We start from the raw sequence: 53,858 nt of genomic DNA, 5'->3' as shown, positions 1-53,858 counted from the left end.
CCATAATTGGTCGCGATCAGCTTGCCGCCTATGTTTTGCCGGCCACGGCATCGACCCCTCTCCCCTGTCTCCAGTTCGCAGCAATGCGGGCAAAGCAAACAGCGGACCCTGTTTTCCCCCCTTTGTTCATAAAACATCGCTTCACGTTCTGTAATCATAGCCATGGTTCCAAACCTCGCAAGTGATTTTCCAGGGAGCGGCTGTTCCTGTCAACGCATTTTTTGGCGTTGCGCCCCAGACTGGCACGCCTTTCGGGATGATCGTACAGGGACACGATATCCTTGGCCAGCTCTTCCGCGCTGGAGATCTGGATCGCCGAATGAGACTGCAGATTAAGCACAGACGCGGAGCAGGAACTGTGATGCGGGCCCATGATCACGGGTTTGGCATAGAATGCCGGCTCCAGCGGATTGTGGCCGCCAAAATCATAAAAAGAGCCACCCACGATGGCGATGTCGCAGATGGCGTAAAACTCGTTCAGATGGCCGATCGTGTCCACCAACAGGACTTCCGCGCCCGCTCCAACCGGCAATTGGGAAAACAGCGCGTGCCCGGGAAACAGGGCCTGGACCTCAGCCGCCCTTTTGGGATGGCGGATGGCGATGATGAACTTCAGGTTCGCGATACCCAACTTTAGAGCTGGCAGGATGGACTGAAGCAGCTTCTCCTCCCCAGGCCGCGAACTGCCCAGGCAGATGAGGAAATCCTGCTGCCGGTAGCCGTACTTCTCGCGCGTCGCATAAACATCGTATTCCGGAAGCTGGATGGCGAATTTCAGGTTTCCGGCGTTGTGGACCGGGATGGAAAAAAGCTGCCGGAATCTCTCCGCGTCGGCTTCGGATTGGGTGAAAACCGCCTTCACCGGAGCCTGCAGGTAACGCCACAGCCATTTCAGCCTTAGATATCGCCTCAGCGTATGGGCGGACATCCGCGCGTTCACGAAAACCACGTCCCGGCCCTGCGCTCTGGCCTGGTCCAGCAGATTTGGCCAGATCTCGGTTTCCACGATGATGATCAAGCCGGGATCGATCGCCTGCAGCTGTTTTTTGCGCAGCCAGGGCAGGTCCAGAACCGCCAGATGCGCCGGCACGCCAAGGTTTCTGGCCTGCGCCAGTCCGCTGACCGTGGTGGTGGTGACCACGATCTTCTTCTCCGGATGCCTCTCCTGCAGCGCTTTCAGCAAGGGTTTTACAGCGTTCACTTCGCCCACGGAAGCGGCATGGATCAGAATCCCCTTTTCGCTGCTTGTGGAATTGTAGTTCAATGCCGCCTGGTATTGTTTCAACCCGAGAAATAGATACAGCAAGGGATAGAGGGGGATGATCAGAATCTCCAGGATCCGGCTGAACAGGCGAAAGATGATCAACGGCATGAAACGCTTCCTATTAAAAAAAATGGATGCCTTTGCAGGCATCCGAGTATATGGCGGGAGCGACGAGACTCGAACTCGCGGCCTTCTGCGTGACAGGCAGACGTTCTAACCAAACTGAACTACGCCCCCGCGCTGTTCAATTAATGTTTTGTAGGGGCACGATTTTGGCAGCCCCCTTATCTGTCAAGCGAAAATTTGGACCGGACCTTACAGCTTGAGCAAATGTAGCCAGAGCTTTCCAAAGCAGGGGTCCCCGCTCGCGGGGCTTCCGCTTCCCTTCAGGCGGAGGATCGGAATCCTCCGGCTACAGGGTTTCCCCTTTTTCTCTTTTTCCCTTTTCCCCTTTCAGGCGGAGGATCGGAATCCTCCGGCTACATTGCCACCAATGCCCAAGCTCCAAAAGCCAAGAACCGATCAGTTGATAGCCCTGCAGAGACGAAACCCGCCGGCGTAGCTGTTTCGGTCGGCTCGCTGCCGTCGTCGGTATAGCGTATCGTTGCTTCTTCCGTGGCGCAGGAGATGCTCACGCTTTGGGGACTGGCGTAAAAGCCGCCGGGCGGGTCAAAGAAAGGCTGTGCCACCTCCCCGGCCCAGTCGTCGGCGATCACTTTCACCCGGTAACTGGTTCCGGGCCCCACTCCGTCCTGCCCGTAGTGCCAGATGATCTCATAAGCCGCGCCAGACGCTGGAGCCGGTCTGCTGGATCGGAGGAATGATGGATTCCTCCACTCCGGTCTGGGTGATCTCAAACACGTTGGATTCGCCCTCGCCGACGAAGGCTTGGATGCTCCCCGTCAAAACGAGAAGCGCCAGGAAAATGAGGATCTTGTTCATTGCCTTTCTCCTTGCTGGTGCTTGTATTCTGCCCTGCCGGGCCTCCGCCGCCCGGGAATGGATTCCCGGCTCGTGATGCTTTTCTTTCCTACATGAGATAAAATCGCGCTGGCATTGCCGCGCGCGCAGCCAATAACCTGGTCTCTCCATACAGATAACCTCTATGCAATATATGCTACCATGCTCATTTCTGTCAAGCTAATTATAGCTGTTTCATATATTTACCAGCACGTACAACAATGGCGCCCTCTTTGGTTCAGAGCTAATGGGGCATAGTGGTGTGCTGGCGGGATGAAACTTGGAGTCGAGCGGGACCCTGGAGTCGAGCGGGGCGGTCTGTGGCTTGTCTTGTTCAAGCTCCAGGTTCTGTCTCCGCCCCGCATGGACTCCAGGATCTCCTGCTCCGCGAATGAGGGTTGTGTTGCTGGAGTCCATGCCCGCCAGCCATAACTCAAGATATCTATCAGCGGAACCGGGTAAAGGGCGGGCTCGACTCCAGCGTGAGCCGTCCCTCGCTCGACTCCAGCGAGGTGGATTCGACTCCAGCCCAGATGGCTCCCCTTATCAATACGGTGTTAATACGGACTCATTACGGACAAAGTCCGTAGTGAGTCCGTATTGATAGCGTAATGATAAGGAGAAAGACGGGCTAAAGGATTGGCGTGGAGATGTTAGCGCAATGAGTGTGAGCAATGTTCCCAGCGGAAGGATAAAATACAATCAGCAAAAGTCTTATCCAGGTTGATCCTTGTTGATTCCCAATTATGTCAGTGAATCAAGCGGAAATGGCGCTGGCCCGGGAGAGGGTGGTGAGGCGGACTCCCATACCCTGGACCTGGGTGATGAATTTCTGCAGGGCCTTCAGCTTATCCCGGCTGTGGCAATGGGTGATGATGATGACGGGCTCGCTTCTGCCCTTGTATTTGCCCAGGGACGAGATCTTGCCGGCCAGGGTGGCGTCGCTGTTATCCGGCACGTCCAGAAAGATGTCCCGGCGCAGGGCCGGATAGCCCATAGTCCGTGCCAATGCGGGGCCCACGGTCTCGCCGGTGGTGAAGCTGTCCGCGAAGAACAAGCCTTGGGCGTGCAGTTGCCTGAGGATAAAGGACATGGCGTCCCGGTTCGCCGTGACGGCACTGCCCATATGGTTGTTGGCTCCGATGGCCATGGGCAGTTGGGTGTGGAATTCATCCAACAGCGCGGAGATCTCGTCTTCCGTGGAAGTGGTTTTGATGTATCTGTCACCCGGATTGGCTGAGGCGGAGAGAGCCTGCATGGGAACGTGGATCAGCACTTCGTGGCCGTATTGGGCGGCGATCTGGCCGGCCTGCCGGGTGTGGGAAAGATCGGGCAGAACGGCAAAGACGACCTCTGATGGCAGCTGCGCGAAATCCTCCAGCAGCGCTCCGCTATTGCCAAAATCATCCACGATGATCACCACATCCGGGATCTGGTCCGAATCGGTCCAAGTGTAGGCATAGTCTTTCAGGGCAAGCTTTTCCGCGCTTGCTGCCACCTCCTGGGCCTGTTCGAGTTCTGCGGTGGGGATCTCTTCGTCCAGGTGGCGTTGATAGATGCTGGGCCTTTCTTGTGGCCTGCGGGTCCGGTTTGCGGCTGAATCCTGGCTCTGGCAGGAAAAAGCCAACGCGGCCAGGCTGAGCGTTACAATGATCAGGATCCGGTTGAGGGAGCGAGCGTCCATGTGAGGGTGTCTCCGATATTGAGCTTGAGTTGATGGGCAAGCCCGGCATTGATCTCCAGGACGTATCTGTAGATGCCTCCGGGTTGGATTGTTTCTTCGCTGAAGGGATGAGTGTTCTCGGCAATGTGCATGATCCTGCGTTCGTCGTCGATAAACAGGATATCCAAAGGCAGGTAGGTGTTCTTCATCCAGAAGGGATTGCGGGAAAGGCCTTGAGGATCAAACAGCATGGCCTGGTTTGACGCCATGCTCTCGCGATACATGAGGCCCTGGGTGATAGTCCTTTCCGTGTTGGCGAGCTCGATGCCGAAGCTGCCGCGGAGATTTCCGTCCGGTGCTAAAATGCTCAGTTCCCCGTCCTTGCGGAAGATCGTGCCGGGAATGGCGCTTTCCGCTGTCTGATCCGTTTCCGGGCTTTTAGGTTCACGCTTGCAGGCGCTGAGGCCGAGGACCAGGGTCAGGATCATTAGGGAAAGAAGATATCTGGGCAAAATTGCCTCACTTGAGCAGGATCATTTTCCGGGTGAGGGACTCTCCCCCACTCTCCAGACGGTAGAGGTAAATCCCGCTGGAAACTGGTTTGCCAAAGTCATCCCGTCCGTCCCAGACGAGATTCTGAACCCCGGCCGGCTGGATTCCTGACAACAGGGTCTTAACAAGCTGGCCTTTGGCGTTGTAGATCCTCAAGTGGGCCGTCTGGTGCGCTTTGGCCAGGGAAATTGTGATGCGCGTGCTGGGGTTGAAAGGATTGGGATGGTTCTGCGCCAGGCTGAACACCGGAACAGGAACCAAAGGATCATCGCCGGCCGCGGAGGTGCTGATGAAAACCGAGCCAGGAACGCCGTTGAGGCTGTATTGCAAAGTGAAATCGGAAGGATCGTCCTCCAGGGTTACGGTCAGGGACAAATGCTGCACGGCATGGCCGGCATAGCCGTAGCGATCCTCATCCGCGTTGAAGAATTGCCCGTAAAGATCGTCATGCAGGGTCCCGACGTGGCTGATCTGGACAACATTCACCGGCGAGGTGGAAAAACTGATGGATTTCAGCAACTCCGGGTGTTCGAGATCGATGACCAAAACCCCATTGTAATGTGCCGTGAGCACCGGATCGCCCGGGTTTTCCGGCACATCGGTCTGCACCGGCAGGCGCCAACCCGCTTCGCCAATATAGTTGAACAGCAGCCAGGCATCAAAGGCGTCAATGCTTTGGTCCGCGTCCAGGTCGCAGGCAGCGATCCGCTCTGCCGACCAAGGCCGGGGATCGATGTCGGGAAGCGGGTCCAGGCCGATCGAATAGGCCAGGATGCTCAGTCCGTCGGCTTTGGTGAGCTGCCGGTTGCCGTCGGCATCGCCATAGATTAGCTCTGTGGAGTCGATGCCTTTGATGGTGATGTCGTCGAGATAGATCCCATCGGCCGTAACGCTGTAGTCCGTGACGATCAGGAAGCGGACATGCACGCTCTGGCCGGCAAACTGGGCCAGGGAAAAAGACATGTCCTGCCAGCTCAACTGGGTGCCGGTGATGCTGCCCAGGGTCGTCCAGTTGGAAGTGGTGTTGGAAGCCTGCACATAGACGAAATCATAGCCGTTTTCCAGGGCGTAGGCGGTTCTGAATGTAAGAACAGGATTCTCTATATTTTGCAATGAGATAGGATTAGTGAGTAAAAGTGGTTTACTGATTCGATTGGCATAGTTGCCGCCCGGAGAGTCAGTTATCACACTCTCGCCTTGGTAGGTCGAAACGCCCCAGGGCGGCGTGGCGGTCCAGTTGCCGATCGTTTCGCAGGGGTCAGAGAACAGCTCAAGAGGATCTGAGATCACGAAGATCCGCCGGGTCTCATCCCGGGTGAGCAAAAAAGATGTTTCCCAGATCACTGCTCCGGCCTGGCTGAAGCTGATCTGATAATTGCCTTCGTAGATGCCGTTGATTTGGAAATTGCCGAGGGCGTCGGTGTTTGCCGTGATGGGAGTTTCAGCCAGCAGAGCGACTTCCAGCCCGGCCAGGGGGTAACCCTCAGGATCGCGGGCCTGGCCACGCAGATTCACGGACACGGCGTGTTCGAGTACGAAGTTGTGGCTCGTGGAGCCGCTGGCTGGAACGGTGATCTGGGCTGTTTGAGGCAGATAGCCATAGGATTCGGCAGTGATGGTGTACGAGCCTGGCAGCAGCAGTCTGTGGAAATCGCCCACATCCGGATCGGTGTGCATGGCCTTGGCGTTGCCCTGCACGGTTATCTTCGCGTCCAAAGGAGTTCCAGACGAAGAGGTCACCAGGCCGTGAACTCCCTTGTGGACGAATTCCAGGTAGGACAACATCGATTCCTGGTTTTGCGCCCAATAGGTGGGCAGGGTGGAAGCCGGCGGCCAGAAAGAGTTGCTGATCTCCGCGGTGATGTCGATGCAATCGGTATAGCCGTAGTTCCAATCCTGCATCGAGCCGGTGATCACGTACCACTCCGCGCCATTGGTGATGCCGTTGGGAAACTCGGTGCTGTTGTACATGGGCAGGTTGTGGATGGAGTAGGAGAGCGCCGCGGCCTGGATCAGTGCGTCGTCCGGGGTGAGGTTATAGGTATAGTCCCAAGGATAATTCATCACCAGGGCGCCGGTGTGGAAATTGGCTGAGAGCACGAAGCTCTGATCGTTGCAGAAATCCATGACCGCTATGTTCTCGGGCGCCCAGGCGTTTCCGTCCGGATGCTGGTTTCCCGTGGGCATCGGGAAATTGCGGTTCAGGTCCACCCCCGCCGCGTTGTAGCGCTGGCCGAGGACAAATCCGTCGGGATTCATCATCGGGCAGATCCAGATCTCCGTACTATTCACCAGATCAGTGATACGGGCGTCGGTCCCGTATTCGGAGGTGAGCAGTTGGATCAGCCGGATGCACATGTCGTAGCCCACCACCTCGTTGCCGTGCATGGACGAGATATATTTGAATTCGGGTTCCGCTTCTTCGAGCGCGGGATTGTCCGTTATCTTGAGAAAGTAGAGCGGCCGGTTCTGGATCGAGGTTCCGACCTGGACAAGCTGGCAGATGTTGGGATACTGGGCTGCAGTGTCGACCATGAATTGATGATATTGGTCAATCGTGTAATACTCATCCCTGGGCGCGCTGCCGGGATCTTGCGAATGCAGGCGTAAAGCGTTCTCGCGCGCCTCATCGGGGAGCTTGGCAGCCTGGAAACCGTGGTCCAGAAGCTCTTCAAATTCCTCGTTGCCGCGCACGTATGCCGTGATGCTGCCGCTTTGCCGGTTGACGTTGACGACGCTGATGTTCATCTGGCTCAGGGTTTTCGCGTCGGCCTGGGGATTCCAGCTTCTGATCAGCACGGGATAGCCATGGGCCAGGGCCATCAGGAGCATCAGGGCTGGGATCAACACTGCTTTTTTCATATGGAGTTTCCTTAACATTGTTCGTGAAGAGATCTGAAGCAAGATTCAAGCCTAACAGATCAAAGCCAGGCTGACAGCGACACACGACCCACATTGCTTAATGCTGCTTCATTCCTGATCTGACATGGTTCACAAGCGATCATTGCGCTGCGCCTGGCAAGGCCAGAAAAAAGCGAGGGGCATATTTGTCAACTGAATTCAGCTTTTTCTCTTGTCAAAAAAGCGATTGCCGGAAACATTGTTTTTTTTGTGAGGTTAAATTGAGATCATATCCAATCATCATGATAGTCCTGATAATTGGCGGCCAGCTTGCAGCAGGCGCCTGGCAATGGGCAAGCGGCTTCGGCTCCCAGGGCATGGAATCGGCCTGGGACCTCGCGACTGGCCCTTCCAATGAGTATTTCTACGTGAGCGGTGAATACACCGACTCGCTCACAGTCAATGGTGTTTCCTATCCCTCCAACGGCCAGTCGGATTGTTTCATCATCAAATATTCCGCTTCCGGCCAGGTCCAGTGGGTGAAAACCTTTGGTTCGACAGAAGGCGACGTCTGCCTGTCCGTCTCGGCTGACGCCGCTGGAAACTGCTATTTCACGGGGTTTTTCTCCGAATCCATCGCTCTGGACGGATACTTCATCCAGGGCGCCGGGCAATGGGACGTTTTTTACGGAAAGCTGGCTCCCAACGGAGGCCTGCTCTGGATTAAGTGCTTTGGCGGAGTCCAAAGTGACATGGGATACGGGATCGCGGCCACTGACCAGGGCGATTTCTATGTCACGGGCTGGTTTGCCGATACGATCACGCTTTCAGACACGGTGAGCCTCACCAGCTACGGCGGCAGCGACATCTACCTGATCAAATTCGATACCAACGGCGATCCGCTCTGGGCACGCCACGCCGGAACCGTGGGGGTGGAATACGGATACAAGGTCGACGTGGACGTCACGGGAAGCCATGTCTACATCACCGGGCAGGCCAGCCCCGGCAGCAATTTTAACGGGATCACGACCGACGCCATGGGCATGTTCGTGGCCCAATACGATTCCAGCGGCAACATCCAATGGGTGCTGCCCTCCTGCAATGCCGGAGCCATCAATATCTCCGCCGACCATTATGACCCGGTCGACCAGGAACATGCCGTGATCGGCAGGGTGACAGGCACTGGCACGATCGGAAACACCACCCTGAATAGCGTGGATGGATCGGACGACATCTACATCGCCTGGTTTGACAGCTTCGGAAACTGGACGAACGTGGAGCATTACGGCGGCCCCGGTTCCGACAAGGGCAGGGCGATCGACATCGGTTCCGAGACCGCGGAGCTGTGTTCCTTTGCAGGCCAGGTCGATTTTGGCGGGACCACTTTGTATGGCAATGGATATTGGGACATCGGCATCCTGCAGAGCCAGCATGCGCCGATCAGCGCTAGAAGCGTCAATTCGGACGTGGGCACGGATATCAAGGCCTTCGGCCCGGGAAAGTTTATTGTCACGGGCTGGTTCAGCGGAGCGCTTAAATTCGGCTCCCACATCCTGGATAGCGGCTCTGAGGCCAACCTTGACGTTTTCGTGGCCGTCTACGACCGTCTGGCCACTTCCGTTGATGACCAGACCGTTCAGGTCCGGCCAGGCCTGGCAGCCCATCCCAATCCGAGTTTTGGCGGCTTCACGATCGAAGCCAAAAACAGCACCCGGATCGATGTCTACAATCTGCGCGGACAACTGGTGCGCCGTCTCCAACCCGAAGCGGAAAACAAAGGTGTGGGCCTGTTCCGCTGGGATGGCCGTGACCGGCTTGCACAGCGCTGCCCGGCTGGAGTATATCTGCTCAGGTCGGATCAATCAAGTTCCCGGGTCCTGCTTCTCGACCAGTGAATAGATCATTCTGGCGGCCGTTTCTGATCCTCGGCACAGCAGTCTTGCTGATCTCGATCGTCTTTCGGCTGCTTCCGGATTGGGATAACCAGGTGTTCCCGATCAAGCGGATGGACTGGCTGGAAGAATTGCTGAGGGTTTTCTTTCCGCCGGAAATGGAAGAGCCGCAAACCGCGGAAGAAGAAGCGCCCGTGGAAAATGAAACGGTTCCCTTGCGCACATTCACCGCCAAGCTGGCCCAGCTCAAGGCAGAGGGCCAGGGCAACATCCGCATCGCCCACTATGGTGATTCCATCATCGAAGGCGACCTGATCACCGGCAAACTGCGCGAACTCCTGCAATCCGAATACGGAGGCAGCGGAGTCGGCTTGGTTCCCATCACTTCGATCGTGAGCGATTTCCGCATGACGATCGGGCACAGGTTTTCCCGCAATTGGGAGTCCCGTTCCTTTGCCAATCGTGGCTCTTACGACGTTCCCCTGGGCATGATCGGCTATACTTTCATTCCCAGGAACTACTATCTGGCTGAGACCGTGATCAAGGTGGAGCCAAAGATCGCGGTTCCCGACTCGCTCCAGGCAGACAGCGTCCGCGTTGCCGCTCCAGCCACCAAAGCGAAGAAAGAGACCCGCCGCATTGCTGTCGCCGGCCCTGCCTGGGTCGAATACTACGGGACCGACAATCCCGGCGGGGCGCCCCAGTTTCGCAGGATCCGCCTTTTTTACAGCCAGGCCTCTGCCAAGTCCAGGATCAGGGCCGCGTTTGACGGCAAGCCTTCCCAAACCTTCCAGCTTCAGGCGGAGGAAGGCATCCAGGTCCTTGATCTGAGTGCCGGAGGCCCCGTGAACAAGGTCCGCCTGGAGTTCGACCCCAGGGATCCCATCCACGTCTATGGCGTCTCTTTTGACGATACCGACGGAGTTTATGTGGACAATCATGCCGTGCGGGGCTACACTGGGATGTATTTCAATGCCCTGCCGCAAGAGCATATGGCCGGGTTTCAGGAACATCTGGATTATGATTTGATCATGCTCCAGTATGGGCTGAATGTCTCGCAGCCCAAGGCCCGTGATTACGATGATTACAAAACCATGATGATCAGGTCGGTCCAGCATATCCAAGCCGCTCTGCCCGATGTGCCGATCCTGATCATCGGCGTTCATGACCGCGGCATCAGACAAGCCGGAGTTTTCCAGACTTCGCCGGACATTCCGCTGCTGGTGAACACCCAGGCCGAGATCGCCGCGGCCACAGGCTGCGCTTTCTGGAACGTCTATGAGGCCATGGGCGGCCTGAACTCCATGCTGGAATACGTCAATGCCAAACCCCCGCTGGCCAACACGGATTACACCCATTTCAACCTCGCCGGGGCAAACAAGATCGCCGCCATGCTGTATGAAACGCTCACCGGCGGGGGCGCGAAGTGAGCGATCCCCAGGGGTCCTGGAATTGACCTGAATGAGTGTTGGCCAGATCCTCCAGGTCTTCGGTTACGATCCCCAGAATCCGCTGATCTTCAACAGCGGCTTCTTCCTCTTCTTCTTCATCGCCGTTATGCTCTTCTACCCGCTCGTGGTAAGCAGGGTGCGCGTCCGCACCTGGTATCTCCTGATCTTTTCCCTGTATTTCTATTACAAGACCAGCGGCGGATTCGTGCTCATGCTGCTGGTGACCGCGGGCATCAATTTCCTGTTTGGCGGCCTCATCGCGAGGGAAAAAAACAAGGCGGCCAGATCTGCCCTGCTCTGGATCAATGTGCTCTGGAACCTCGGATTCATGGGCTATTTCAAATACACCAATTTTGTGATCGCCACCCTCAACCAGGTCTTTGGCGGCTCATTGCCCCTGCAGGACATCATTCTGCCCGTCGGCATCTCCTTTTTCACTTTCCAGGCCATGAGCTACACCCTGGACATCTATTTCGGGAAACTCAAGCCGGTCCGCAATTTCGCCGATTTCGCCTTCTTCGTCTCCATTTTCCCCCAGCTTGTTGCCGGCCCCATCCTCCGCGCCTCCTGGTTCATACCCCAGATCAACAAAAAACTGTCTCTAAGCCAGGAACAGATCTCCAAAGCCCTGATCCTGATCTGCGCCGGCCTGATCAAGAAAGGCGTGATCGCGGATTACATCAGCATCAACTTTGTGGATCGCGTATTCGACAATCCCGCCCTGTTTTCCGGGGTGGAAAACCTGATCGCCGTCTATGGCTATGGATTGCAGATCTATTGCGATTTCAGCGGCTATTCGGATATCGCGATCGGCCTGGCGACCCTTTTGGGATTCAAGATACCGCCGAACTTCAATTCCCCCTACCGCGCCGCCTCGATCACGGATTTCTGGCGGCGCTGGCATATCTCGCTCAGTTCCTGGCTGCGCGATTATCTCTACATCCCTCTGGGCGGCAACCGCAAAGGCAGGTTCCGCACCTACGTCAATCTGATGGCCACCATGCTCCTGGGCGGGCTTTGGCATGGCGCTTCCTGGAATTTCGTTTTTTGGGGCGGACTGCACGGAGCTGCCCTGGCGCTGGACAAACTGATCCAAACCACCATCGGCAGGCGTTCCGCGGCTTCGATGCTCAAAAATCCCGACCCCTCTCCCCTCTCCAGGGTCCTCGGACTTGTGCTGACCTTCAATTTCGTCTCCTTTGCCTGGATCTTTTTCCGCAGCCGGGATTTTGCCTCTGCCTGGCTCATGCTCTCCCGGATCTTCACCAAATTCAATCCCAGGGTGATCTTTCTCTGGCTGGCGCAATACCATGTCGTGGCCGCCCTGATCGTCCTCGGCTATCTCTTCCACTGGGTTCCCAAGCGCTTTGAACTCGGCCTGGAAGAAAGGCTCAGCCAGGTCCCGGTCGCCGTCCAGGCTTTCATCCTGGCCATCGTCATCTGGATCCTGTTCCAGTTCCGCGCCGCCGATCTCCAGCCTTTCATCTATTTTCAGTTCTGATTTGCCCAGGCCATGGGGCCCTCTACCCCGCTTTTTATGCCCGTGTCCCTCTGGTTAAAATGGAACCTCTGTCCTGCTGTTTTAAAAAAACCTTTGCTTTTCTCTGCGTAAATCCGCGCTTTTTATCTGCGAAATCTGCGGGAAACCAAAAAGCCCGGGACCGGAAAACCCAGCCCCGGGCATTCTTGTCATCCCGGCGCAGGCCGGTATCCAGTTCTTTTTCAGTTGCCTCTTTTTTGCAGTGTTTTTTCTCAGCTTTATTGGGGCTTGGGCACGGCGCAGCGTCCCTTTTGCCCTTTTGCCCTATTCCCCTTCCCACACCGCTTCACGCATCACGCTTAACGCTTAACGCCGGTTATTTCTCCACTTTCAGCTCAAAGCCCAGCTTGGCGAAGATGAGCTCGAGCAGGATCAGGATGATCAGTTCGAAGAAGCTCTGTTCGTCTTCCTCGACCACCAGCGGGATGTCCACCACCTTGTTCACCTTGGTGGCCAGTTCCCGGGCCAATGCTTTCACCAGATCGCAATCCATATTTTCCTCCTTGTTTTTCTTTGTTTCACGCGGATCGGCGCGGATAAAAGAGCAGATCAGCGAGGATTAATTCTGGTGGAAAGGCTGCGCTTGGGAACGCCGACGTCCTCGTCGGCGAAGCTCCGCAGGAGCGGCATATTTTAGCCCAGGGTGTAAACCCTGGGGGTACGAGGCGTTGATTTCACATATTTGTCAAAGCCCCACCCCACAATTGTTCGCGGCTCATTAAGAGCCGCGCACTCGGTGGGGTGGGGAATCCGGGGTAGGGAGCGTTATCTTTCCTATACCCAGGGTTTCCACCCTGGGCTAAGTTTTATCGCCCCTCCGGGGCTCAGCCTGCTGACAAACCCCGCCGCAGGTGGGGTGAAGGAATATAGGCGGCGGCTTTAGCCGTCGTATTAAAAGCGTGCGTATTTTGTTTATTATGGCCCCTCCCCCCCCCCCTCCCCAAACACAGATCAAATCTGTGTTTGAGGAGGGGTGGGGAATTAATCTTAGAAGCATATACCACACAAACACCCAGGATAAATCCCGGGCCTATTGTCCTGCACCCCACCTGCGGCGGGTTTCGCTACAGCCTGCGTCCCTACGAGACTCACACTAACAGCAAAAAACCAACGCAACTATCTGAAATGGCATCCCTACGGAACTCTGGGGTGAATTTTCACACAGCCTCCAAGCCCGGGATGACACGAGCCATTGCCGGGATGACATAAACTTGGCTTTGTGTTTATTATTCAATGGTCTTTAATTGAATAACTCTCCGTCCTGAGACCCCGGGAGGTCTTGTTTCCCTGATCCCGCTCTGCTTGGATATTATGTATATGGCCTTCATGCCATCATGTCAAGGCGGATATCTGGTGCCAATTATTTCACCTTTGCGGAAAAATTTTAATACTTCTATTACTTAACTACTTCCCCGCCTTACCACCCCCGCCGGAGGCCTGAACCTCCAGAATGGACATCAGCATGAGCCAAGCATATGCTATATATGGTATATATCTATACAACTACTAATACCTACTAATTTACTATATATTATATATAAATACTATATATACCATATACTTATATACCCCCTCTGCAGGTTTTGATTCTGGCTTGGGAAAAGGCCGTAAGGCGGGGAAGTAGTTAAGTAATAGAAGTATTAAACTGAAAATAAAAAGGCCGGCATTTGCCGGCCTTCGTGTTTCAGGTTAAGGATCAGTCCAGTTCGATGTCCGCCAGCACCGGATTGAGGCTGTAGCGAAGCCCCACCTTGTTCCGGTAGCCCATCTCCTCGTGGCAGATCACGGCTTTACGTTCGATCAGGGTTTCCATGCACTGGCGCAGTTCGCGGGATGTCATCTTGCTCTTGCAGAGCAGACGGAAGTGCGCCATCTCGTTACCCGGCGCTTTCTGCAGGATCTTGAGTATCCTCTTCTCATCATCCAGCCGGGCGTTCTCCGCCAGGGATTTGAGGAAGGGCTGGGTGTTCTGGAAGTAGTATTCGCAGAGGTACCAGGCCTCTCTTGAGGTTTGCTCGTCCACCCTGTTGCGGGCGAACCAGGCTTCGAGGTGGTCGTTATCCCGGGCTTCGCGGATGTCTTGCCAGCGTTTGATGGCAAAGATGAGGATGCAGAAGCGCCAGAAGTAGTTGTCGAAGATGCGCGCGCAATAGGCCGCCTGGGGATCGTTGGCATTGAGGGCGATGTTTTCCATCAGTTCGCGGTAGATTGCGTCCCGGAAGTCCCTGGCCGCCTCGCTTTTCGAAGGGCTCTGCGAGCCCTGTGGCAAAGCGGAATTTGCCACCCCAATTTCTTCCTCCGCTTTTCTCTGTGCCTCTGTGTCTCTGTGTTCAAAGCCCGTTTTACCGATGGCGTTGATCGTCATGATTGGGGCTGCCAATTTCCGAATTGGCAGAGCGGACAGAGTCCGCTTCGCTTTTCGAAGGGCTCTGCGAGCCCTGTGGCAAAGCGGAATTTGCCACCCCAATTTCTTCCTCCGCTTTTCTCTGTGCCTCTGTGTCTCTGTGTTGTTCCAGAAACGCGTCCGGGTCAAAGGGTTCGTCGCCCTCGGCGTCGATGAAATCCTCATCCCAGCTCACGAAGCAGGCGCGAGGCTGGAGCATATTTTTTCGCGGAAACCCTATCTTTCTGCCTCCCAAGCCTTTGGAATTTCCGCTCCGCCTCCCGCCGCCCGGATCCGCAAATTTTTTCCCCCAAGAGGGCGTTTTCTCATCCTCTATATATATGGAGGGACATTTTTTACAATACATCCCGCTCCCCGGCCGTATCTCAGAGGATTCCCGCCCGGCTGGCGGGCATCCGGCGGGAGACGGGGCAATGAACGATGAAGAATGTAGAATGAGGCGTTGTAACGTTTTAGCGTTGTAACGTTTTAGCGTGGCTTCCGGTTGGCCGGTCTCTTTATCCGTTCAATCCGTATAATCCGTAGAATCCGTAGGAAAAAATAAAGGAGGAAAAACATGAGAGCCTACTTCAAGAACATGCTGCTGTGCTACCAGGGCAAATGCGACGGCCTGGTCTACTACTTCAACCGCAGCCTCAACCGCGTGATCGTGCGGCCCCTGGTGAAACCCAGGCCCACAGAGAACTCCCGCCGCTTCGGACGGATCTCTGCCAACCTGAAAAACCTGGAGCCCTCGGCCAGCTTCAGGAGCGACCTGCGCGTGTACGTGGATATCTTCAACAGCCGCGTCGCCAATCAGGATGTGGTCCTGCAGAACTGGTACAATGCCTTCACGCGCCTGAGGTGGAACCTGGCCAAGAGCGACCCCGGCTACATCGACCTCGAGACCATCACCCGCGCCCAGATCGAAGCCAACGACCTGCCCTGCCGGACGGTCAAACGCGCGGTCGAAGCCGGACTGCTGGCCCCTGTCAACGGCTATGAGCTGCTCACGCAGGAGATGTGATGGGTTACGCGTTACGCGTTACGCGTGGAGCCATGTAGCCGGAGGATTCCGATCCTCTGCCAGATCTTATGTAGCCGGAGGATTCCGATCCTCCGCATGAATAACAAAGGAAAAGGCAGAGCTTTGGAAAGCTCCGGCTACACCCGGGATGCCAAACAGGAATGGGATCCTGTGATCACCGGGAGTTCCGGCAAATCCGGAATCCGTAGAGGGAATAGGCCACATTGGCGTTGTTTGAGCTGCGGGACGTTACGGTGCAGGCATTTGCCACGGAGTTGTAATAGCCGCCGCGCGTAACGCGGAAGAATCCGCTGTCCGGGCCATGGGGGTCAAACTGGTCTTCGGCGGGGTAAGGGGCCTGGATGTCCCAGACCCATTCATAGACGTTTCCGCTCATGTCGTAGGTCCCGAGTTCGTTGGTGTCTTTGCCGCCGATGATATGGGTGGAATTGCCGGCGTTCGATCCATACCAGGCCACGGAAGCGATATCGTTGCTGCCGCTGTAGGTGTAGCCTTGGGATTGGTTTCCGCCTTTGGCGGCGAACATCCATTCCATTTCCGTTGGCAGCCGGTAGCCATTGGCGCTCCAATCGCAATTCAGCAGGGTGTGGTTGACGGCTGATTGGTTCCAGCCGGCGGGCCAGGCATCGGGATCGCTGCCGTAAGCGCCGTAGGAATAGCAGGGAACGCGGCCTTCCTGAGAGCTCCGCCGGTTGCAATATTCGATGGCGTCGTACCAGGATACGGAATAGACCGGGTAGATGTCCCCCACTCCGTGGCTCTGGGAGGGATTGTAGCCCATCACCTCGCGGTACTCGGCCTGGGTGAGTTCAAACTGGGCGATGTAAAAACTGGACAGGGTCACGTTGGACGAGCCGTTGTTGAAGCTGCCGCCCTGGACAAAGACCATTTCCGGGGGCGGCCAGGTGATCGTGTAGCTCTCGGACGCGACCTGGCTGGGATAAGCGTATTCCTTGTAGGCCCTGGCCTTGACCGTCAATTGCCCCGTCTCCGTGATCAGGATGGGGCCGGCGTAGAGATTTGAACCCTCGTTGGGTTCGGTTCCGTCTTGGGTGAAACGGATCGAGGCGTCCGCGGTTGGGCAGGAGATCGATATGGTCAGAGGGACCTGGACATAGCCGGAGGGAGGATCGATGCTGGGGGCCTGCACTGTCGGGATGCTGACGGTGTAATGGGCGGCCACGACGGGGCTGGGATTCCAGTTCAGATAGAAAGCCCTGGCTTTGACAGTGCAGGATTCGGTGAGCATGATCTGGCCCTGGTAGACAGTGGAGGAATCGCTGGGCTCGCTTCCGTCCAGGGTGAAGCGGATGAAAAGGCTTTCCAGGTTCAAGCCCTGGTTGTTGATGATGATGATCACAGGCTGTCCGGCCTCATAGTCTCCGGATTCCAGCCCGATCTGCGGGGTTGGCGTGATCCCGGAATAGAATGCCCCGGCAATGGCGCTGGAAACCATGCCCGGCTTGCTGGCCCGGGCTTTGACCGTTTTGCCCAATTCCACCAACAAGGCTGAGAGATAGCGGGCCGAATAGTCGTCCGGGTCGCTGCCGTCAAGCGTGTAGCGGATCTCCGCGCCATCGGTGGCGCAGGAAAGCGAGACCATCTGGTCCTGGGCGTAATCTCCCGCCGGAGGATCGAAAACGGGGTCCGCGACCGTGCCTGGCGCGGTGGTCTTGTTGCAGGAAAACAAAAACAGCAGGGCCGCCAGCGCTAAAACCATCCCAACCCGGCCGACAGGGGCAAGCTTTTTCATAAGGTCCTCTCATATCCTTGATTGACCAGCATTGGCATTTTTGGGGAGGGCTCGGAATAGTCAAGAAAAAAACAACTGACGGGTCCTGGGGTGGCAAATTCCGCTTTGCCACAGCGGTCAGATACCGCTAAGCCTTTAGACAAACAGGTTTCAACCGGTTGGGCTAAGATCTTCCGACTCTCCGGGTCTCAGGCTGTAGACAAACCGGTTTCAACCGGTGCAGGACAATAGGCCAGGGATTAATCCCGGGTATTCTCGGAGTTCAGATTTATCTGGCCAGAATTCCCCACACCCTCTGCAAACTCAGACTCTGAGTTTGCAGAGGGGGTGGGGTCATGAAACATGGATGGCCTGATCATAAAACACGACGGCTGAAGCCGCCGCCTATTGTCCTTCACCCCACCTGAGGCGGGGGGGGGCCAGCCCGCGCCTGCCATTCCCCGTGGTGGCCTGCGCCGGGATGAAAACAAGGGTCGAGGCTGGCGTGTTCCTGGAGTCCATGCTCGTTCCTCGCTCGACTCCAGGAGGCCGGGACGACAAAGCCTGCGCCAGGATGACAAAGGCAAACTGGCGGTTTAGAGGTTGACTTCCACCCAGACGCCGACCCTGAAGGTGCGGAGCCCGGTGTCGCGCTTTTTGTCCTCGGTCTTTTCCCAGGTTCCGGTCAGCCCGCCCCGGATGTTGGCGTCAAACTGGTAGGTGGCGCTGGGGGTGATGGCGATGCGCTGGGTTTGGCGGTCAACCTGGGAGGATTCGCGGCCGAAGGTCTCGTCGAAGCTGTTCTCATAGAGGAAAGACATGCTGGAGGTGAGTTCGTTGCGGATATGGATCTTGTTTTTGGTGAAGGGCACCGTGAATCCCCGGCCACTGCGGAAGGAATAGGACAGGTTGCCATTCATGGCCTGGGTGAAGGTGGTCTTGATAATGTCGTAGGAATCCATGTCGGTGATGTTTTCGCCGGAATTGATGGAATAGCTGAGATTGGTGCTGAGGTTCTTGAAAAGCGTTCCGGCCAGGCCGACCAAGGGATTCAGGGATATGGTCCTGGTTTCCTGCTTGGGCTCGACCCAGTCCACGTCGCCGCTGGAACGGACGGTGTATTGGAATCCCGTGTTCAGTCGGGTGCTGGAGACATATTTTCCCAGGCCGACCAGGTCGCCAATGTCCAGCAGGGTAAGGGTCACATCCGGGAAAGTGACCGCGATGGACTGGTTCGAGGCGTTGGCGTAATGCTTGTTGATCGTATAGGAATAGCTCATGACGCTGTCCAGCTTGCGGGAGAAGGCCACGCCGCTGGAAAGCGAGAGGGTGTTGTCGTTGGTGACGGAATCAAGGTATTCGCCATCCACGGCATGCGGCACTCCCAACTGGAAGAGGAAAGGCGGGCGGTCATTCTTTTGGGAATAGGCCTGGACGTAGGAATTCTGCATCGAAATGGTGACGTTCTTCAGCTTGGCCAGATATCCGACGATCACGGCCGGGAAATTTATCGACCGGGACGGGGCTTTGTCTCCCGGCTCGACCTTGTCTTCGGGTTTGGCGTCGTCTTCCGGGATTTCCAGCAGTTTCTTCAGATCCTCGGGCAAGTCTTCGTCTACCGGCTCAAACTCCTTGTCGGGCTCATCAGAGGGAGGTTCCCCCTCTTCTTTGGGTTCCCCCTCTTCTTTGGGTTCCCCCTCTTCTTTGGGTTCCCCCTCTTCTTTGGGTTCCCCCTCTTCCTTGGGTTCCCCCTCCTGGGGGAATTCGTCGTGTTCCTTGAGCTCCTTCTCCATTTTCAGCTTTTCTTCCTCGCGCAGTTGCTCTTCCAGCTTCTTCTGCTCTTCCAGCTTCCGCTGTTCGTCATCCCGGCGTTTCTTGTCATCCTCGGAAGGGTCTCCCCCACCCTTGAGCTCGTCTTTGGGAGGCTGCAGAGCGTCTTGGGGCTTGATCTCGCCAGCAGGCTTGGCAGCGGCAAGTTTGGACGCCAATGAGGCCAGCAGGGGCGAATTCATCAGGGTCAGGTTCATGCGCAGGGTGCGGTTGGCATTCCCATCGCTCTGATAGACCTCGATCTGCCCCTGGTCGGTGTTTTGGTAGTATTTGCGCTGCATTTCCGAGAAGCGCGTCCCGCCGCTGGCGGTGAAATTGATGTATTGCCGCAGGTAATTGGGATTGTAGTTCAATCCGAGGTCCTGCACATACTCGGTGAGCTTGCCGACATTTATGGATTGGAGGTATTCTTTCTGTTTGAGGTCCCGCTTGCTGTTCAGCCTGGCTGTGAGCGCGATGTCGGAAGTGAGGCCCCAGTTGATGTTGGTGTCGGTGGCCAGGAGTTTGGTGGGCACGGTCTGGGTGCGGGGCTGCCAGCCATAGGCACCCTCGCGCCTTTCCCAGTTCCAGCTTAGGGGTTCGGTGTTGTTGAGGGTGAGGCTGTTGTTCCAGGTGGTGGGGAAAAATCCCAGGCGATAGTTCTTGAACAGCTTGAAGCTGACCTTGTCGCTGGGGAAGCTGATGTTGTAGTTATAGGTGCCGCGCCAGAGGAAAGTGGTGTCCACCGCTGTGGGGGTGTGCCGGTATGATTGTTCGATCCGGCCGCTGATCGAACTGCGGTAGACCGTGTAAGCGAGGATCTTGGACTTGGGCGCGGTCCTCTGGCTGAAGCCGAAATCGGCCGCGTAGAGCAAGGATTCGTTGCGTTCGCGGTGCTTTTCCCCGGGATCGGTGATCTTTTCGCGCAGGAGGTCGGAATTGGCGCGGAAGCGCGGGATCCCGAGAGTGTAGTTGCGGGTCAGGCTGATGGGAATGTCCAGACCCCAGGAATTGGGAAAGAGCTTGTTGAGGAAATACTTGTTCATCATGTTGAGCGTTCTGGAACTGGTGAAGGTATTGGCCCTTCCACGCTGGATGATGGTATTGAAATTCTCGCTCTTTTCCTCGTAATCGATGTCCAGGGTGCTCAGGTCGGCAAAGACGGAATTCAGCGAGAGCCGCCTGGCCATGCCAACGTCCTCAAAGGGTTCCGTGACCCGGAGGTCATTGTAATAGAGAGTCCCGTTGAAGGGTGTGGGCAGAGGCAGGTCGTCGGGCGAATAAACACCCAGATAAATGTCCCGGACGTTGGTCAGGGTGGGGTTGCCCTGGAAACTGTAGACCGTCGAGCCGCTCGCGCTTTCGCCGCTCGTCGCGTCCGGATCGATCTCTTTCAGGGAGGTTACGTCCTGCAGGTCATAGGTAAACTCCATCCACATGTCCCTCTCCATCTTGGCGAGATAGGGCAGCACGGGCACGCGTTCGCGGATCTGGTAGTAATTCAGGCTGTCGGCCCCGACCCGGAACACGACGTCGATGGAATCCGGATTGAGGGGATTGCTTTCCCGGGCCTCGGGATAGACCCAAAACTTGATCCTTCCGTAGGAGAGCAGGCTGTAGGGATCGAACAAGCGTTGGCGCAGCAGGACCTGGTGGCCCGGCTGGAGGTTTTGCACCGCCAGGGTGAGCGCCGATTCGCTGGATTCGCGGCGCGATTCGATGTAGAAAGAACCCTCGGGCGAGGTGTAATGGGCGCTGTTCTTCTGGTTATTGACAATTCCGGAGAGATAGGTCGTGTTGTAGGTGTTGACCAGGGCGTCCGGCAGGATCTGGTTGTCCAAGGTGCGCACGTAAAAATCCTGCCACTTGTTGCCGATCACGGAGATATCGGAGATCAGGACCCTGGCGGTCTGGTCTGTTTCCAAAACGATGCGGCCATAGGAGATCTTTTTGAGGCTGGGCGCCACTCCGGCCGTTGAATTGTTGACGATCTGGTAGACGTTGGGATCGGTGATGGGTATGCGGTAAAGGCGCCAGCCGTCGTGGTTGACGTTTTCCAGGTAGAGCGAATCGGAGAGCGAAAATGAATAGCTGAAATAACGGTCCAGGGTGTTCAAAACCCCGTTTCCGTCCAGGTCCTCCGTATCCAGCACCCGGTTGCCCTCGGTGCCGTTGATGTTTGGATAATCGCCAAACTGGTCGATCTCGTTGGAAGCCAGGTCATTGGGGTCGGCTCCGGGCTGGCCGTGGAAAATGCCGTCCAGGCCAGTATCTTCTTCCAGGGTAAGGACTCCGTCATTGTTTTTGTCCTCGCTGTTGAGGACGTTCAATCCGCCAAACTCGGTGTAGAAATCCTCGTTGATGTCACCCAGGTCGATCCGCATGACGGGATTGGGGACCGGATCGCCGGGATTGACGTCCACCTTGACGAGCAGTTCAATATACTTTTTCTGGGAAAAATCAAGCTGGTTGCCCAGGTATTTCATCACCCCGCCCCAGCTCCAGGCGTTCGATCCGGGCATGCCGAGGTTGCTGGGGAAGACCTTCAGGGCCAAAACCGTCACCGTTTCCTTCTTCTCCCTTTCCGTGAGCGTGGCCGGGTCTTCAATCTGTTCCCGGCGGATGTTCTTGGGATTGTACCAGATCGTCCTGCCCTTGGCCAGAGAAGTGTTCCAAGGCTTGCTCCCCATGACCCAGGAGCCGATCGTAACGCCCATGGGATAGGAATCCACGATCGATTCCATGTCGTCCAGGAAAGCTTCCTTCTTCTTGCCGTTGGGATCTCCGTAGATGTTGGGTATGGTGTAGGCTATCTCGCCGGACAGCGTGATGCGTGTTTCCGCGCTGGTGCTGATCAGGGGCAGGGCGTCGATCCAGCGGGTCATGAAAGCGGGTTTGTAAGTGAGGGTGCCATCCACGTTGGCCATGATCATCTCGATGTTTTCGTTGCCGATCCGGGGCCGGCGGTCGGCCACGTTTTCGGAGCGATAGATCAAAGTTCCGCCCAGCTTGGCGTAATCGGTCAGATTCCAGTTTGCCCGCACCCCGGCCAGGGTCTTGCTGGCTATCTCGAAAGCGCTGCGATACTCATAGTCGATCTCGATCTTGGCGTCCGGGTCTTTGCCGGCGGACGTCAAAAATGTGATCCGGCCAAAATCGTAATCAACCAGGTAATCTACGTTCTCCCTTTGCTCGACCCCGTTGACTTTCACCACCACGCTGCCTTTGAGGATGCCGCCCTGCATCAGGTCCACCGCCTCACGTCCGATCTTGCCTTTGACCGACATGAAGAAGCTGATGTCCAGATAGCTGATGCTCTCGTTTTCATCCCGGTAGATGATGCCGTCGCCCAAAGGATCAAAGGGCTGGATCATTGGAATGATGACGAGCCCGGTGGTCAGGTTGACCGTGGTGTCGTCGCCGTTGATCAGGCCGTCGCCGGTACTGTCCATTCGCAAATAATCGTTGTAGGTGATTACGCCGGGCACGGATAGGGAATCCGGGACCAGATAATTGCGCGTCAGGTTCACGTTGACGGTATAGATCTCCAGGCTGAATCCGTCGTTCTTGATGTTGGTCTTGTTCATGTTGTAGACGTTGCGCATCTGGTAGTGCCAAACATTGTTGGGATCGGTGGGGTCATACTCCTGGTTGCGGCGGCGGATCACCTTGGCATGCAGGACGCCGTCCTGTTCATCGCTGTTCGGGGGAACCGGCAGTCCGGCCCGGTTCACGTATTTGACGGCGATCGTGGTCCTGCGGTCAATGACCTTCTTGATCTGGATGATGCCGGCGGTGTAGTCGGTCACGAAGTCAGTGCCCTCGATCAATTCATCGTAATAGGGAACGTAATAATCCGTGGGGCTGAAAAAGATGGTGTCGCCCACAGCCGAAGCCACGTTGTTGTTGGCGTTGGCATCATCTATGAACACCCGCACGGTGCCGTTCTCGGGCAGCAGCTCCGGGCTCTTGATGTACCAGGCGCCGCTGGGGCTGGTCTTGATCGCGTTGTCCACCCAACCCTGCGGAACGTTTGGCGAAACATCTTCCTGGCTATATAGCTCATACAGGTCATAGGGGTCTTCGAGATAGTACATGGTCCGGGAGGCGTAATCCCGGCTGCGGAAAATGGTGGAATCGGCCTGGCTGGTGCCGATGTAGCTTTGTGTGTTTTTCTGGCCTTCTTCCTTGCTGGCGATAACCGTCAGGTCCAGATTTCCATATCTGAACTTGGACGTGACCCCAAACAAGCCCTGCGAGGAGGTGGAATAGCTGATATAGCGTGATCCTGCGAGGGACAGGGTGATGTTTCCGGCCTCGATGGATTGGATGACCTCGTCCTCGTCGCCGGTGTATTTGATGCTGACGTTGTTGGGATCGAAAAACTGCTCGTCCTGCTTGCTGTTGTATTTCAGGTTCACGGCGATCTTTTCGCCGATCGTTCCGGACAGGCGCAGGTTTGTTTCCTGCTCCATCTTGATGTCGAAGCGGCTGGCGTTGTCGGTTTCGTAGATGGCAACGTTTTTCCGTTTCGTGCTGCCGGCTTCCAGCATCACTTTCTGCGTTCCGTCCAGATTCAATCTGCCGGCGGAGGAACCCAAAACCCTTTGCACGGAACGGGGCATGGCGATCGTGGGAAGCTCCAGCACAAATTCCTTGATCAGGCCGGTGGTGGTGACGTCAGTTCGCTGGGCCTGGGTTTTGTATCTGCCGATCAGGGATTGGCGGAAGGTCTTTTGCTGCAGGTTGGAAAAGTAGGTGCCGAAGCTTAGGGTCCGGCCCGGAACAAGCTCATATCCGCCCACCCGGGTGGTTATGATGACCTTGTCGTTATCAAAATCGATCTCTTCCACCGTTTCCGGGGCAAAGTCACGGATCAGGTATGGCTGGCTGCTCGCGTAATTCAGGCCTTTATACAGTTTATGGATGTCGACCGTGTTGTAGATGAGGGGGTTGTATCCTTCGATATAGAGGCGGGGATAAAACTCCGAAGCCCCCGCAACACCTGTCAGGAACAGGATCAATGCGAGAAGGATACAAGATTTGAGCATGTAGGGCTGTTATTTGTTTTTGAGGTGTTGGTAGGCCAGGTGAATGCCATCCAGCGTGAGGGTCTTGTCCACGATGTCGATCGAAGGGACAAGGGGTTTGACCAGGTCGGCGATCCCGCCGGTCGCGACAGTGAGGATATCGGCCCTGTCGGAATATTGGGATTCGATCTCCCGGACAAAGCTCTCGAGCATGAATGCATGCCCGCGCACGATCCCGGCCAGCAGGGCGTCCCTGGTGTTGGTGCCCAAGAGCGAGGTTGGCGGGACGATCTCGATCTGCGAGAGCAGGGCGGCCTTTTGAAAGAGCTGGTCGGCGCCGGTCTTCAGGCCCGGCGTGATCGCAGTCCCCTCAAAACTGCCGTTTTGGGTGACGAACTCAACTGTGGTGGCTGTTCCCAGATCGATCACGATGCAGTCCCGGGAATATTTTTTCCAGGCGCCATAGGCATTGGCGATCAGGTCGCCGCCAATGAAGGAGGGATCAGCAACCTTATAGCTGAGGCCCAGATCACAGAGGGCATTGATCTCCCAGACCCTGGCTGCGGAGTATTTCTGGAAAAGATGTTGCCAGATCCTGGTCAATTCAGGCACCACGCTGGCCATGGCGACAGCATCGATCGTTCCCAGGCTGATGTCCTTGAGCAGCGAGTTCAGCAGGCCATAGTATTCATCGGCGGTCCGGTTGGCGGAGCTGAAGAACCTGGCAAACCAGGTCATGGCCTCATTCTGGTAGATGCCGCAAGTGATGTTGGTATTTCCTATGTCGATTACCAAGGTGGCTTCATCAATGCTGTTTTGAAACATAATCTCCACGCTGTATCTTGATTTGGAAACATAAAAAATAAAGCCTGATCTGCTCTGTAAGCTACAATTGGCGATACTGCAATTGTGTCAACAGAATTCCCGCGCTTCAGCGCTTTTTAACTGAATCCGAGTTCTTTCAGGGAGCTGTTCTTCTTGCGCCAGTTGGGGTTGATCTTGACCCAAAGATGCACCTGCACAGGCATTTCCATGAACGCTGAAAGCTGAGCCTCAGCATACTCGCGGATCCTGGCCAGGTTGGCGCCGTTTTTGCCGATGATGATCGGTTTCTGGCTCTGCCGCTCCAGCCAGATGACGGCGTCGATCACGGTCTTGTCCTCTTCCTCGCTGAATTTCTCGATCAAAACCGCCGTGGCATAGGGAATCTCCTGGGCGAAAAGGTGAAAGATCGCTTCGCGGATGATCTCCTGGGCAAAAAAGCGCAGGGGCAGGTCGGAAAGCTGGTCGGGCTGATAATAGGGCTCATGATAGGGCATGTGGCGGATGATCGATTCCAGCAGTTCCGGGACCAGCTCTCCCGTCCGGGCGGATACGAAGTGCGTTTCGCCGATGGACCCCGGTAATCTGGAGACGAAGGCTTCCCTGGCCAGGTCGCTTTTCAGGTCGATCTTGTTGAAGACGGCGATCTGGGGCGTTCTGACCGAGCTCAGCAGTTCCAGCACTTCCAGGTCGTAGTCCGTGGGAAACTTGAGGACGTCGCTCATGAACAGGATCAGGTCGACGTCGCGGAAGGCATCGGACCAGATCCTCTGCATCCTCTGCTGCATCTCGTAGCGGGGCTTCAAATAGCCAGGGGTGTCGATGAAAACTATCTGGCAGTCCTCCCGGTTGAGGATGCCCTTGATCGCGTAGCGGGTGGTTTGGGGCTTGGGTGAGGTGATGGAGAGCTTCTCATTCAGGATGAGATTCATCAGGGTGGATTTTCCCGTATTGGGTTTGCCTAAAATGGCGACGAAGCCGCTGCGGAAATCTGGCCTGTCCATAAAGAATTACCGGAGGGCGGACCTGGCGATCCGCCTTGCTCCGGTAAGCTGGCTATTTATTGATTCAGATCTCATTGATAACTGCTTCGATGATCCCGGCAACCTCGGTCAGTTGCTCTCTCGTGATCACCAAAGGCGGCGCCAGACGGATGATGTGGCGATGCGTGGGTTTGCAGAGGACGCCCTGGTCTTTCAGTTTCAGGCAGACGTCCCAGGCCTCATAACCGTTCTTGGGCTCCACTACGATCGCATTGAGCAGGCCCTTTCCGCGCACCAGCTTGATCATCGGATTCTGGATGGCGCGCAATTGCTCGCGGAAGGCCTTTCCTAGCTCGAAGGCTCGCTCTGCCAGGTTTTCGTCCCTCACCACTTCCAGGGATGCCTTGGCCACGGCGCAGGCCAGGGGAAACCCCCCAAAGGTCGATCCGTGCTGGCCAGGCTTGATCGTGAGCATGATCTCCCGATCCGCCAAAACCGCCGACACGGGCAAAACGCCGCCGGAGATTGCCTTGCCGAGGATCAGGATGTCCGGGCGCACATTTTCATAGTCGCAGGCCAGAAGTTTGCCGGTGCGGGCGATTCCGGTCTGGATCTCATCGGCGATGAACAGCACATTGTGTTCTTTGCAATGGTCGTAGCAGGCTTTCAGATAGCCTTCGTCCGGAACGAAAACTCCCGCTTCGCCCTGGATCGGCTCAACGATGAAGGCGGCAACGTTTTTGCCATGGGCCTGCAAATACTCTTTCAAAGCGTTGGCATCGTTGTAGGGTATCTTGGCAATGCCGGGCAGGAAGGGGCCGAAACCCTCGTAGCAATCTGGATCCGTGGAAGCCGATACCGCCAGCATCGTACGGCCGTGGAAATTGTTCTGGGCAAAGATCACGATCGCTCCGTCCTTGTCCACGCCCTTGACCTGGTAGGCCCATTTGCGGGCGAGCTTGATGGCCGTTTCCACGCCCTCGGCGCCTGAATTCATCGGCAGCACCATATCGTAGCCGAAATACTCGGTGATGAATTGTTCGTATTCGCCCAGCTTGTTGTTGAAAAAGGCCCGCGAGGTCAGGGTCAGTTCCCTGGCCTGGTCGATCAGGGCATTGATTATCCTGGGATGGCAGTGTCCCTGGTTCACGGCGGAATAGGCCGAAAGGAAATCATAGTATCTATTGCCTTCGGGATCCCATAAAAACACTCCCACGCCCTTGGCCAGCACGACTGGCAGAGGATGATAGTTGTGGGCCCCGTACTTTTCCTCCAGCTCCATCGCCTGGCTTGAGCTTACCGTTCCATATTTGAGATTTTCGGGCATCATTTCACTCCATATCTTGTATTTTTTTCATGCTCAAGCCAAACCCTAAATGCGCTTTTTGTGTCAAGGACATTCTTTCCCGGCAAGCCGTGACCCTGGTTCAGGTTTCAAGAGCGGCGGAAGTTTCAGCGACCCCGGGCCAGAAAACTGATTGACAGTTTTCCCCGCTTCCAGCATCAGGAAAAAAAACATTGGAGCGAGGATAACATGCAATATCGAACCATGCCCGGACAGAAAGAAAAACTCTCCATCCTGGGGCTCGGCCTCATGCGCCTGCCCACCACTCCGGACAACAAGCTGGACGAGGACAAATGCCAGGAAATGCTGCACTACGCCCTCGATAACGGGGTCAACTACTTCGACACGGCCTGGCCTTACCACGGCGGGGAAAGCGAACCCTTGCTGGGTCGCTTCGTGGACCAGGTGCCGCGCGAGAAACTTTATATTGCCACCAAACTACCCTGCTGGCTCGTGAAAACCCCCTCAGACCTGGATTCCTACCTCGATCAGCAGTTGGAAAAGCTGCGCACCGATCACATCGATTATTACCTCCTCCACTCCCTGGGCCAAAGATCCTGGAAGCAGATGCGCGGCCTGAAAGTGCTGGACTGGCTGGACAAAGCCAGATCTGACGGCAAGATCCGCCACATCGGCTTCTCCTTCCACGACAAGTATCCCGTGTTCCGCAAGATCGTCGAAGCTTACGATTGGGAATTCTGCCAATTCATGTTCAACTATCTGGACACCCGCTACCAGGCCGGCATCAGAGGCTACGAACTTTCCGTGCAAAAGGGTTTGGGCATCATCGCCATGGAGCCTCTGCGCGGCGGAAAACTGGTCCAGCACGTTCCCCAGAGCATCGCAGCCATCTGGTCCAAAAGCCGGCACGCTTGGAGCCCTGTCGAGCGCGCCCTGAACTGGGTTTGGAACTTTCCCGGCAGCACTGTCGCTCTCTCCGGCATGAGCAGCCTGGAGCAGCTCAAGGAAAACATCCGCCTGGCCAAACACGCAAAGGCCGGCATGCTCGATGACAGGGAACTGAAGGTCTACAATCAGGCCCGCCTGGAGTATCTCCGGCGCATCGCCATCCCCTGCAGCGAATGCCGCTATTGCCTGCCCTGTCCTCATAAAGTGGCCATTCCCGGCGTCTTTGGGATCTACAACGAAGCCATCATGTTCGAAGCCAAGGAACGCCACACCCATGAATACAAAGCCTGGATCACCGAGGAAATGCGCGCCGACAAATGCGTTCAATGCGGCGAATGCCTCAGCAAATGCCCCCAGCATATCGACATCCCCACCCGGATGCAGGAAGTGGCGAAATTCTTTGCGGAAGATTGAACCCTATTTCGCCCTGAAACCTCATTCGCCCGCCCCCCGTACTTCTCCCGTACGATAACCGCCCGGCGGGCGTGAATCCGGCGGGAAACGTCCAGTCAACCAAGGGTCAGAATATCAGGGGGAAATCTGGGTTGGTCAGCCCAGTCAGCCAATCAAACCGGCTTACATCCTGCCGATGGAGTAATACGCAAAGCCCAATTCACGCATCTGGCGGGGGTCAAACTGGTTGCGGCCGTCAAAGATAACCGGCTGGAGCAGGTTGGCTTTGATCAGGCCAAAATCGGGATAGCGGAACTGGTGCCATTCGGTGATGAGCAAAAGGGCGTCTGCTCCAACCAGGGCCTGATACTCGTCGAGGCCATAACTGAGCCCGGTTTTGCCGCCAAAGACCCTCTTCGCTTCGTCCATGGCCACGGGATCGTAAGCCTGGACCCTGGCCCCAGATGCCAAAAGGGCGTTGATGATCACCACGGAGGGCGCTTCCCGCATGTCGTCCGTCTGAGGTTTGAAGGCCAGGCCCCAGACTGCAAAAACGAGTCCATTCAAGTCGTTGCCAAAATGAGATTTAACCTTATCGACTAAAAGTAATTTCTGCTCCGCGTTGACCTCTTCCACGGCCTGCATGATGCGGGGCTGGAGGCCCTTTTGCCGGTTCATGTGGATCAGGGCTTTGACGTCCTTGGGAAAGCAGGAACCGCCATATCCGACTCCGGGATAGATGAATTTGTAGCCGATGCGGCTGTCGGAGCCGATCCCGTGGCGCACTTCGCCCACGTCGGCGCCCATGGCCTCGCAGAGCCTGGCCAGTTCGTTCATGAAGGAGATCTTGGTGGCCAGCATGGCGTTGGCGGCATACTTTGTCATCTCGGCGGAACGCACGCTCATCAGGATCACCCGGTCATTGGCCCGGTTGAAGGGAAGATACAGTTCGCGCATGATGTTGCCGGCTTCGGGACTTGAAACTCCGATCACCACGCGGTCGGGCTTGAGAAAATCTTCGATCGCCGCACCTTCCTTGAGAAACTCGGGATTGGAGACCACATCGAAAGGTATGTCCCGGCCTCTGGAGCCCAGAACCTCTCTGACCGTTTCCGCGACGAGATCGGCGGTTCCCACGGGCACGGTGGATTTATCGACGATTATCTTGTGGTCCTGCATGTGGCGCGCAATGTCTTTGGCCACGGCCAGAACGTATTGCAGGTCAGCGGAGCCATCCTCGTCGGGTGGGGTGCCGACGGCAATGAAGATGATCTTCGCCGCTTTGACTGCGGCTTCGATGTCCTTGGTGAAGCTCAGCCTGCCTTCATGGCTGTTGCGGTGAACCAATTCTTTAAGTCCGGGTTCGTAAATCGGTATCTCATTGTTGTTTAGCATCTTTATTTTTCTGTTGTCATTGTCCACGCAGATGACCTTGTTGCCCATCTCCGCGAAACAGGCGCCGCTCACCAGGCCCACGTATCCAGTGCCAATTATTGCCAGGTTCATTGTTTCTCCCTTCTGTTTTGGAAATACGCTATCGTTTCCCTGATGCCTTCTTCCAAGGTATAGACGGGGCTCCAGCCGAGTTCTTTGAAGGCTTTGGCGCAATTGAGCATCGAGCGGCGCAGGTCGCCCTGCCTGGCCGGGCCGTAGTGCGGCTTCAGCTTCTTCCCCATTTGCTGGGTGATCGTTCTGTACAGCAGGGTCGTGGTGGTCTCGATCCCGGTGCCGATGTTGAAAAAGTCGTTCTCTCCACGGTCCAGAGCGGCAAGATTGGCGCGGATCACGTCCAGCACGTAGACATAGTCACGGATCATGCCCTCCGGTTCATCAGGATAGGCATGGATCGTGGGGGTTTCGCCGGCAAGCAGCTTCTCGATGAAAATCGAAACCACTCCCGCTTCGCCGTGTGCTACCTGGCGGGGGCCGAAAACGTTGGAATAGCGGAGGATCGTGTGGTTCAGGCCATATTGGTGGCGGTAGAAGCGCAGATACAGTTCGCCTGCGTATTTGTTGATGCCGTAGACCGAGAGCGGTTGGGGGCTATAGTTTTCGGCGGTCGGGTACTCTTTTGCTTCACCGTAAATAGCTCCGCCAGAAGAGATAAAGATAACTTTCTTGATGTTATGCTTTACACTGCTCTGCAGAATGTTTATCAAGCCTTTGACATTGACCTCCGCGTCGCGCTGGGGGTCGGCGATGGACAGGGGCACGCTGACCTGGGCGGCGTGGTGGTTCACGATATCGGGCTGTTCGGCGGCAAATACCTCATCCAGCGTGGGATCGCAGATATCCAGCCGGTAAAATCTGGCCCGGGGGTTTAGGTTGTCCAGCGAGCCGGTGGAGAGGTTGTCCACAACGACAACTTCATGTCCTGCATCCAGATAGGCGTCCGTGACGTGCGAAGCGATGAATCCCGCTCCTCCGGTGATCAGTATTTTCATTTATCCACATCCACTATTACGTAATCGCTAATAATTTTGAGGTCCCGGGGATCGAGCTTGACCATTACGGCCTGGCGCAGGATGTTGACCTGCAGCCTGACTTCGCCGAGTTTGGCATGGCTTTCCACGATGCCCGTCACTCCTTTGAGCGGACCTTTGATGACTTCCACCTTCAGGCCTTCGGAAAGCCACAGGGTGCTTTGGAATTCTACCTTGGGCTGGGTGCTGAGCCTGATGTTGAGCAGTTCTTCGAGCAGTTCCTCCTGCAGGGGGACTTTGATGAAGGAGACAGTGTATCCGGAAATGGTGAGGGTCCGTTTTTTGTCCGCGTCGGCAACGCAAAACAGATAGCCGGGAAACATGGGTTGGGTGAAGCTGACCTTCCTGCGCTGATAGACGCGTTTGTTCTCGATCTGGGGCAGGTAATAGACGATCCCGCTTCTTCTGGCGTAATCGGCCAGTTTCTTTTCGCAGCGGGGCTTGGTGTGCACCACTGTCCAGCGTTCGTCACCCTCGGCGGGTTTGAGCTCGCCAAACAGCTCATCGATGATAACCGGCGCGTGGGTGGGCATCGCTTAATATCTGTAATGATCAGGTTTGTAGGGCCCCTGGATAGGTACGCTGATATATTCGGCCTGGTGTTTGCTCAGATGGGTCAGTTCCACTCCCAGCTTCTCGAGATGCAGCCGGGCAACCTCTTCGTCGAGCAGCTTGGGCAGGGTGTAAACCCCGATCTCATGGGGGTTTTGCCAGAGCTCGATCTGGGCCAGGACCTGATTGCTGAAAGAACAGCTCATCACGAAAGAGGGATGCCCCGTGGCATTGCCCAGATTGACCAGACGCCCCTCTGAAAGGAGGATGATCGCGCGGCCGTTGGGCAGATGGATCTTGTCCACCTGGGGCTTGATGTTCTCTTTGGCCACGCCTTCCATGGCCAGCAGCCTGTCCACCTGGATCTCGTTGTCGAAATGGCCGATGTTGCAGACAATGGCGTGGTCTTTCATCTTCAGCAGATGGTCGACCCGGATAACGTCGCAGTTGCCGGTCGCGGTCACATAGATATCCGCTTCATCGAGCATGTTGTCGACCGTGTTCACTTCGAAACCCTCCATCGCGGCCTGCAAGGCGCAGATGGGATCGATCTCGCTAACCACGACCCGGGCGCCGAAACCGCGCATGGATTGCGCGCAGCCCTTCCCCACATCGCCGTAGCCGCAAACCATGACGACCTTGCCGGCCACCATGATGTCCGTTCCGCGCTTGATGCCGTCGGCCAAGGATTCGCGGCAGCCGTAGAGGTTGTCAAATTTGGATTTGGTGACCGAGTCGTTCACATTGAACGCCGGAAAGAGCAGATCCCCCACCGCCAGCTTCTGATAGAGCCGGTTGACCCCGGTCGTTGTTTCCTCGCTGACACCGCGTAAAGCTTCGGCCATGCGATGCCATTTCCGCGGATCGTCTTTAAGCCCGGCAATGATGAGACTTTGCACGATACGGAGTTCTTCGCTGTCGGCAGTGGCTTCAGGCGGGATGCCAGTGGCCAGAAATTCCTCTTCCAGCCGGTAACCCTCGTGAACCATCAGGGTGGCGTCTCCGCCGTCGTCAACGATCAGGTCGGGCCCGCCATCAGGCCAGGATAAGGCCTGGAGGGTGCATTGCCAGTATTCCTGGAGCGTTTCGCCCTTCCAGGCAAAGACAGGCACGCCAATTTCAGCCATGGCGGCGGCAGCCTGGTCCTGGGTGGAAAAGATGTTGCAGCTGGCCCAGCGGACCCTGGCCCCCAGTTCAATGAGGGTTTCGATCAGGACGGCCGTTTGGATCGTCATGTGCAAACTGCCGGTGATCCGGGCCCGGCCCAGGGGCTTGCTTTTCCCGTATTTCCTGCGCAAAGCCATCAATCCCGGCATCTCGATCTCGGCCAGCGCGATCTCTTTGCGGCCTAATCCGGCCAAAGTGATATCGGCAATCTGGTATTCCATAACTTACTTCCTGTTTGGGTTTACATAATAAACAAAGTGCCGGATCCCGTCAAACAAAACCAGATCCGGCACTCTTGATTGGATTATCTCCTGTGGAAACGGTCTCCACCACGTCCCTGCGGACGGCGGTCACGGTCTCCGCCCCGGTCGTCGCGGCGGTAGGGTGCCCGTTCACGCTGGGGAGCGTTGGGATCGGGCTCCGGATTTCCGGCGACGCCTTTCATAGTGAGGGAAAGTTTGCCTTTTTCCATTCCCAGGGATTTGACATGGACGATATCGCCAAGCTTGACCATATCCTCCGGATGTCCGATGCGCGAGGTATGCATCTGGGAAACGTGCACCATGCCTTCCTTAGCGCCGTTCAGGATCTTAACGAAAACGCCGTAGGGCTCGATGCGGGTCACCGGACCTTCAAATTCCTCACCGACCGCGGGATCGATGGCGATGCCTTTGATCATTTCCTTGGCTTTCATTATCGAATCTTTGTTGGGAGAGAGGATGCGGACCGTTCCGTCGTCCTCGATGTTGATCTCCACCTGGCAGACTTCAATGATTGATTTGATCATCTTACCGCTCGGCCCGATGATCTCGCCGATCTTGTCCACGGGTACCTTGAAGGCTTCGATGCGCGGAGCTGTGGGTGCCAGTTCCTCTCTGGGTTCGGCAATGCATTCATGCATCAGGTCCAGGATGCGGAATCGCGCAGATTTTGCCTTCTCAAGAGCTATGCGCATGATGTCTTTGGTGATGCCCTCGATCTTGATATCCATCTGCATGGCGGTGATGCCTTCGCGGGTGCCGGCGCACTTGAAATCCATGTCGCCCAGGTGGTCTTCCAGGCCCATGATATCGGTCAGAACCACGTAGTTTTCGCCTTCCATGATCAGTCCGTTGGCAATTCCTGCAACCGGAGCTTTGATCGGCACGCCGGCAGCCATCATGGCCAGGCAGCCGCTGCAGATCGAGGCCATGGACGAGGAACCGTTCGATTCCAGGGTGTCGGCGACGATGCGCATGGTGTAGGGAAAGGCTTCCCTATCGGGCAAAACGCAGGTGAGGGCGCGCTCTGCAAGGTTGCCGTGTCCCAGTTCGCGGCGTCCCACGGGTCCCATTCTGCCGGCTTCGCCCACGCTGAAGGGCGGGAAATTGTAGTGCAGGTAGAAATGCTTCTTGTATTCAACCTCGAGGCCGTCAATGATCTGTTCATCGCTGCCGCCGCCGAGGGTGATGGTGCCCAGGGACTGTGTTTCGCCTCTGGTGAAGAGGGCTGAGCCGTGCACGATTGGCAGCACGTCGATCTCGCAGGTGATCTCGCGGATGTCGTCCAGACCGCGTCCGTCGACACGGTGGTGCTTGTTCAGGATCGAATCCCGCACATAGCGGCGGATCAATTCTTCAAAAGCCTCTTTATACCACTTTTCGTTCTCTTCAAAGGCATCCCCGTCTTCGGCCTGATGCTTTTCCGGCATCTCGGCTTCGGCCGCGTCGAAGGCGTCCTGGCGTTCCTGTTTGCCCAGAATGACTGCCGCTTCGGCGATCTTGGTCCCGAATTCGGTTTCCACCCTGGCCATGATCTCTTCCGGGATACCGATCAAGTCAATTTCCACCTTGGGTTTGGCACATTCGGCAGCCATGTCGTTTTGGAGGGCGCAGAGCTTCTTGATCTCTTCGTGGCCGGTGTAGACGGCATCGAGCATGATCTCTTCGCTGATTTCCTGGGCGGCGGATTCGATCATCACCACTGAAGTTGAAGATGCCGCCACGGATAGGTTGAGCTTGGATATTTCATCCAAATCGGTCTGATTGGGGTTAACCACGATCTGATCGTCGATCAGGCCGACAGTAACTCCCGCGATCGGGCCCTTGAACGGAATGTCCGACAGGGTCAGGGCCAAAGAGGCTCCGAAGATGCCCAGGGCGGAGGGATCGTTCTCTCCGTCATAGGAAAGCACGTTCAATACGACGTGCACCTGGTTGCGGAATCCATCCGGAAAGAGCGGGCGGATGCTGCGATCGATGACGCGGGCGGAAAGGGTGGCGTCGGTTGTGGGCCGGGCTTCGCGCTTGAAAAAGCCGCCCGGGATCTTGCCGCTGGCATACATCTTTTCGATATAATCCACCGTTAGGGGAAAGAAATTCTGGTTTTCCACAGGGTCTTTGCTCATGGTGGCGGTGACCAATATGGAGCTGTCTCCGTAACGGATGAAAACGCTGCCGTTGGCCTGTTTGGCCATTCTGCCGGTTTCCACATAGAGTTTGCGGCCGCAGAAATCGAGCTCGCGTTTGATGATGTTGAAGTTATGCACTTTCTTCTCCTTGTTTGGCTGCGGGAGAAGAAGCAATAGGCTGAAGAGCGTTAAGGGCGCCTCTTTAGCGTATTGCTCAAACTCCCGTAGGGGTTGGCGTTACGTGCTTCGGATATGTTCCGGAGCGTTTCAATAAGAAGGGTGGATCCCGCCAATAGCATTGAAAGAATCCACCCCATTGTATCTTGGCGGAGTATTATTTGCGGATGTTCAGCGCCTTGATCAGTTCACGGTAGCGGGTAATGTCTTTCCGTTTCAGATAATCAAGAAGGCGCCTTCTCTGCCCGATCAGTTTCAACAGCCCGCGCCTGGTACTGAAGTCCTTCGGATGCTCTTTCAGATGCAAGGTGATCTCGTTGATCCTCTTGCTCAGCAGGGCAACCTGGACTTCCGGCGAGCCGGTGTCTGATTCATGGAGTTTAAACTCTGCCATGATAGCCGTTTTGGCCTCAGGTTTAAGTGGCATTTCATCCTCCAGATGAATTTTGTACCCAGCATTTTGGGACAGGGTTATTTGTAAAGCATTTTCTGCTCAGCCCCGCCAATTCGGATAAGCTTCAAGCAAGGTGGTTGCCCTTTCTTAATCATAGACCACCTTGTACCTTAGCCAAACCTTGTCATTCATCAATGTTTTGGTTTCCATGAGGGCGAGTTTGTTTGGCATGATCGATGGCCAGCTAAGATCCGGGGAGGAAAAGAGGGTTGGAGTGGAAAAACCGCCAATGACAATTGGGCTGAGAAGAATGTTAACCTCGTCCAAAAGGGAACTCCTGATCAGAGCTCCGCTCAAACGCCCACCGGAGCTGGTCACGATTGTTTCCACCCTGAGTTTTTCCTTTACCTTGCGCAACATTGCAGAAAGATCCACCCTTCCTTTTCCTGCCACAAGATAGGGTATGTTTCTGGAACGCAAGAATGCCAGATATTCAGGTGGAGCAGTTTCAGCCGTCAAGTGGACCATGTAAGTTTCCGGATCATCGGTGTTCGCCGTGTATCCATTCCTGAACCTGCCTCTACCGTCAACCACAGCCGTCCATGTTTTCCTTCCCGGGCGGTTCACAATGTCAGCGGGAAAAAATCCTCATACAGGCCATTAATGCCGCCGCCGTATTTGGGCAGCTCTTTCAGTTCCTCGCATTCAGCCACAAGCATGTTGCTCCCCTCAAGATACATGTCAGGCTTGTGAAGGGCAAAAACCGCCTTGGAAAAGCTGTTCCACTCTTCCTCATTCATCAGCATTTGATAAAGCTCAGGCTGTTTATAGATGTCAAACATGGTGGTGTTGGGCCCAAACGTGATTCTCCCATCAACTGAAGCACAAACATATAGAATTACTTTGGGCCTGTTCATTGGCCTCCTCTCGGATTAAGATAATTCAAGCCTTGTGGAATAGGATCACTTTAAACCAGGCGTTATCATCGCTAAAAACCTTTGAAACACGAAATCCGGAGGTCTCAACCATTTGCATAATCATCTCATCATCGAATTTATGGGAATTCTCGGTGTGGATTCGCTCCCCTTTTCTAATCTTGATTTCGTTCGGTGTAAAAGGGCTTTTTACCAAAATGTCAGTCCGCGCTTCAAGATACATCTCAATTCGTTTTTTATCTTCATTGAATAAAGCGATATGTTCGAAATCCTCCGAGTTGAAATCAGTCTTGCACAGTGTGTTGACAACGTTTAGAATATTGAGATTGAAAGCAGCGGTTATGCCCTGTTTGTCGTTATAAGCATCATAAAGCACCTGCCGGCTTTTAACGGTATCGACACCCAGCAGAAAAAAATCGCCATCGTTCATGATATGATGCATGTTAGCTAGAAAATCCGACCTTTCTTGTAAGGTAAAATTGCCAATTGTGCCACCCAAAAAACATAAAAGGCAATTACTTCCATGAGATATTACGTCCAACTGGTGCATAAAATCAGCGACAATACCGCAGATCCTGATATCCGGATATATTTCAAGCAGTTTGATTGCAGCAAGCTGCATAGCTGATCTACTGATGTCAACGGGATGATAGATTAGGGAATTTTGGTGGCGCACGGGGATACGATCAATTATCAATGATATTTTGGTATGGTCTCCACTGCCCAGCTCCCAGATGTTCAAATCCTTGAAATCGGGAATAAAGCTGATGTCCAATTTTCGAAGGATCTCCTTTTCGCAATGTGCTGGATAATACTCGGGTAACAGGGTTATTTTCTCAAATAATGCAGAGCCCTTTTCATCATAGAAATATTTACTGGAAATGTGCTTGTCTTGTGCCGACAATCCCAAGATAATATCATTTCTAATGGTACTTATATCAAGCTCTTGAAGGTAGTCTTCAATTACTATTTGGTCACTGCAAATCTCGAGGTTCTCTTTACAATGCATCATATACAAAACCATTGATCAGGATATCCGCCTTGGGAACTCCAACCAAGGAAAAGTGCGAGGAAAGGGCATAACATCCAGCCATCGGCAGCAAACAGGATAAACCGGGAAATGGTTCCAGCAAATTTGGTTTACTCATATTTCGTTTTTTCCAGCATGGTCGGTATCAGCTCGGAAACCGTGGGATGGATATGCACCGAGTCACGAATTAGCGTGTATGGTTTATCGGCATACATCACATTCAAAATGCTTGCGATCGACTCATCTCCACCCACACCCAAGATTGAAGCACCCAGAATTCTGTCGGTATCACTATCGATGATGATGCGCATAAATCCTTTGGTTTCTCCTTTTTCACGGGCCCGGGCAACGTTTGCCATCTGATACTCGGCTGTTTTTACCTTGTTACCGGCTATTTTGGCTGCGGCCAGGGTCATGCCTGCCCGTCCCAGGGGTGGGTCGATAAACAATGCGTAGGTTTGAATTCGGTCAGTCACTTTCCGGTTTCCGTTTTCAAGTATATTTGCTGAAACAATTTGATAATCATTATAGGCAGTATGCGTGAACGCGCCTTTCCCGTTGCAATCGCCCAAAGCGTAAACACCTTCGATATTGGTTTGCAGGCGATCATCCACCACTATATAGCCTCTGGCGTTGGTTTTGATGCCCGCAGCTTCCAGATTCAGTAGATCAGTATTGGGTACGCGTCCTACAGCAAGCAAAAGATGCGTTCCTAAAATTTCATCCCCAGCGCCATCGCAGTCCGTTTTAACCTTAATATGCCCTGGCGCGGATTGAGATGCCCCAATGCAGTCAGAATTGAACCTGAATTCGATGCCCTCTTCCTCGAGGATCTCCTGGATGGTTTCCGAAACATCTTCATCTTCATATGCTATCAAACGGTCGTTTTTTTCAATTATGGTGACTCTGCTCCCAAAACGCCTGAACATTTGTCCAAACTCGAGGCCTATGTAACTTCCGCCCACGATCAAAAGATGTTCAGGGATTTCCGTAAGTCCCAAAATATCTTCATTGGTCAGGTAATCTACATTTTCAAAACCTTCAGGGATTCTGGCCCTTGCGCCCACATCGATGAATATATTTTCAGCAGTAAGCGATTTGCCGTTCACTTCAACAACCTTGGGGCCGCCAAACCGTGCTTCACCTTTATAAACATCAATGTATTGGCTCCCTTCAAGTGATGAAGCAAGCCCGTTAACCGATTTTTGGATGAGCGCGTCCTTGCGTGCTTTGATCTTATCGAGATTCGCTTTTGAATCTGTGGGTACGCCAATGCCAAGTGTTTCAGCACGCTGGATATCAAAAGCCCTTTTAGCGCTTGCCACATATGCCTTGGTTGGAGTGCATCCAACATTCAGGCAAGTCCCTCCAAAATGCTTTTTTTCGATAAAAGCCACTTTCTTTTTGTTTAAGGCATATTTAAAAGCCAACGGTGTGCCAGCTTGTCCCGAACCTATTATAATAGCAGCATAATTAAGCATGGATCTACCGCAAATATTTCTGTGGTATTTCTGTTTCGATCGGATTCGTAGGATCATTGCTCCACTCAAACCAACCTCCATCGAAAACGGAAATCCTGGGCCAACCCATCAACCACGCATTGAACCAGGCTTCGCTGCCCCGCCAACCTGTTCCACAGTAAAATGCCAGGTGTTTGTCGGGAGTGACTCCTAAATTACTCCATATTTGGTCGATTTCATGAAACTCACGGATGGTGTTGTCAACATTGCGGTAGTTTTGCATATGATAGGCATCGCTTCCGCAATCTGCAAATATCGCTCCTGGTATATGGCCTTTAACTTTGATATAATTATATCCGCTGACCGCGCCAGTGTATTCGGGATAGCTGCGCACGCAAACCAATTCTGCATCAGTGGCCTTCAGCATTAGTTTGGCTTCGTCAATATCCACGATCAATTCAGGATGTTGTGGAATTATTGCCCCAAAATCGGCAATCGGTTTTTTCGGCAAATCATCGGTATCCACTTGATATCCTGCGTCATGCCATGATTGAAATCCTCCGTTGATGATCCTGACATCTTTTACCCCGGCATACATCATGATCAAGGCACAACGGATCGCGCCGATATTGCCAGCCGCTCTGCCAGGAAATTCATCGTTATTATCCGGGAACATGAATTTTCCGTATAGGACCACGGTGGTGTTGGCAGTGATACCATGCGCTTCGAGGGCAGCCTTGAGTTCTTCCGGGGAGCGGCGGTTCCATGTTTCGGGGGCTTCCAGCGCCAGTGTGTCCATGTCTACAGCGCCGGGTATATGTCCGCTCAAATAGGCGTCGCGGTTGCGATAATGGGCATGGACAATTATATATTTATCATTGTTGTAATGTTGCGGCCTTGCACCTGAAATGAGCTGTTTCACCCATTCGGCCGGAACCAGATTTTTGTAATTCGGAAGGTAGTCCATGGGCAATTCTTCGTTCATCACCCATTCAGATAAAAACGAATCATACACAGAGATATTATTATAACCTGACTTTTGAAACATTTTTGCCACGTTTTGCGTTCCTTCGCTTGTATAGCCGTAGATCACCAATTCATCATCAAGTGAAATGTTTTTTTGGCGAACAATATCGATCCAGTTCGGATAGTCTGTCCACTTGTCCGACAATGATTTTGCCCCTTTGATGTGTCCGCCACGTTTTTCTCTCTGTAACTGCCATCCATTGTAGGCATCCACGGGACGCACATCGATTATTTTCACGTTATTCTTTTCTATTAGTGAGCGTAGCTCTTGGGTTGATATAATTTTCATCTTTTTCCTCGCTTGTCATTTGAGTTTATAATCCTTTGAACATTATTTCTCATGCTATTCATTAAAATTCGCTATCCTAGATTAAGTAAGAAGCGGGTCGGTAATAATTTCCACCAACGCGGGACCATTGTAAGCCAGGGCTTTGCGAACAGCATGATCCAAATCAGCTCTTTTTGTAACCTGGATACCTAATCCCCCACAATTATTGGCATAATCAGCAAAATTCGGATTGTTTAATCTTGTTTGCCAGACCGGGATCTTATCCTCGCGTTGTTCGTTTGATATTTTGCCCAATTCGTTGTTATTCAGTAATATGTGCGTAATATTCATATTATACAAAACGGCCGTGTTAAACTCGGTCATGTATTGACCGAAGCCACCATCGCCACTAACCGAAACCACTTGACGACCGGGCATGGCAAAATAAGCGCCCATGGCTGCGGGGAATGCGAAGCCGATGCTGCCGAGATAGCCTGACAAGATAACCCGCTGGCCTTTGCATTCAAAATACCTTCCGAATGAATAAGTACTATTCCCAACATCAAGCGCAACGATGGCATTATCGGGCAGTAAACGGCTAAGTTCATTAATGACGAATCTTGAATTCACCCCATTTGTGCCGATCTTTGCAGCCATATCAATTTTCTTGGCTTTCCACTCTGCTTTACTGGCAGCAATTTGCTCGGTTGATATTGTTGATAGTGAATAGTTTGCCAATTTCTCGATGAATAATCTGGCAGTGATCCCTGCATCGCCCCAGATGGGATTCTCAACGGCATGAAATTTTGCCAGTGCCATTTGTTCATTGTCCACTTGAATAATAGGCTTGCTTTGGTCAATACCGGTATGTTGAGAAAAGGATGATCCAAATACTATGAGCAAATCCGCGGTATTCATAAAGTGGGCGGAAAGAGGTGTGCCGCTTTTTCCCAATACACCAACTGCAAGAGGATGTGAATCGGAAATCTGCCCCTTGGCCTTGAAAGTCGTCAATACGGGTGCCCTGAGCTTTTCGGCAAATTCGATAATTTCCGGCATGCTATTTCTGGCTCCATAGCCAACGATAACAGCTGGTTTTCGGGTTCGCCAAATGCGGTACATGGCGAGATTCACAGCATCCTGGGCTGGAGCGATACAAGTATCGGAAAGCCGCCCATCAGGTTCGCCCGGTGCCTGGGTTCCGGCATCGAGCGTTTGAACATCGTCCGGAACGATCAGATGCGAAACATTGCGTTGAACAATGGCATTTTTAAGAGCTAAAGAAGCCAGCGCTGCGTGATTGCTGTCGGGCATAACAATTTTGCTGAACGGCGCAACAGCTTGAAAGGCTGCCGGTAAATTAATTTCCTGAAAGGAACCAGGGCCTAAAAACTGAGTATTAATCTGTCCAGTAATGGCCAGAACAGGTGTGCGGTCTATATGAGCATCCCACAATCCGGTTAGCAGGTTGGTGGCGCCTGGTCCTGCAATAGAAAAACAGATTGCGGGTTTGCCCGAAATTTTGGAATAAGCTGACGCTGCAAAAGCTGCCGCTCCTTCGTGGCGAATCCCAATGTATTTGATATTCCCTTTTTCTTCCTGAATACGAAAAGCTTCCGCAATACCGAGGTTGGAATGCCCGACCATACCAAAAACATGCTTGATACCCCAGTTAACAAATGTTTCAGCCAGAACATGGCTTACCGTCCAGGCCGATTTTTCGGGAGCTGCTATTTCCAGGTATATGCCATCACTGCGAACATCCGTTTTGTAAGTTTTAAGGTTGGCATCGTTGCCCAAGGATTTTCCGCTCAGGGGATCAAAAGGATGTCCGTGCCAGGGGCAACGAATGATCTTGGCTTCAATCCTGGCATCAATTAGCGGCCCGCCTTGATGTGAACAAATCCCCTCGATTGCACCGTATTTATCATCAACCCGCGATAGCAGTATCTGCTGATTGTGTAAGTTCAGTTTTTTGGTTTGTCCGTTCATTAATTCATCAGTCTGAGCCACTTTCACCCATTCGGGTGCTTGCTGTTCTGTTTTACGTGCAGCGGCAGAAATGGTTTTACCCTCATCGTCTTTAAATGCCGCGTACCAGTGTGTACCATCGCAGCGGGGTTTATTTCCTGAATGCCCGCAACGACAAAGTGTGTAGTGCTCTTTTGAAGCACCATCGCCCAAGTCTACGTTTTCGATCACGATACCGCCCCGTACGTTATAGGGGCCGTTTTTTCTGATGTGTATTTCCTCGTCGTTTGAGAAATCATTAGTTTCCAGGTTGTTTTCCGTATATGATAGCGCGCCTGAGGGGCACATTTTAATGACAAGCTTGATGTCCTCCACATCAGCGCCATTAGGATCAATCCATGGTTCCTTGCCCATGCGGAAAACGCTGGAAAGGTTATCGGTACAGAAGCCGGCGTGAGAGCATATACCGCGGTTGTCGTGAATAGTTATATTTCTGCCTTTGTAGGTGTCTTTTCTATCAGGTACACGAGTTTCGCTTCGTTCGTCGGAAAAACCTATGCTGGCATGAGTTTGATCACAAAACGGCTTATTTTTTGACCCTCCGCAACGGCATAAAACCATTATAGGTTTTATCTCGATCGCTTCATTCCTTGAATTGGTGAATTTATCAAGGTTCTTTACTATCAGCGGTCCGTTCTTCTGAGGTTTGATACTTGCTTTATTTTCTTTCATACATCTTTTCCTGGTACTTATATATGCTGAATATCAGTAAATTGCGAAACGATAACACTGTCGGTAAGCAGATCAGTTACACAGAAGTTATGAACATCTTTGATTCCGTTGGTGCGCGCAAATACTTTCAGCTCATTATTGGCGCCAGTGAAAAAATTAACAAAACCTCTCACACCGTTTTCGGGATCGAAAAGTTGGCGCAGTTGTTCATTTTGGGTGGTTATCCCTGCCGGACAGGTACCTGTGTGACAAACTCTTGCCTGTATGCAGCCTATGGATATTAAAGATGCGGTGGCCAGAGCAACGGCATCTGCTCCGAGGGCGAGAGCTTTGGCAATATCAGCGCTATTGCGGAAGCCTCCCGTAATACAGAGTGTTACAGTACTTCCTCTTGCATCCAGGTATTTCCGGGCACGTCGAATTGCAAACACGGGCGGCACGCCAACATTGTCCTTCAGGAACTTGGGTGAAGAACCTGTGGCTCCGCCGCGGCAATCAATGGTAATAAAATCGGGTTCGGCCTGCAGAGCGAATTCAAGATCTTCTTCAATATGGCCTGAAGCGAATTTGATGCCCACGGGTCTTCCGTCTGTAATCTGGCGTATGTGGGCTACCATTTTTTTCAGGTCGTCCAAATTTTCCACACCCGATAACCGTCCGGGTGATACACTGTCTTCACCTTTTTCAAGTCCGCGAATTTTGGCAATTTCAGCGGTAACTTTGTTGCCGGGAAGGTGTCCGCCCAAACCTGGTTTTACTCCCTGGCCGATTTTGATCTCCACGGCGTCGGCTTGCTTGATGGAATCGTCTTTGTGGGAGAATGAGGCAGTGCCAAGTTCGTAAATGAATTTCTTTGCAGCTTTACGCTCGTCAGGCAGCAAACCGCCTTCGCCGGAGCAAGTTGCCGTTCCAACAAGCGATGAACCTCTTGCCAGGGCAATTTTTGCTTCGCGCGACAGGGCACCAAATGACATGTGCGATACATAAAACGGCATATCCAATTCCAAAGGATGTTTGGCTGTTTTACCGATAATGGTTTTAGTATTGACTTGAATATCTTCATTGAGCGGCATTTTATGCAATTGCGCACCTTTAAAAACCAGCGTATCCAAAGTGGGATATTCGCGCAAGGTTGACATGGATGAGTTTTCGCTTTTGCCTGTTTGAGCAAGTTTCTGTATTTCGGCCACTTTTTCGTTTTCGTTCAGGCCAACATCTTTGGCTATGCCATCATCGCGGAATTTGCTGTGCCAGTGTTGTCCGTTGCAAAATGGTTTGTTTTGGGAATTCCCACAGCGGCAAAGGGCATAATGCTCTTCCGATTCTGGATGGTCATCATCCTCGAGCTCAATGCTGCCTTTAATGAAATATGGCCCGTTTTCCGTGACCACTATTTCGGGTTGAGTGGAAAATTTGTCGTATTTTACACCGTCAATCGAATAACTCAATGCGCCTGAAGGACATTTTTTAATGGTTGCGATGATTTTTTCCACCGTCTCGGCATCAGGATCGATCCAGGGTTCTACTCCCATCCGGAATACTTTGGGAAGTCCGTCAGTACAAAAACCAACATGGGCGCAAATTCCACGATCATCATGTATTGTGATTTTTTGTCCCTTGTAATCATCAACTTTTCGAGGTTGTCGATCCTCTCGTTTTTCGCTTGTCCAGCCGATTTTCCCGTGAGTTCCATCACAAAAGGGTTTGCTATTTGAATGTCCGCAACGGCAAAAAGCTGCAGAAGGTTTATCAACGGAAAATTTATTCCCGCTGGATTCAGTAATTTCCTTCGGGTTTATGAAAACTAAAGGACCATTCTTTGCTGTTATTATCTTTCGCATAATAAGACTTATAATTCTGCTGCTCGAATCTGTCAATTCTTTTTTTCAATCCCATAAGCAGCAAGGTTACTGTAATGATCAATGAACACGCAATATTCAGGGTTAACTAATAGCAGAATTGGCCCATTACCCTATAAAACCAGTAGCCAAAGCTGGTGGAGGTGGCGGGAATCGAACCCGCGTCCAAAGAGCCGATCATGAGTGAATCTACATGCTTAGTTGTCTTTGATCTCGGACCCGGCGGTAAAAGACAATCAGACCCGCCGGGGCCAGGGCTCATGGTCTTAGCCGGATCTTATGAGCTCTCGGACCCGGAGCGGCCGCACTGTTGCGACGCCCAAGCCATCCCCGGCGGCGCGGGACGGTTGAACGTTAGCGAGCTTACGCTGCTAAGGAGTAATTGTTGTTTGCAATTAGATTTGTTTGCTGCTTGATAACGGAGAGGACAGCATCTCCGGCATGCATCTCTCACACTCTGATTCCCTGTCGAAACCATGTCACCCCCTATGCGCTGAGTAAAGATCCATAAGACAAGCTATTTGAAACGGGCCTGATGTCAAGTTAATTATGGCTTTCTTGCAGATCAAGTAGGTTAGGTTTTCATCCACGACATGAAGGGGTGGCAAAATACCCAACGTCACCGAGTATACAGATCACTTCAAGGATGGATGTGGACCTTGATACTGGGGTCTCACCAAAAACAGCGATTTGCAACGAAAGTGATACTATTTGCAATTTCACTTGATACTCTATATCTGCAACCCATTTTTCCCTTCGCCCTCCTTATCATTACGCTATCAATACGGACTCATTACGGACTTTGTCCGTAATGAGTCCGTATTGACACCGTATTGATAAGGGGAGCCATGGGTGGGAAAGTGGAATTTCCGGACTCCCTGTATAACCGAAACCATCTCAGCGTCGGCAAAAGGGGGTGGCATATCTTGACTAAAAAACTCCTTGACATAAAAGGCCTTTCTGCTTTTTATCGATTATGAAGATGCAACCAGTATACCCGCGTATGCAATAATTCGTGGAGGTGGCTATGCGCCGCTCCTTGCTTATGTCCATCATCCTGCCGGCCTGTTCCGTACTTGCCGCGCTCAGCGGATACGGCGTTTCCGGCGATGTGTCGCTGGATACAGTGAACCCCAATCTGGCCCTGATCGCGCCAGTGGGAGGGGAACACTGGTATATGGGCGATACCAACGCCATCCTCTGGTCCGCCTATGATTCCCATCCCAGCCCCAATTCGGTCAACATCTGGTACAGCCTGGATGGCGGCGATACCTACGTTCCCATCGCCATGGGGACGAGCAATGACGGGACCGAGCCTTGGCTCGTGCCCGACGTGGAATCCAATGCTGCCAAAATCCGGATCCAGATCTCTGACAACTTCGGCAATTCATCGATCCGCAGTTCCGCGACCCCGTTCTTCATTACCGCCGTTCCGCCCCAGCCGCCTCAGGGTTTAACTCTGGACACATCCAACAATGTGGACGTGGTCCTCACCTGGCAGGCCGTGACCCTGGACATGCATGGCGACCCGCTGGCCCCAACGGGTTACATCATCCTGTATAACGAAACCCCCTATGATGATGACCTGTACTACTATTTCCTGGGCGAAACGGCCGGCTTGGCCTACACCCACTATAGGGTCCTGCTCTTCCGTTCCCAGATGTTTTACAAGGTGCTGGCTTATGTCGATCCAAACGGCAGCCTCGCCCGCTATCTCGATTGGTTCAAAGCGGAGCCGGGCCTTAAAATGACCCTGGAGGATTTGCTGAGAGAATTTCCGGTCTTCAAGGGAGGTCTGAAATGAAGCGATTGCTGTTATTGCTCTTTATTTCCGCGGCGGGGTTTTGCCTTGCCCAGACGGCTCCCATGGTATCAAACGTCACCGCCGCGCAGAGGCTTGACGGAAGCAGGATAGTCGACATCTGGTACGACCTCTGGGACGCGGATGGCGATCTATGCGAGATTGAGCTCAAGGTCTCTGTCAACGGCGGAGTCAGCTTCGATCTGAATCCCTCTTCTGGCCTTCTTTCCGGGGACATTGGCCCGGATGTGGCCTCCGGAACGGGCAAACACATAGTCTGGAACGCCGGCGGCGAGGCCTTCAGGCTGGACGGCGACCAATTCCGGTTCAAGGTCAGCGCCGAAGACGAACCCAGCCCCGGCATTCCTTCGAACTTCATCCTGGTGGAGGGAGGCACCTTTCACAACGGCACCTCAAACATCACCCTCTCCAGTTTCTACCTAGACCGCTATGAGCTCACCCAGGCCGGCTACGAGCAGATCATGAAGGAAAATCCCTCCCACGACTATGGGGTCGGGCCCAGCTATCCTGTCTATCGGGTTTCCTGGTTCGACGCGATCGAATACTGCAACCGGCGGAGCATCCAGGAAGGGATCACGCCCTGCTACAGCTACGGAAATTACGGGGCTGATCCAGATTCCTGGCCCACAGGCTGGAACGCCAACTACCAAAACCAAAACTTTCTGAACTGCAACTGGAGCGCCCCGGGCTACAGGCTGCCCTCGGAAATGGAATGGATGTTCGCAGCAAAAGGCGGAAATCAGTCCCTGAATTTTATCTACAGCGGCAGCAACGACGTGGACCTGGTGGCCTGGTACAATGAAAACTCCGGCGGCGTGGCCCATATAGTGGGCCTTAAAGTCCCCAACGAGCTTGGTTTCCACGACATGAGCGGAAACCTCTGGGAATGGGTGTGGGATTTTTATTTTGCCACTTATCCAACAAGCGATCAGACCAATCCCCATGGCCCCGATTACGGCACTTGCCGCGTCAACCGGGGAAGCTGCTTTCACGGCCAGGGATCTTTTTGCGCAGTCACTTTCCGCAATATTGGCGGCTTGGCCACTGATATCTACTATGGAGTCGGATTCCGGGTCTGCCGCAACGCGCCTCAGGATTGAGATTGATCTGTTTGCGCGCGGATCAGCGCACTGTGCCGATAATGCCGTTCAGGGTGAGGCCTCTTTCCGCGAAGAATGCCTCCAGCCCCTGGTAAACGTTCACCGCGGCCAGCGGATCACTGTATAAAGCCGTTCCGATCGACACCGCTGCAGCTCCGGCGTAAAAGAACTCCAAAGCGTCCTGCCAGGTGTGGATCCCACCCATGGCCAATAGCGGGATCTTGACCGCCTGTGCTGTTTTATGGGTCAGGGCCAAGGCCACAGGCTTGATGCCCATGCCGCTGTAGCCGCAGACTTTTTGGGAAATACGCGACCTGCCTGTGTTCCAGTCGATCGCCATCCCGTAGAGGGTGTTGATCAGAGAAAGTGTGGTGGCTCCCCCGGCTTCGGCCGCTCGTGCGATTTTTGCGATGTCGGTGACGTTGGGGCTCAGCTTCACGACCAGTTCTTTTTCGGTCAGCTCTGCCAGCTTGCGGGTGAGTTCAAAAACGATATCCGGATCGGCGCCAAAAGCGATCCCCTCGTTTTCCACATTGGGGCAGGAAACATTGACCTCATAGCCTGAGATCCCCTGTTCCTGTTCCAAGACTGACAGGATTCGGCAAAACTCGTCAATTGAAGCCCCGGAGAAGCTCACGATCAAGGGAATCTTCAAAATGGACCGCAGACGGGGCAGCTCTTCCTCGATGAAACCGATAAGTCCGGTATTCTGCAAACCGATGGAATTGAGCAGCCCGGCTTCCGTTTCATACAGGCGCGGCGGGGGATTGCCAGCTTTGGGGAGCAGGGTGATGGTTTTGGAAACATAAGCGCCCAAAACAGACTGGGGGAAAAGGTCAAAATACTCCGTGCCGAAGGTGCCGGAAGCCACTGCCAGCGGGCTTTGCAGCGCCAGCCTGCCCAATTTGCTCGAGAGGCGGTTCACAACTCTCCCCAGCAGACTTCGGCAGCATTGAAGATAGGCCCGTCCGCGCAAACCCGCAGATAAGCATCCCCCACCGGAACCGCGCAGCCGTGGCAAACTCCGACTCCGCAAGCCATGTAGGCCTCCATGCTCACATGATGCGGCAGCGGGGCCACGATCTCCGCCAGAGCCTTGAGCATGGGGATGGGACCGCAACTATAGACTATATCGATCTTTGCTTCAATTATCAGGTCTTTTACGTCCCGGGTGACTAGGCCCTTCTGGCCGCAGCTTCCGTCCAGCGTATAAACCCGGTCGCAGGGGAAAACGTCATCAGCGCAAGCCCCGCCGTGCAGGAAGGTTATCCTGTTGCCGGAGCTGAGAGCCTCGCGCAAATACGCCAGAGGCGGATAGCCCACCCCGCCGCTCACCAGCAGGACATTTGAATCGCGAATCATAGGAAAGCCGTTTCCCAGCGGCCCGGTCAGCTTGACGGGGTCGCCGATGGCCAGTTCGGACAGCGCTTTGGTCCCGGATCCCACGACCTTGATCAGGAAAGATATCTCAGCTTCGGCCGCGCCATACACGCTCACCGGCTTGAACAGTTTCCTGTCCTGCCCCGCCGTCCCAGCCTTGAGTTCAAAGAACATCCCGGGCTGGCATTTGGCCGCCAGTTCGGGCTCCCGTAAACCGATCACATGGTAATCCCGGTTGATTCGTTCCCGGCGTGTTACAGCCAGGATTTTATACGCGGGCGTCATTCAGCCTGCCAGGTCACCCTGCCTTCCAAAAAAGTGTAGAGCACGCGTCCGGAGAGGGTTTGTCCCAGCCAGGGTGTGTTTTTGCTTTTGGAAAGGATGTTTTCCGGCTTGTAGGAGGTGTTCTGCTCCAAGTCGATGATGGTGATGTCGGCCGGATTGCCCTGTTTCAGAGTGCTTTCCGGCAGTCCCAGCAACTGCGCCGGGGCCGAGGTCAAAGCTTCCGCCAAACGTTCCAGGGATAGATCCCCGGTTTTGACCAGATGATGGTACAAAGCAGGGAAAGCCGTTTCCAGGCCGATTATCCCAAAGGGCGCGTGGTCGAACTCGCGGGCTTTCTCAAAATCCGCGTGGGGAGCGTGGTCGGTGGCGATGCAGTCGATGATCCCCTCCCGCAGGGCCTTGACGCAGGCCTGGCGGTCTTTTTCGCTGCGCAGGGGTGGTTTCATCTTGGTGTTGGTGTCAAAATCCTGGCAGGCCTCTTCGGTGAGGATCAGATGGTGGGGCGTGACCTCGCAGGAGACCTGGATCCCCTGTTCCTTGGCTTCGCGCACCAGCTCGATCGACCTGGCAGTGCTGATATGGGCGATATGCAGCCTGGACTTGGTGTTTTCCGCCAGCATTATGTCGCGTGAGATGATCACTTCCTCCGCCAGTCCGGGAATGCCCGTCAGGCCGACTTTGGAGGAGATCCTGCCGGCGTGGATCTGCCCTTTTCCGGATAGGTTGTGGTCTTCGGCGTGGATGATCAGGGGCAGGCCGAAATTAGTGGCGTAGCGCATGCAGTTCAGCATCAGCTTGGAGTTTTGCACGCAGTTCCCGTCGTCAGAAACGGCAACGATCCCGCCGCTCTGCATGGTGGCCATCTCGCTGATCTCCAGCCCTTCGCTTTTCTTGGTCATCGCCCCCACCACATAGACCCGGGCCGAGCCGAGGTCTTTGGCGCGGCGTTGGATATAGTCAACAGTGGCGATGTTGTCCACCACGGGATCGGTGTTGGGCATGGCGCAGAGGCTGGTGAAGCCTCCTTTGGCCGCGGCCCTGGTGCCGGAAACTATGTCTTCCTTATAGGTTTGGCCGGGGTCGCGCAGATGCACGTGGAGGTCCACGAAGCCCGGAAACACGTGCTTTCCGGCGGCGTCGATGACACGATCCGCCTTGCCGGCGATCTTGGGGGCGATCTTGCTGATCTTGTAGCCTTTGATGAGGATGTCGCAGGGAACGAAGCTTCCCTCGATGTAGGCCAGTCCGTTGGTGATGAGTGTGGTCATTTCAGCTCTCCTTTTATGCCTTGCCGCCGAGGATGAGGAACATCAGGGCCATGCGTATCGCCACGCCGTTGGCCACCTGTTCCACGATGATGCTGTGGGTACTGTCCGCGATCTCCGGCAGGATCTCAACGCCCCGGTTCATCGGGCCCGGATGCATGATCAGGGCGTCCTTTTTGGCGTATTTGATCGTGTCTTTGGACAGCACGTAATGCTTGCTGTATTCTTCCAGGCTGGGGAACAGGCCTTCGGTCATCCTTTCGAGCTGCATGCGGAGGCCCATCACTACGTCCGCGTCCCGCAAAGCTTCGCGCAAATTGTATTCGACCCGGCAGCCGTAGATCTCCTCCATGCTGCCCGGCATCAGGGTGCGCGGCCCGCAGACCGTCACTTCCATGCCCAGTTTTTTCATGCCGATCAGATTCGAGCGCACCACCCTGCTGTTGAGGATATCGCCCACGATGGTGATCTTGACGCCGTTCAGTTCGCCCAGTTTTTCCCAGACCGAAAAGATGTCCAACAGCGCCTGGGTGGGATGCGCGTGGCGTCCGTCGCCTCCGTTGATGACCGGTTTTCCGGAGTATTTGTGCACCAGTTGCGGGCTGCCGGGGCTGCTGTGGCGGATGCAGTAGAGGTCGATGCCCATCGCGTCCAGGGTATAGACGGTATCCTGCAGGCTTTCGCCTTTCTGCAGGGCGGATACAGAGGCCTGGAAGCTCACCACGTCCGCGCTCAGGCGGCTGGCGGCCAGCTCGAAGCTCATCCGGGTGCGGGTGCTGTTTTCCACGAACAGGGTGCAGACGGTTTTGCCGCGCAGGGTGGGGATCTTTTTGTATTCGCGCAGATTGATCTCCTTCATGCCTTTGGCGGCTTCCAGGATATACATGATTTCTTCTGCGGAATAGTCGTCGAGGTCATAGACGCTGCGACCGAGGAATTGAGGCGTAGTGGTCATATTTGCTCCTTTCCGGCTCACTGGCGCGGATTAAAGGTATTTATTTTGTCCCAGTTTATGCGCCTGAGGATTTGGTCAAGAAAATTCTTGGCTACCCTGATTGTATCCGGCTGCTTTGCCTGTGCTAAGATGCTTGCCAGAAAGCAAATTAGGGAGCCTGCTTGGAAAATTTCTTGACTGATATCCCCGGTTCATAATAGTGTTTCTATTAAATGTGAAACTACCAGAGGAGACCCCAACATGAAACATCTCGTTATCATAGCCCTGGCAGCGATGCTGCTGCTATCCGCCTGTTCGGTCACGCGGCAGAAGCTCAGCCCCCAGGGCAACGTCAACCTCAAGACCGCCAACGTCTATTACGCCCAGCAAAACGTCGAAGCGGCGATGACCTACTACCAGCTCGTTTTGGAAGACAATCCCAACCACGCCCTGGCCCTGCGCCGCGTTGCGGACATCAACCTCTACAACGGCGAGCGCTTCTCGGACCTGGCCGTGGACCTGAACAAAGCCGCCTGGGAAGGCTACGATAAATCCATCAAGATCATGGAGCAGTATGAGAAGCTTTCCGAAGACGAAGCAGCCGACATCCGCGACATGAAGAAGCGCCGCACCAGCGCCTGGACCCGCATTTTCAAGGCCGGCGAAGAGCAGGCCGAGGCCGGAAACACCCAGCGCGCCATCGAGATCTTTGAGCTGGTGGCCGCCCTGGATACCAGCCGCATCGAGCCCCTGATCAAGCTCAAAACCATCTACCAGGTGGACCTCAAGGACGACGACAAGGCCGAGGAGATCCTGCTCAAAATCTATGCCAAGGACCAGAACGACCCTCTCCTCCTGCAGGAAATGGGCATCTTCTACATGAACAAGAAGGATTACGCCGCGGCCCTGCCCTTCTTTGAAAGCGTCAAGGTGCGCGAACCCCTCAACGTGAACAACCTGATGAACCTGTCCTTCTGCCAGTTCGAACTGGGACAGTATGAGGCGGCCAAACTCAACACCCAGCTCGTGCTGGAAATCGAACCCCTGAACCCCGACGCCCTCTCCGACGCCAAATACATCGCCTACAAGCTCGCTGACAACGCCGGCGCCGTGGGCTATCTGAAGCGGCTGCTGGACATCCGCGACAACGACGCCGATTACCAGGAAATCAGCTTCCTGCTCAACGAAATGAAGAATTATGAGGAAATGATCACCTACGCCCGCAAATGGCACAACTATGACGAGACGAACAAAGACGCCGTCCGCCTCGTGATCCTGGGCGCCCAGCTGACCAACAACACCGCCCTGGCCACCCAGTATCAGAACATCCTGAACAGGATGAACTGACACGCCCATGACTGATTGAGCCTGTCCCCCACCCGGACAGGCTTTTTTTCTGGCCAAGCCATGCGAACCGAACAAAGGACCGCCTATCTCTACGCCCTCGGCGCAGTGCTGGCCTGGTCCACCGTCTCCACCGCCTTCAAGCTCAGCCTCCGGCATCTCACGCCGCTCGGCCTGCTGCTTCTGGCATCCCTGGCAGCGACCATCTTCCTGGGAGTGGTGAACCTGGCCCAAAAAGGCTGGAAGGCGTTCCGGACCGACGTCAGCGCTTGGAAGAGGTCAGCGCTGGCCGGCCTGCTCAACCCCTTCCTCTACTACCTCGCCCTCTTCATCGCCTATGACCGGCTGCGGGCCCAGGAAGCGCAGGTTTTGAACTACACCTGGGCGATCGTGCTATCCGTGCTTTCCATCCTCATCCTCAGGGAGCGGTTCCGGATCAAGGACATCCTCGCCCTCTGCCTCAGTTTCATCGGCGTGATCGTGATCTCCACCCAAGGCAGGCTGTTCCGGCTCGATTTTGCCGATCCCCTCGGCTCCGCTTTGGCGGTCTCCACCTCCCTGGTTTGGGCATTTTACTGGATCCTGAACATGAAAGACAAGCGCCCCGCGGAGAGCAAACTGCTGCTAAATTTCCTGGTGGGAACTCTGGCCACCGCGCTTTACGCCCT

The 53,858-nt window shown here is 54.4% G+C and carries 40 protein-coding genes, 1 tRNA gene and 2 other RNA genes; 9 read left to right on the top strand and 34 right to left on the bottom strand.

Features of this window, described 5'->3' with window-relative positions; translation table 11 throughout:
* Positions 1–154 precede the first annotated feature (154 nt).
* The 8 genes from K0B87_01700 to ffs form a co-directional block, all read right to left on the bottom strand.
* Positions 155–1,372 (bottom strand): 3-deoxy-D-manno-octulosonic acid transferase, encoded by a 1,218-nt coding sequence (locus tag K0B87_01700; GenBank protein ID MBW6513449.1) that lies wholly within the window; start codon positions 1,370–1,372, stop codon positions 155–157.
* A gap of 51 nt (positions 1,373–1,423) precedes the next feature.
* Positions 1,424–1,501: transfer RNA gene (locus tag K0B87_01695), tRNA-Asp, on the bottom strand.
* Between the two features lie 242 nt (positions 1,502–1,743).
* Positions 1,744–2,121: a chitobiase/beta-hexosaminidase C-terminal domain-containing protein gene (locus K0B87_01690; protein MBW6513448.1), complete on the bottom strand. Its 378-nt coding sequence runs from the start codon at positions 2,119–2,121 to the stop codon at positions 1,744–1,746.
* Positions 2,039–2,206 carry a hypothetical protein gene (locus tag K0B87_01685; protein MBW6513447.1) on the bottom strand — a complete coding sequence of 56 codons (168 nt, stop codon included), beginning with the start codon at positions 2,204–2,206 and terminating at the stop codon, positions 2,039–2,041. The genes K0B87_01690 and K0B87_01685 overlap by 83 nt, the downstream gene beginning before the upstream one ends.
* Before the next feature lie 775 nt (positions 2,207–2,981).
* Entirely contained in the window at positions 2,982–3,908 is a 927-nt protein-coding gene (locus K0B87_01680) for a divergent polysaccharide deacetylase family protein (GenBank protein ID MBW6513446.1), read from the bottom strand.
* The gene (locus K0B87_01675; GenBank protein MBW6513445.1) at positions 3,878–4,399 is read right to left on the bottom strand and encodes a DUF192 domain-containing protein; all 522 of its coding nucleotides are present in this window, start codon (positions 4,397–4,399) and stop codon (positions 3,878–3,880) included. The genes K0B87_01680 and K0B87_01675 overlap by 31 nt, the downstream gene beginning before the upstream one ends.
* Positions 4,400–4,406: 7 nt before the next feature.
* The gene (locus K0B87_01670; protein MBW6513444.1) at positions 4,407–7,301 is read right to left on the bottom strand and encodes a carboxypeptidase regulatory-like domain-containing protein; all 2,895 of its coding nucleotides are present in this window, start codon (positions 7,299–7,301) and stop codon (positions 4,407–4,409) included.
* Positions 7,302–7,361: 60 nt separating this feature from the next.
* An RNA gene (gene ffs, locus K0B87_01665) (signal recognition particle sRNA small type) lies at positions 7,362–7,460 on the bottom strand.
* 101 nt (positions 7,461–7,561) lie between these two features.
* Between ffs and K0B87_01660 the strand changes: the two genes are divergently transcribed.
* Genes K0B87_01660 through K0B87_01650 form a run of 3 tightly spaced genes read left to right on the top strand, consistent with a single transcriptional unit; the run spans position 7,562 to position 12,124 of the window.
* Positions 7,562–9,175 (top strand): T9SS type A sorting domain-containing protein, encoded by a 1,614-nt coding sequence (locus tag K0B87_01660; GenBank protein ID MBW6513443.1) that lies wholly within the window; start codon positions 7,562–7,564, stop codon positions 9,173–9,175.
* Positions 9,172–10,602, top strand: a complete 1,431-nt coding sequence (locus K0B87_01655; protein ID MBW6513442.1) for a hypothetical protein — start codon at positions 9,172–9,174, stop codon at positions 10,600–10,602. Before K0B87_01660 ends, K0B87_01655 begins: the two co-directional genes overlap by 4 nt.
* 31 nt (positions 10,603–10,633) lie before the next feature.
* Positions 10,634–12,124: an MBOAT family protein gene (locus K0B87_01650; GenBank protein MBW6513441.1), complete on the top strand. Its 1,491-nt coding sequence runs from the start codon at positions 10,634–10,636 to the stop codon at positions 12,122–12,124.
* A 355-nt stretch (positions 12,125–12,479) separates the two neighbouring features.
* On the opposite strand, the gene K0B87_01645 is transcribed toward K0B87_01650, so the two are convergent.
* From K0B87_01645 to K0B87_01635, 3 genes are all read right to left on the bottom strand, one after another.
* Complete coding sequence (locus K0B87_01645) at positions 12,480–12,656, bottom strand: hypothetical protein (GenBank protein MBW6513440.1); 177 nt, start codon at positions 12,654–12,656, stop codon at positions 12,480–12,482.
* A 1,203-nt stretch (positions 12,657–13,859) separates the two neighbouring features.
* The gene (locus K0B87_01640; GenBank protein MBW6513439.1) at positions 13,860–14,528 is read right to left on the bottom strand and encodes a hypothetical protein; all 669 of its coding nucleotides are present in this window, start codon (positions 14,526–14,528) and stop codon (positions 13,860–13,862) included.
* Positions 14,506–14,766 (bottom strand): hypothetical protein, encoded by a 261-nt coding sequence (locus K0B87_01635; GenBank protein ID MBW6513438.1) that lies wholly within the window; start codon positions 14,764–14,766, stop codon positions 14,506–14,508. The genes K0B87_01640 and K0B87_01635 overlap by 23 nt, the downstream gene beginning before the upstream one ends.
* 357 nt (positions 14,767–15,123) lie before the next feature.
* Between K0B87_01635 and K0B87_01630 the strand changes: the two genes are divergently transcribed.
* Complete coding sequence (locus tag K0B87_01630; GenBank protein MBW6513437.1) at positions 15,124–15,573, top strand: hypothetical protein; 450 nt, start codon at positions 15,124–15,126, stop codon at positions 15,571–15,573.
* A 175-nt stretch (positions 15,574–15,748) separates the two neighbouring features.
* Here K0B87_01630 and K0B87_01625 read toward each other — a convergent pair whose 3' ends face one another.
* The 5 genes from K0B87_01625 to rocD all read right to left on the bottom strand — a co-directional run bounded on the left by K0B87_01625 (position 15,749) and on the right by rocD (position 27,252).
* Positions 15,749–17,347 carry a chitobiase/beta-hexosaminidase C-terminal domain-containing protein gene (locus K0B87_01625; protein MBW6513436.1) on the bottom strand — a complete coding sequence of 533 codons (1,599 nt, stop codon included), beginning with the start codon at positions 17,345–17,347 and terminating at the stop codon, positions 15,749–15,751.
* A gap of 575 nt (positions 17,348–17,922) precedes the next feature.
* Positions 17,923–24,186 carry a hypothetical protein gene (locus K0B87_01620; GenBank protein MBW6513435.1) on the bottom strand — a complete coding sequence of 2,088 codons (6,264 nt, stop codon included), beginning with the start codon at positions 24,184–24,186 and terminating at the stop codon, positions 17,923–17,925.
* A 9-nt stretch (positions 24,187–24,195) separates the two neighbouring features.
* Positions 24,196–24,990, bottom strand: a complete 795-nt coding sequence (locus K0B87_01615; protein ID MBW6513434.1) for a type III pantothenate kinase — start codon at positions 24,988–24,990, stop codon at positions 24,196–24,198.
* Between the two features lie 116 nt (positions 24,991–25,106).
* Complete coding sequence (era, locus tag K0B87_01610; GenBank protein ID MBW6513433.1) at positions 25,107–25,991, bottom strand: GTPase Era; 885 nt, start codon at positions 25,989–25,991, stop codon at positions 25,107–25,109.
* A gap of 64 nt (positions 25,992–26,055) precedes the next feature.
* Positions 26,056–27,252 carry an ornithine--oxo-acid transaminase gene (gene rocD / locus K0B87_01605; protein ID MBW6513432.1) on the bottom strand — a complete coding sequence of 399 codons (1,197 nt, stop codon included), beginning with the start codon at positions 27,250–27,252 and terminating at the stop codon, positions 26,056–26,058.
* A gap of 252 nt (positions 27,253–27,504) precedes the next feature.
* Between rocD and K0B87_01600 the strand changes: the two genes are divergently transcribed.
* On the top strand, positions 27,505–28,638 hold the full coding sequence (locus K0B87_01600) for an aldo/keto reductase (protein MBW6513431.1): 1,134 nt from the start codon (positions 27,505–27,507) through the stop codon (positions 28,636–28,638).
* A 162-nt stretch (positions 28,639–28,800) separates the two neighbouring features.
* Here the strand turns inward: K0B87_01600 and K0B87_01595 are convergent, their stop codons facing one another.
* The 14 genes from K0B87_01595 to ssrA all read right to left on the bottom strand — a co-directional run bounded on the left by K0B87_01595 (position 28,801) and on the right by ssrA (position 45,547).
* Positions 28,801–30,123 carry a UDP-glucose/GDP-mannose dehydrogenase family protein gene (locus tag K0B87_01595; protein MBW6513430.1) on the bottom strand — a complete coding sequence of 441 codons (1,323 nt, stop codon included), beginning with the start codon at positions 30,121–30,123 and terminating at the stop codon, positions 28,801–28,803.
* Complete coding sequence (locus K0B87_01590; GenBank protein ID MBW6513429.1) at positions 30,120–31,061, bottom strand: NAD-dependent epimerase/dehydratase family protein; 942 nt, start codon at positions 31,059–31,061, stop codon at positions 30,120–30,122. Before K0B87_01590 ends, K0B87_01595 begins: the two co-directional genes overlap by 4 nt.
* Entirely contained in the window at positions 31,058–31,633 is a 576-nt protein-coding gene (locus tag K0B87_01585) for a hypothetical protein (GenBank protein MBW6513428.1), read from the bottom strand. Before K0B87_01585 ends, K0B87_01590 begins: the two co-directional genes overlap by 4 nt.
* A gap of 3 nt (positions 31,634–31,636) precedes the next feature.
* Complete coding sequence (gene ahcY, locus K0B87_01580; protein MBW6513427.1) at positions 31,637–33,040, bottom strand: adenosylhomocysteinase; 1,404 nt, start codon at positions 33,038–33,040, stop codon at positions 31,637–31,639.
* Positions 33,041–33,123: 83 nt separating this feature from the next.
* A complete protein-coding gene (locus tag K0B87_01575) occupies positions 33,124–35,346 on the bottom strand; it encodes a polyribonucleotide nucleotidyltransferase (GenBank protein MBW6513426.1) in 2,223 nt (740 codons plus the stop codon).
* Positions 35,347–35,542: 196 nt separating this feature from the next.
* Entirely contained in the window at positions 35,543–35,812 is a 270-nt protein-coding gene (gene rpsO / locus K0B87_01570) for a 30S ribosomal protein S15 (GenBank protein MBW6513425.1), read from the bottom strand.
* Between the two features lie 114 nt (positions 35,813–35,926).
* Positions 35,927–36,373 (bottom strand): dihydrofolate reductase family protein, encoded by a 447-nt coding sequence (locus K0B87_01565; GenBank protein ID MBW6513424.1) that lies wholly within the window; start codon positions 36,371–36,373, stop codon positions 35,927–35,929.
* Between the two features lie 29 nt (positions 36,374–36,402).
* On the bottom strand, positions 36,403–36,696 hold the full coding sequence (locus tag K0B87_01560) for a hypothetical protein (GenBank protein ID MBW6513423.1): 294 nt from the start codon (positions 36,694–36,696) through the stop codon (positions 36,403–36,405).
* A gap of 25 nt (positions 36,697–36,721) precedes the next feature.
* Positions 36,722–37,738 carry an L-histidine N(alpha)-methyltransferase gene (gene egtD, locus K0B87_01555; GenBank protein MBW6513422.1) on the bottom strand — a complete coding sequence of 339 codons (1,017 nt, stop codon included), beginning with the start codon at positions 37,736–37,738 and terminating at the stop codon, positions 36,722–36,724.
* 116 nt (positions 37,739–37,854) lie between these two features.
* Complete coding sequence (locus K0B87_01550) at positions 37,855–39,225, bottom strand: FAD-containing oxidoreductase (GenBank protein MBW6513421.1); 1,371 nt, start codon at positions 39,223–39,225, stop codon at positions 37,855–37,857.
* A 4-nt stretch (positions 39,226–39,229) separates the two neighbouring features.
* Positions 39,230–40,519: a thiosulfate sulfurtransferase gene (locus K0B87_01545; protein ID MBW6513420.1), complete on the bottom strand. Its 1,290-nt coding sequence runs from the start codon at positions 40,517–40,519 to the stop codon at positions 39,230–39,232.
* An 81-nt stretch (positions 40,520–40,600) separates the two neighbouring features.
* Complete coding sequence (locus K0B87_01540; GenBank protein ID MBW6513419.1) at positions 40,601–43,201, bottom strand: CDGSH iron-sulfur domain-containing protein; 2,601 nt, start codon at positions 43,199–43,201, stop codon at positions 40,601–40,603.
* 17 nt (positions 43,202–43,218) lie between these two features.
* Positions 43,219–45,042: a CDGSH iron-sulfur domain-containing protein gene (locus K0B87_01535; GenBank protein MBW6513418.1), complete on the bottom strand. Its 1,824-nt coding sequence runs from the start codon at positions 45,040–45,042 to the stop codon at positions 43,219–43,221.
* A 153-nt stretch (positions 45,043–45,195) separates the two neighbouring features.
* Positions 45,196–45,547: a transfer-messenger RNA gene (ssrA, locus tag K0B87_01530) on the bottom strand.
* Positions 45,548–46,087: 540 nt separating this feature from the next.
* On the opposite strand from ssrA, the gene K0B87_01525 reads away from it, so the two are divergent.
* A complete protein-coding gene (locus tag K0B87_01525) occupies positions 46,088–46,864 on the top strand; it encodes a hypothetical protein (protein ID MBW6513417.1) in 777 nt (258 codons plus the stop codon).
* Positions 46,861–47,982, top strand: coding sequence for a formylglycine-generating enzyme family protein (locus K0B87_01520; GenBank protein ID MBW6513416.1), 1,122 nt, complete (start codon positions 46,861–46,863; stop codon positions 47,980–47,982). The genes K0B87_01525 and K0B87_01520 overlap by 4 nt, the downstream gene beginning before the upstream one ends.
* A gap of 22 nt (positions 47,983–48,004) precedes the next feature.
* On the opposite strand, the gene K0B87_01515 is transcribed toward K0B87_01520, so the two are convergent.
* The 4 genes from K0B87_01515 to K0B87_01500 are packed head-to-tail and all read right to left on the bottom strand — an operon-like array spanning position 48,005 to position 51,867.
* The gene (locus tag K0B87_01515; protein MBW6513415.1) at positions 48,005–48,919 is read right to left on the bottom strand and encodes a dihydroorotate dehydrogenase; all 915 of its coding nucleotides are present in this window, start codon (positions 48,917–48,919) and stop codon (positions 48,005–48,007) included.
* The gene (locus K0B87_01510) at positions 48,904–49,647 is read right to left on the bottom strand and encodes a dihydroorotate dehydrogenase electron transfer subunit (protein ID MBW6513414.1); all 744 of its coding nucleotides are present in this window, start codon (positions 49,645–49,647) and stop codon (positions 48,904–48,906) included. The genes K0B87_01515 and K0B87_01510 overlap by 16 nt, the downstream gene beginning before the upstream one ends.
* Complete coding sequence (locus K0B87_01505; protein MBW6513413.1) at positions 49,644–50,915, bottom strand: dihydroorotase; 1,272 nt, start codon at positions 50,913–50,915, stop codon at positions 49,644–49,646. Before K0B87_01505 ends, K0B87_01510 begins: the two co-directional genes overlap by 4 nt.
* 13 nt (positions 50,916–50,928) lie before the next feature.
* On the bottom strand, positions 50,929–51,867 hold the full coding sequence (locus K0B87_01500; protein ID MBW6513412.1) for an aspartate carbamoyltransferase catalytic subunit: 939 nt from the start codon (positions 51,865–51,867) through the stop codon (positions 50,929–50,931).
* Positions 51,868–52,107: 240 nt separating this feature from the next.
* Here K0B87_01500 and K0B87_01495 point away from each other — a divergent pair, with 240 nt between their 5' ends.
* Together K0B87_01495 and K0B87_01490 are read left to right on the top strand one after the other, a co-directional pair.
* Positions 52,108–53,193: a tetratricopeptide repeat protein gene (locus K0B87_01495; protein MBW6513411.1), complete on the top strand. Its 1,086-nt coding sequence runs from the start codon at positions 52,108–52,110 to the stop codon at positions 53,191–53,193.
* 60 nt (positions 53,194–53,253) lie between these two features.
* Positions 53,254–53,858 (top strand): DMT family transporter (locus K0B87_01490; GenBank protein MBW6513410.1); only part of this gene is annotated, 605 nt, incomplete at its 3' end.

The sequence above is a fragment of the Candidatus Syntrophosphaera sp. genome, assembly GCA_019429425.1.
Taxonomy (GTDB): domain Bacteria; phylum Cloacimonadota; class Cloacimonadia; order Cloacimonadales; family Cloacimonadaceae; genus Syntrophosphaera.
Note: the sequence above shows the minus strand (reverse complement) of the source record. Positions and strands in the feature narration are given on the sequence as shown.

Excerpts from the sequence above, each read along its gene's own strand:
- K0B87_01510 (MBW6513414.1), bottom strand. The coding sequence starts at position 49,647 with ATGACGCCCGCGTATAAAATCCTGGCTGTAACACGCCGGGAACGAATC.
- K0B87_01685 (MBW6513447.1), bottom strand. The coding sequence starts at position 2,206 with ATGAACAAGATCCTCATTTTCCTGGCGCTTCTCGTTTTGACGGGGAGC.
- ahcY (MBW6513427.1), bottom strand. The coding sequence starts at position 33,040 with ATGGAATACCAGATTGCCGATATCACTTTGGCCGGATTAGGCCGCAAA.
- K0B87_01650 (MBW6513441.1), top strand. The coding sequence starts at position 10,634 with ATGAGTGTTGGCCAGATCCTCCAGGTCTTCGGTTACGATCCCCAGAAT.
- K0B87_01520 (MBW6513416.1), top strand. The coding sequence starts at position 46,861 with ATGAAGCGATTGCTGTTATTGCTCTTTATTTCCGCGGCGGGGTTTTGC.
- K0B87_01495 (MBW6513411.1), top strand. The coding sequence starts at position 52,108 with ATGAAACATCTCGTTATCATAGCCCTGGCAGCGATGCTGCTGCTATCC.
- K0B87_01585 (MBW6513428.1), bottom strand. The coding sequence starts at position 31,633 with ATGCCCACCCACGCGCCGGTTATCATCGATGAGCTGTTTGGCGAGCTC.
- K0B87_01630 (MBW6513437.1), top strand. The coding sequence starts at position 15,124 with ATGAGAGCCTACTTCAAGAACATGCTGCTGTGCTACCAGGGCAAATGC.
- K0B87_01540 (MBW6513419.1), bottom strand. The coding sequence starts at position 43,201 with ATGAAAGAAAATAAAGCAAGTATCAAACCTCAGAAGAACGGACCGCTG.
- K0B87_01680 (MBW6513446.1), bottom strand. The coding sequence starts at position 3,908 with ATGGACGCTCGCTCCCTCAACCGGATCCTGATCATTGTAACGCTCAGC.
- K0B87_01600 (MBW6513431.1), top strand. The coding sequence starts at position 27,505 with ATGCAATATCGAACCATGCCCGGACAGAAAGAAAAACTCTCCATCCTG.
- K0B87_01700 (MBW6513449.1), bottom strand. The coding sequence starts at position 1,372 with ATGCCGTTGATCATCTTTCGCCTGTTCAGCCGGATCCTGGAGATTCTG.
- K0B87_01590 (MBW6513429.1), bottom strand. The coding sequence starts at position 31,061 with ATGAAAATACTGATCACCGGAGGAGCGGGATTCATCGCTTCGCACGTC.
- egtD (MBW6513422.1), bottom strand. The coding sequence starts at position 37,738 with ATGGTTTTGTATATGATGCATTGTAAAGAGAACCTCGAGATTTGCAGT.
- K0B87_01545 (MBW6513420.1), bottom strand. The coding sequence starts at position 40,519 with ATGAAAATTATATCAACCCAAGAGCTACGCTCACTAATAGAAAAGAAT.
- K0B87_01635 (MBW6513438.1), bottom strand. The coding sequence starts at position 14,766 with ATGCTCCAGCCTCGCGCCTGCTTCGTGAGCTGGGATGAGGATTTCATC.
- K0B87_01550 (MBW6513421.1), bottom strand. The coding sequence starts at position 39,225 with ATGCTTAATTATGCTGCTATTATAATAGGTTCGGGACAAGCTGGCACA.
- K0B87_01625 (MBW6513436.1), bottom strand. The coding sequence starts at position 17,347 with ATGAAAAAGCTTGCCCCTGTCGGCCGGGTTGGGATGGTTTTAGCGCTG.
- K0B87_01525 (MBW6513417.1), top strand. The coding sequence starts at position 46,088 with ATGCGCCGCTCCTTGCTTATGTCCATCATCCTGCCGGCCTGTTCCGTA.
- K0B87_01615 (MBW6513434.1), bottom strand. The coding sequence starts at position 24,990 with ATGTTTCAAAACAGCATTGATGAAGCCACCTTGGTAATCGACATAGGA.
- K0B87_01535 (MBW6513418.1), bottom strand. The coding sequence starts at position 45,042 with ATGCGAAAGATAATAACAGCAAAGAATGGTCCTTTAGTTTTCATAAAC.
- rocD (MBW6513432.1), bottom strand. The coding sequence starts at position 27,252 with ATGGAGCTGGAGGAAAAGTACGGGGCCCACAACTATCATCCTCTGCCA.
- K0B87_01640 (MBW6513439.1), bottom strand. The coding sequence starts at position 14,528 with ATGACGATCAACGCCATCGGTAAAACGGGCTTTGAACACAGAGACACA.
- K0B87_01595 (MBW6513430.1), bottom strand. The coding sequence starts at position 30,123 with ATGAACCTGGCAATAATTGGCACTGGATACGTGGGCCTGGTGAGCGGC.
- K0B87_01670 (MBW6513444.1), bottom strand. The coding sequence starts at position 7,301 with ATGAAAAAAGCAGTGTTGATCCCAGCCCTGATGCTCCTGATGGCCCTG.
- K0B87_01560 (MBW6513423.1), bottom strand. The coding sequence starts at position 36,696 with ATGAACAGGCCCAAAGTAATTCTATATGTTTGTGCTTCAGTTGATGGG.
- K0B87_01500 (MBW6513412.1), bottom strand. The coding sequence starts at position 51,867 with ATGACCACTACGCCTCAATTCCTCGGTCGCAGCGTCTATGACCTCGAC.
- K0B87_01620 (MBW6513435.1), bottom strand. The coding sequence starts at position 24,186 with ATGCTCAAATCTTGTATCCTTCTCGCATTGATCCTGTTCCTGACAGGT.
- K0B87_01505 (MBW6513413.1), bottom strand. The coding sequence starts at position 50,915 with ATGACCACACTCATCACCAACGGACTGGCCTACATCGAGGGAAGCTTC.
- rpsO (MBW6513425.1), bottom strand. The coding sequence starts at position 35,812 with ATGCCACTTAAACCTGAGGCCAAAACGGCTATCATGGCAGAGTTTAAA.
- era (MBW6513433.1), bottom strand. The coding sequence starts at position 25,991 with ATGGACAGGCCAGATTTCCGCAGCGGCTTCGTCGCCATTTTAGGCAAA.
- K0B87_01645 (MBW6513440.1), bottom strand. The coding sequence starts at position 12,656 with ATGGATTGCGATCTGGTGAAAGCATTGGCCCGGGAACTGGCCACCAAG.